Raw genomic sequence first — 56273 nt, forward strand, 5'->3', positions numbered from 1 at the left:
GTGGTCTGCAGGTACAGCTCGCCGGTGCTGATCGCGACCGCGAGCATGATCGGCGTCACGACGGCGGCCATCCGTACCGCGGTGACCCGCGAGCCGGTCATCGCGATCCGACCGGGCTCCCCGGTGAGCGCGCCGAGCGGCCGGGCCAGCACCCGGGTGAGCAGCTTGGTCAGGCCGGGGGCCAGCAGCGCCAGCCCGATCGCGGCGCAGATCACCCCCGGGCCCGCGGTGCTCGCGGCGACCGGGCCCTCCAGGACCAGCACGGTGACCAGGCCCAGGGCCGTGGCGCCGCCCAGTGCGAGCACGGCGACCACGAGCCGGAACCAGCCGAACCAGTGCTGCTGAAGGGCCGATTCGGCGAGCGCCTCGGTCGGCTTGGCGGTCACCGCGCGCCGCGCGCCGACGAATCCGCCGACCATCGCGGTCAGCAGCAGCGCACCGCCGGCGGCCACGGCCGGGATCCAGCCCTGGGTGAACTCGACGGTCTCCGCGACCATGCCCGAGTCGACGAGCCGATCGAAGAGCACGCGGCCGGCCATCGGGCCGGTGAACCACGCGAGGCCCGCCGCGAGCACGGTCACCATCAGCGTCTCGCCGAGCAGCATCCGGCGCAGTTGGCGCGGCGTGCCGCCGATCGCCCGCATGAGCGCGAACTCGCGGTGCCGCTGCTGAACGGACAGCCCGATCGTGCCGGCCACCACGAACACCGCGACAAAGACCGCCATGCCGCCGAAGACCGCCGACAGCGCGATCAGATCCGACTTGTTCTCCAGGATCTCGGGGTGCTCGACCGCGCCGCGGTCGTCCCCGGCCAGGACCTTGACCCGGTGGTCGGACAGGGCGCCGGACACCCGCTCGCGCAGTGCGCCGAGGTCGGTGCCGGGGGCGGCCACGATCGCGATGTCGGCGATCGTGCCGGCGGGCGCGGAGAGCCGGTCGGCCTCGGCCGCGGCGAAGAACATCGTGGGCTGCGGGACGGTGCGCGTCGCCCGGGCGACGCCCGCGACCCGGTAGGTGCGGGTGCCGCCGTGCGCGGCGATCTCGACCCGGTCGCCGACGGCCACGCCCGCGCGGCGCGCCAGGCCGGTGTCGAGGACGACCTCGTCGGGGCTCGTCGGCGCGGCGCCGGACGCGAGCGCGTACGGCGTGAGCGCCGCGGAATCCCACGCGTGGCCCTGGGCCTCGCGGTTGCCGCCGGGGCCGAGCAGCGCGGTCTCGAAGGTCCGTTCGCCGACCACCGTCCGGACGCCGTCGAGCCCGCGCACGCGTTCCACGAGCCCCGCGTCCAGCGGGACGCGCTCGGCGAGCACGTAGTCGCGCTCCTCCTCGCCGGAGTCCTCCTTCGGCCCGGCGAACGTGCGGTCACCGGTGACCAACAGCGAGGCCTGGGCCAGACGTTGCGGCGGCGCGTTGTTGCGCACGCCGGTCTCCAGGAGGCCGCCGCACGCCATCACGACGGTGGCGCCGAAGAACAGCGCGACGAACGTCGCGACGAAGCTGCCGGTCCGAAAGCGCAGTGTGCGCAGCGCGAGGCCCCACATCAGCGGACCCCGCCGGTCGACGCGGACCCGCCGAGGCCGCGCCGCGGGGCGTCGTCGAACGCGCCCAGGTGGGTCATCCGTTCCGCGATCGCGTCGACGGTCGGCGCCATCAGTTCGCCGGCGATCCGGCCGTCGGCGAGGAAGACGACGCGATCGGCGTAGGACGCGGCGACCGGGTCGTGCGTGACCATGACGATGGTCTGGCCGTCCGCGGTCACGGATTCCCGCAGCAGGCCCAGGACGTCGGCCGCGGTCCGGGTGTCGAGCGCGCCGGTGGGCTCGTCCGCGAACAGGACGGCGGGGCGGATCGCGAGGGCGCGGGCGATCGCGACGCGCTGCTGCTGGCCACCGGAGAGCTGGTGCGGGCGATGTCCGGCCCGCTCGGTGAGGCCGACGCGCGCGATGACCTCGGCGATCCGGAGGCGGTCGGCGCGCTTGCCCGCGAACCGCAGCGGCAGCGTGATGTTCTGCCGGACCGTGAGTGTGGGCAGCAGGTTGAACGCCTGGAAGACGAAGCCGATCCGCTCGCGGCGCAGCTTGGTCAGCGCGTTCTCGCTCAGCTCGGCGAGATCCTGCCCGGCCACCGTGACCGAGCCCGACGTCGGCCGGTCGAGGCCGGCCGCGCAGTGCAGGAACGTGCTCTTGCCGGAGCCGGACGGCCCCATCACGGCGGTGAACGAGCCGTGCCCGAACGCGATCGAGACGCCGTCGAGGGCGGCGACCGCGGCCGAGCCCTTGCCGTAGACCTTGCGCACCGCGTCGAGCCGGACCGCCTGTCCCCCGCTCCCGACGCTTCCGATGTCCCGGATGCCGCCGCTGCCCTCGTCCCGCCGTCCGTGCCGGTCCCGCGTCGTCCGCCCGTCCACGCTCGTGCCTTCCGCCCGATCCCGACCGCTACCCCGCTCGCGGTGCCGGGTTCAACGCTAGGAGCGCGCGGGAGCCGGTCCCATGGGACCAACCGGCGTCTTGGGGTGGGGGTAGACCCCCGGTCCCTTGTCCACCGATCGGTGGACCCGCGTAGGCCGAGGTGTGTAGGCGCCTTCGTCCCGCGGAAGGGCGCGCCGGAGGCGATCGCGAACCTAGGCTCGCGTCCGGAATCCACAGGCAGAGCCGGACCTGGCCCGGGTGGCACCGGAATCAAGGAGAAGATCGTGACGAAGGCCCGCAGTTCGATGGCGACCGGTCTCGTGAGTGTGGTGGTGGGCGGGCTCCTGAAGCTGTTCGCGGACGGTGTGGACACGCCGGTGGTCTCACTCGGGAAGATCGGGGTCGTGCTGCTGGTCGTGGGCATCGCGGAACTGCTGTACGGGCTCTACCTGATGGGCCGGGACACCCGGAAGGCGTGACCCCGCGCGGCCCGTCGGCCGATCCCGCGACGCGCGGGCCTGCGGTACGCGACGAGCGCGAGGACACCCGCGCCGAGCAACGCCGCGCCCAGGTAGGCCAGGAGCAGCAGCCACCCGTCGGTGCCGGTGGCGGCGAGCGTGGAGTCGGCGGGGCGCGGGCGCGTGTTCGAACCGACGTTCGGCGCGGTCGCGGGCCTCGGCGGGTGGAGCGCGTCGACTCCCCGGTAGGCGCCGATCCGGCCGGACCCCGGCGCGCTCGCGTGGCCGGCCCCGGCCGGCGCCACCTCGACGCGCACCGTCGCGGTGGCCTGTCGACCCAGTCGATCGGTGATCGTGTAGCGGAAGACGTCGCTGCCGGTGAAGCCCGGACCCGGGGTGTAGCGCAGGACCGGGTCCGCACCGGGCCCATCGTCCGGCCGCAGCACCAGGCCGTGCTCGGGGTTGGTGTGCGACAGCAGGGCCAGTCCGTCGCCCATGTCGCCCGTGAGGATCGGGACGTCGACGGATTCTCCGGCGAGCGTGTCGGCCGCGTCGGCGAGGGCGCGCGGGGCGGGTGGCCGAGCCGACGCGGGCCGTGCGATCAGCCTGACCCGACGGGTCGGGCCGTCCGCGTACGCGAGCGAGCCGTCGGAACGGACCGCCAGGCCCTCCGACCCGACGAGTGCCGCGGTCGCGGCGGGGACGCCCTTGCCGGTGCGATCGTGGCCACCGCCGGTGATCGTGTCGATCAGTCCGGTCGGGGCGACCCGGCGGATCCGGCCCGCGCGCCCGTCACCGATGTAGACCGCGTCGTCCGGACCGATCGCGAGCGATTGCGGGGACCGCAGCACGGCCGACGTCGCGAGACCGCCGTCGCCGGATGCGGGCGGCGGGCCGATCGGGGGCACGTCGGCGCCGGCGAAGGTGGAGATCGTCCCGGCCGGGTCCACCACGCGCACACGGTGGTGGCCGCGATCGGCGATCAGCAGGTTGCCCGCCGCGTCGACGGCGATGCCGACGGGTTCGTACAGCGCGGTCGCCACCGCCGGTCCGCCGTCGCGCACCGGGGTCCCCAGGCCGGACCCGTTGCCGGCCACCGTCTCGACGACGCCACCGGCATCCACCCTCCGAACCCGGTCGTTGGCCCGGTCCGCGATGTACAACTCGCCGCCCGGACCGAGCGCGAGGCCGTCGGGATCGCTGAACCGCGCGGCGCCCGCGGGCCCGCCGTCGCCGGAGAACCCGCCGATCCCGGTGCCCGCCACGGTCGTGATCAGCCCGGCCGCGTCGACCTTGCGGACCCGGTCGTTCTCGCGGTCCGCGATGTAGAGCTCGCCCGCCGGGCCGCACGCCAGGCCGCGCGGAGCCGAGAGCCGCGCCGCCGTGGCCGGGCCGCCGTCGCCGCCGAATCCTGCGGAGCCGGTGCCCGCGACGGTCGTGATGGTCCCGTCCGGGGCGAGCCTGCGGACCCGGTTCGCGCGGCTGTCCGCGATGTACAGGTTCCCCGCCGGGTCCCACGCGAGGCCCGCCGGCGCGTCGAGCCGGGCGGCGACGCCGGGTCCGCCGTCGCCGGAGAACCCACGCGCACCGGTGCCGGCGATCGTGGTGACCCGCCGATCGCCCTGCACCGCGCCGGCCGCGGCGCAGGTCGTGCCGAACAGGGCGGCGGAGCAGGCGAGTACGGCGGCCGCCCGGTGCAGACTGGTCGGCGACGCGGACACGGTAGGCACGAGCACCTCCAGCGCGGGGATCCGGGCGGCGGCCGGACCTCGGTCTCCGATCCTGAGCCCCCGCGCGCGACCGGGCGGGCCTCGGCACGCGGACCGGCGGTGAGCTTCACTCGCACGCCTCAACGTGTCGAGGTCGGCGGTGACCGGGTCGACGGTGGACCGGGCGCGGTCCGCGTGTCATCGTGGAAGGCGCGATGCGACGGCGGTACGAGGAAGCCGGTGTGAATCCGGCGCGGTCCCGCCACTGTGATCGGGGAGTGTTGTGGCGTCCGGGCGACAGCCGCTGACCGGGGCTCGCGCGGTCCTCGACCGGGTCGCGCGGGTGGGGCCCTACTTCGCGGTGCGGACGGGATCGGTGCCGGACGAGACGGGGTTTCGCCCGCTGGCCGACCTCTACGACCGCGAGGCGCCGCACGCGTTGGCGGACCGGGTCGAGGACGTGCGCGCGAAGCTCGGCACGGACGAGGTCCGGGTGGCCGCGTCGATCCTGTTCCTGGGCGTGGCCTCGCGGTTGTGGTCGGTGGCGCTGGGCGCGGCCGTCCTCGGCCGGGGTGTGCCGGAGCTGGATCCGGCGTCGACGTCGTGGCGGTTCCCGGCGAGCGGACCGGTCGAACTGTGGGCGCCGGATCCCGGGTGGGTCCGGTTCACCGACGACGCGTCGGCGGTCGGCGCGCTCCACGACGCGGTGATGGACCGGCACGTGGTCCCGCTGGCGGCGGCCACCCGGGCCGTGGTGCCGGTCGCGGAGCGGCTGCTGTGGGGCAACGCCGCGTCGGCCCTGGTCGGCGCGACCCGGGTGCTGTCCGCACACGTCGCCGCCCGGCCGGAACTCGCGGCGTCCGCAGAGGCGTTCGCCGACGGCCTGCTCGCGACCGGTCGGCTGCGCGGGACCGGCCCGCGCGGCACGGTCGGCACCTTCCGCCGCACGACCTGTTGCCTGTACTACCGGATCCCCGGGGGCGGCATCTGCGGCGACTGCGTCTTCGGCGCATCCGGTCGCTCCGCGCCACCCCGCCCCGCACCGCATCGTCGTGTCGTTCGGACACGCCGGATCGGCGCATCCGGGTGACATTCCCGGATCCCGCGCATGGTTGTTCCTAGCCTCGGCCACAACCCACCGTCGCGAAGAACCTCGGACCCGAATGGCCCGCCGCCCGCAGGGCAGGTGCATGGCGTGGCCCTCGGCGGCAGCGCCGGGCCATCGAGACCGTGCAGAGGAGTACGCACCGATGACTACCCCAGGCCGAAAGTCCGAGCGCTCCACCCGATCCAGGACCGATCGAGCCAAGGAAACCGCACAGCACAGGGCCGAGGAGGCGAAGGAGGCGGCGATGCACAAGGCAGACCACGCCAAGGAAGCCGCCCGGCACAAGGCAGAACAGGTCAAGGAGGCGGCCCGACACAGGGCGGCACAGGCCAAGGAGGCCGCCGGGCACAAGGCGGTACAGGCGAAGGAAGCCGCCGGGCACAAGGCGGTACAGGCCAAGGAGGCCGCCGGCCACAAGGCGACTCAGGCGAAGGAGGCCGCCGGACACCGGGCCGGCCAGGCCCGCGAGGCCGCCGGCGCCCGGGTCGTGCACGCCAAGGACCGCACCGTCGAGGTCGGGCACGCCGCCGGCAACCAACTCTTCGACCACACCCCCGACCCGCTCCGGCACGCGACCGTCACCGGCGCCGAGGAGATCCGCAAGCGCCCGCTGCCCGCCGCCGGCGCCGCGGTCGTGGCCGTCGTCGTGCTGATCTGGGCCATCCGGTGGTCGAGGCGCTGAGCACCCGAGAAGGAACCGCCCCGCCCCGCCGCTCAGTAGGCCGGCGCGTCCTCGGCCCACATCCGCAGTACGCGCCGGGTCGCCGCGTCCGCGCCGGGTCCGAATCGCGCGGGCGCCGTCGCGGCGATCGCGACCCGCACGTCCGCCTCGGGCACCGCCGCGGCCCGCGCGTACTCGGCCGGCAGTGCCCTGTCGAGCGCCGACACCAACTCGGGCTCCGCCGCGTGCGCGAGGATGAGCCCGGCCAGGTCCTCACCGGCCAGGCCGTAGCCCGCGTGCGACCAGTCGAGCAGCACGACGTCCCGATCGCGCGCGATCAGGTCCACCGGTCGCAGGTCCAGGTGGCACAGCACGGGCGGGAAGGCGGCGGCCCGCGCGGCCAGCGGTCCGTCCGGGGCCGGGCTTTGGAACAGCCACGTCGGCCCGAAGGGTCGCGGCACCGCCTGTGCCGCCCCGAGCCGCCGGGCGAAGTCGATCCACCGGGCGAGATCCCACGTGGTCCCGGTCGAGCCCCGCACGAAGTCCAGCCACAGCGCCACCGATCCGTCCCCGCGCGGATCGGACTGCAACAGCCGCGGTGCGGTCAGCCCGTACGACGCGTAGACGGTGTGCGCCAGCCCGCTGTCGTACGCCTTGACCTCGCGCGCCCAGTAGCGCGGATTGGCGGGCGCCGTCCCGTCCGGCGTCGCGAGTTTGAGCACCGCGTCGGCCCGCGAGCCGCTCACGTGCCACACGTCGGAATCGGTGGACAGCGGGGCGGCGCCCAGGAGCGAGCCCAGTTCGGGCGGTACGGACTCGACGCGCACGGGGATCGGCGCGGGGGACTCACTCAGGGTCGACTCCGGGGCGGTGTCCGGTCGGCGAAGGACCGGGGCTCGGGGCGAGTACCCAGTCGCGATGCGGTGTCGGAGGCGAGCAAGCCGGCCGAGCGCCGCGCGTGGCGGGCACGACCCGATCGTGGGGCGGGGCCGGCTGCGGAGGCACCGGTCGAATACGCGAGGGGCGATTCGGGAGGACTCGCGGCGGGCGGTGCCGGTGCCGGTGCCGGCAGCGGTGCCGGCAGTGGGGCCGGCAGCGGGGCCGCGATCGCGGGTTCGATCGTCGGCAGCGTGACCGGTGGAAGGGCGATCGGTGGAAGTGCGACCGGTGGAAGCGGGACCGGCGGCAGGGCCGCGGGCGGTGGCGGCGGGGTCAACGGCCCGAGCATGCGCTCCTCGAGCCACGCGAGCCCGGGTATCAGCAGGAACATCACGAGCGGAGCGAGCAGAGCAAGAATCAAGTACATGATTGCCGCCTGGTGGTGAGCGCGTCCGGGCCGTAGTGCTCCCCTAGCCGGTGACGATCCACGCAAAACGTGACAGTTAGGCAACGAACATCGTTGCCCCAGGTCCGAAGATGATCGAATTCGAACAGTAATTGGGCTATATGGGTGATCGATCAACGCAACGTGATCATGCTCCGCAAAGCCTCGACGGCGGCCCGCCGCCCCTGACAGCCTGGCCGAATGGCGAACGACGGCACGACGCTCGACTGCGACGCGATCCTGTTCGACCTCGACGGCGTGCTCGTGGACTCCCACCCGTTGATCGAACGCATCCTGCGGACGTGGGCGATCGGCCGTGGCGTCGACCCGAACGGGGCCGTCGCCGCGTCCCACGGGCGCCGGGACATCGACCTCGTGCGGATGGTCGCGCCCACCCTGGACGCCGAGGTCGAGGCCGCCTGGATCGTCGCCCGCGAGGAGCGGGACTTCACCGGCATCTGCGCGATCCCGGGCGCGGCCGGCCTGCTCGCGGCGCTGCCCGCGTCGCGCTGGGCGATCGTCACCTCCGGCACGCGCCGCGTCGCGACCGGCCGGTTGCGCGCCGCCGCCCTGCCCGAGCCGGTCTACTTGATCGCCGCCGAGGACGTCCGCGAGGGCAAACCGGCTCCCGAGGGCTACTTGCGCGCGGCCGGCCTGCTCGGTGTGCGTCCCGAACGCTGCCTGGTCGTCGAGGACGCCGAGAGCGGTGTGCGCGCGGCGGAGGCGGCCGGCATGCGTTGTCTGGGGATCGGTGCGGCGCCGGCCGACGCTGCGATCGGCGCCTCGCTCGACGCGTGGGCGGCCGATCTGCGCACGGTCGAAACCGAGTTGGTCACGGCCGGGCACGTGCGACTGAGTATTCACCCGAATGGGTCAAACTAGGTAAGCAACCTCTCGAGCCCCAATTGCGTCTACAAGGGTGCACGACTCGGGGAACATCCACATTTGGGTTTGGGTCGGGAGAGGCACCACTCGATGAACAAGACGCGTATATCCCTCGCGGTGACCGTGACCGCGATCCTGGCCCTGTCGGCCTGCAACTCCGGATCGTCGAGCGACTCGACCTCCGCGAAGGCCGGCGCGCAGTCGCCGCTGCCCGAGACCGGCTCGGCCGCCCCGGTCACGCCGGGCCCGGCGAGCTCGGCGCCCGAGACCTCGGCCGCCCCCACCACCAGCCCCTCGAGCAGCACGCCGCCGACCAGTGCCAAGCCGTCCTCGAAGCCGTCGAGCGCCAAGCCCTCCACCAGCAAGCCGGCGGCCAAGCCGACCACGACCAAGCCGCCGGCCGCGCCGGCCGGGCTCGACCAGCGGTGCATGACCGGCCGGGCGATCTGCATCGACAAGCGCACCGACAAGCTCAGTTGGGTCATCGACGGCAAGGTCCAATACTCGACCGCGGTTCGCTTCGGCTCGGCCGAGACGCCGACCCGCGAGGGCGCGTTCAGCATCAACTTCAAGAGCCGCGACCACGTGTCGACGCTCTACCACACGCCGATGCCGTTCGCGATGTTCTTCTCCGGCGGCCAAGCCGTGCACTACTCGGCCGACTTCGCCGCGAACGGCTACAACGGCGCCTCGCACGGCTGCGTGAACGTCCGGGACAAGGGCCTGGTGCAGCAACTGTTCAACGAGACGCGCGTCGGCGACAAGGTGATCGTGTACCGCTCGGTCAAGAAGTAGGCCGTACCGGTCCGAATCGGCCTGAACGGGCGGAGAAGGCCCGCCGGTGCCGGACGGGCCGGACGGGCCGGACGACCGAGCGGTCCGGCCCGACCGTTACCGGCTCAGCGCTCGCGCGGGGAGCGCACGGTCTTGAACTCCGCGGGGCCCGCGCCCATCTCGAAGGTGCCGTCCGAGTAGAGCATCGGGCGGCGCTCCTGCATCAGTTTCGAGTACTTCTCGACGTGCTGGATCGAGACGCCCTCGGGGTCGGTGAAGTCGACCAGCGCGATCGCCACCCAGAACACCGCGCGCTTGCTGTTGAACAGTGGAACGGTCACCGTCGAGCCCTGCCCGTCGGTGACCTCCGCGCGCGCCCCGTACGACTTGAAGCTGCCGAACCCGTTCTCGACCGCGCTGTACGCGCAGATCAGGACGTAGCCCTGCTCGTCGGGGCGGGTGATCTCGACGGTCTCGCGGCCGGGGACCCGCGAGTCGCCGTCGAGTCGGATGTACGGGGCACCGGTCAGGCTGCCGAGCTCGCGGTAGTAGACGACCCCGTCGCCGCCGCCCTTCCTCGGGCCCACCTGCGACCGGGGCACGAACAGCGCGTACAGGTCGAGGTCGGCTCCGGTCTTGCGACGGGCGGCGTCGCCGCCGTCCCAGACCAGGGACGCGGTGACGGTGACCGAGCGGTCGCCCTTGTCCATGCTGATCGTCGCGCGGCCGCCCTTGGCGAGGTCGACCCGGCCGAGCGGCTCCTTGGCCATCGAGATCCGCGCGGGTTCCGCGGCGGGCGCGGCCGGCGCGGGCTCCTTGACCATGACGTGCGCGGGCGCGGCCGGCGGGACCGGGGCGGGCGTCGGCTCGGGCTCCGGCTCGTCCTCGACCGTGATGCCGAAGTCGGTCGCCAGCCCGGCGAGTCCGCTCGCGTAGCCCTGGCCGACCGCGCGCACCTTCCACGCGTCGCCGCGCCGGTACAGCTCGATCAGCACTGCGACCGTCTCGCCGCCGGAGAACGCGTCCGGCGTGTAGGCGATCCGGGTGCCGCCCGACATGGTGACCGCGCCCAGACCCGGCACCTGCCCGAGCGTCATGCCGGGCCGGTCGGCGTCCGAGCTGGCCACCACGACCACGCGCGCGATCTCGGCGGGCAGTTTGGCCAGTTCGACACGCACGTGCGTGGTGCCCGCGGGCCCGGCCGTCGTGCGGACCGCGCCGTCGCCGCCGACGGGTTGGTTGAAGAAGACCAGGTCCTCGTCGGTGCGCACCTTGTGCGCATCGGTCAGCAGCACGGCGGATACGTCCACGACGTCTCCCGAGTCCCACCCGATCGAGACCTCGGCGAGGTCGCCGGTCAGGGGCGCGTTGGCCCCGGTGGGCAGCGTGACGTCGGACATGGAGGGCCCTCTCGCGTTGGACACAGGCGCCGTATGCGCCCTGTCCAGGAAACGACCCTCCTGCCGACGACGTTCCGCAAACCCTCAATTTTCCCCAAGCAGGGGTAAAGCCGCAGGCGAGTCGCGCGTCGAAAGGGAGGCTCAGCGGCCGGCGAGCACCTTGTCGAACACCCGCCTGGCCTCGGCGAAGAACGCGGGCGCGTGCTTCGGGCCGGTACAGAACACCTGGATCGGCAGGTGCACGGCGGTCGCGCCGGCGGCGATCACCTCGGTCGCGCCGGCCATGGTGCGGGCCAGGTCGAACCGACCCGCGTCGTCCTTGACCATCGGCAGCGGGCCCTGCACGCCCAGTGCCCGAGGGTCGCGGCCCGCGGCGGCGAGCGCCTCGCGGATGCGGAGCACGTCGCGGGCCATGTCGGCGGTGGACAGGCCCATGATCGGGATCCAGCCGTCGCCGCTGTGCACGATCCGGTCCAGGTTGCGCTTGTTGAGCGTGCCGCCGATCCACAGCGGTACGCCGCCGGCCTGCACCGGCCGCGGCGAGCAGTACGTGTCGGTGAAGGTGACCGTCTCGGACGCGAACGACGCGGGCAGGTTCGTCCACAGCGCCTTGCACGCCGCGAGCGTGTCGGTGAGCAACCGCCCGCGCGCGTCCCAGTCGAGCCCGGCCGCGTCGTACTCCTCGCGCTGCCACCCGGTGGCCACGCCCAGTTCGAGCCGGCCGCCGGAGATCTGATCGAGTGTGGCGGCGGTCTTCGCGAGCAGCGCGGCGCCGCGCAGCGGGGCGACCAGGATGCCGGTCGCCAGGCGCACGTTCGAGGTCACCGCGGCGATCGCGGCGAGCAGTGTGAGCGGCTCGGGCCAGGCGGCCTCGGGCGGCGTCGGGAAGCGGCCCCACGTGTAGTTCTGCGTGTTCGGGCCCATCACGACGTGATCGACGAGCACGATCCGGTCGATCCCCGCGTCGTCGGCCGCCCGGCCGACGTCCACGAAGCCGCGCCAGTCGCCGGCGGGCCAGTCGCCGAAGTTCGGCAGACCGATGGAAAGTTGGACGTCAGTGGTCATCTGAGACTCCGTCGAATCGAGGGCGAGGCGGGGGGAGGCGGGGAGGGACGGGGCGGGAAAGGGCCGGGGCAGGCGACGCGACGGCCGATCAGGAGCCGTGGGCGTACGGATCGCGTCCCGCGATCGCCGCGTCGATCACGGCATCGCCGAGCGCGGCCCGCGCGTACTTCTCGAACGACGGCGCGCGGCGCAACTCGTTGCCGCCGTCCACCGCGATGCTCTGGCCGGTGGTCCACGACGACTCGGGGCCGGCGAGGTGGCGGACCGCCTCGGCGATGTCCGCGGGCACGCCGGTGCGGCCGAGCGGCTTGTTCGCGAGGAAGCGCGCGATCATCTCGTCGTCGCGGAAGATCCGGGCCTCCTCGTGCGACCTCACCAGCCCGGGGCGGACCGCGTTGACCCGCACGCCGGCCGCGCCCAACTCGTCGGCGGCGGCCCGGACCAGGGCTTCGAGGCCGGCCTTGCCCGCCGCGTAGCCGCTCAGGAACGGCATGGTCAGCTTGGCCGCCGTCGAGGACACGCACACGATCGCGCCGCCGCCGCGCGCCGCGATCACGGGCGCGGCGTACTTGATCGCGAGGAACGCGCTGTGCGTGTTGCGGTACAGGTCGGCCAGGAACGCGTCGTCGTCCATCGCGAGGATCGGCGCGGTGGTTCCGCCGCCCACGGTCGCGACGCAGACGGCCAGCTCGGGGCCCGCCGCGCGGACGGCGGCGCGCACCCCGTCGGCCGTGCACGCGTCGGCCGGCACGGACCGCACCTCGGTCCCGGCCGGCGCCGCGGCGCGCAGCCGCTCGGCCGTCGCGGCGAGCGCGTCCGGGCGTCGTGCGGTGAGCGTCACCGAGCACCCGTCGCGCAGCAGCCGCGCCGCGCACGCGGAGCCGATGCCGCCGCTGCCGCCGGTGACCAGGGCCATCCGACCGGCCAGGGATTCGGGCATGGGACGAGTCCTCCGTTGTGCCGACGGGAGCTGACAGGAGCTGACGGCACGTCAGCTTCCGTCAGACGTTACACCTCGAATCATTCGAGTTGTAACGAAGTTCGGCTAGAGTGTGGCGATGACCACGGGGGAGGCAGAGCTGCCGGGATTGACCGCGCTGCTCTACGAAGCGACCGCCCGGCTCGACGCGCACTTCGCCGCGTGCGCCGTGGCCGTCGGCCTGACCGCGTCCCAGGCGAACGCGGTGCACGAACTGGCCGAGCCGCTCGGCATGCGCGAACTGGGCCGGCGGATGTGCTGCGAACCGCCCAACGTGACCTTCGTGGTGGACCGCCTGGAGGAGCGCGGCCTGGTCGAGCGCCGGCCGCATCCCGGCGACCGCCGGGCCAAGCTGATCGCGCTGACCCCGACCGGCGCCGAGCTGCGGACGCGCCTGTTCGCGGGCCTCGCCGCGGACCCGCCGCTGTCCGGGCTGCCGGACGCCGACCGGCGCGCGCTGCGCGTACTGCTGCATCGGGCGCTGACCGGGAACTGACCGCGACCGACCGGGCCGACCGGCACCCCGGAGCCCGCAGGCGCGATGAATGGCCCGGGGGCGTGCGACACGTGTCGATCCTTTCCGGCCGTCGGTCCGGTTGATCGTCGGTGACCCTGGTCCTCCTTGACCGAGCCCACTAATCTGACGCCCCATCAGGAAGTATGGCGCCGCCCACCGGGGCGGTGCCGGGGACAGGAGAACGGCATGGCTGTATTCGCGCTGCGTTTCGACTTCCGCAATCCGGCCTTCGCCGGGACCGCCATGGGGGAGCGCTACGCCGCGGCACTCGACATGGTCGAGTGGGCCGACGAGCGCGGATTCTTCATGGTCACGCTGTCCGAGCACCACGGCTTCGCCGACGGATACCTGCCCGCCCCGCTCCAGTTCGCGGCCGCGATCACCGCGCGCAGCAAGAACATGGGCGTCACGATCGCGGCGATACCCGCGCCGCTGCACGACCCGCTGCACCTGGCCGAGGAACTCGCGGTGGTCGATCTGCTGAGCCAGGGCCGGGTCAACGTCGTGCTCACCAACGGCTACGTCGACTCCGAGTTCGCGATGTACGACGTGCCGATGAAGGAGCGCGTCAAGCGCACCGTCGAGACCGTCGAGACGCTGCGCAAGGCGTGGACGGGCGAGGAGTTCGAGTACCGCGGTCGCACCGTGCGGGTGACCCCCGCGCCGTTCCAGCGCGGCGGCCCGCCGATCATCCTCGGCGGCAGCGTGGAGGCCGCCGCCCGCCGGGCCGCTCGCATCGCGGACGGGTTCATGCCGTCCAATCCGGGGATCTGGGAGTTCTACCGGGACGAGAAGATCAAGCTCGGCGAGGAGGACCCGGGTCCCTACTTCGGCGGCGACACCAGCTTCTTCCACCTGTCGAACGACCCCGACAAGGACTGGGACCGGATCGCGCCGCACGCGCTGCACGAGGTCAACGCCTACGGCGAGACGATGGCCAGGGCCGGCACCTCCGGCGCGGGCGGCTACGCGAGCGTCACCGACGCCGACGAGCTGCGGGCGGGCGGCCAGTACCGGGTGATCACGCCGGAGACGCTGGTCGCCGAACTCAAGGCCCAGGGCGACGCCGCGTTCGCGATCCTGCACCCGATGATGGGCGGCATCCCGCCGAAGCTCGCGTGGGAGAGCCTGCACCTGTTCGAGAACGAGGTCCTGCCGAACCTGTAGGCCGCGCCCACGCGCCGTGACCGCCCCGGGTGTCCCTGTCGGGTCACCCGGGGCCTCACCTGCTCGGCGCCCCCGCGAGGAAGTCCTTGGTGTGGTCCCACCATGTGCGCCGGTCGGGCGGGAAGCGGCGGAGCGAGCGGGCGAGCATGGTGTCCGCGTGCGGTGAGGTCCGGCCGGGGCCCTCCTTGTAGCGCCAGCGCGCCCACGGCGAGTCCGGCTTGGCGATCCGCATCGCCGAGACCATCGCGACGAACGGTACGAACACCCCGATCAGCCCGGTCGCGACCTTCCCCTTGGCCAGCGCGCACAGCGCGAAGGCCAGGTTGAACATGACGATCACGGCGGCCACCGGCTTGCTCTCGGCGTCGCCGAGCCCGAGCGGGTTGGCGCCGACGAACAGCAGCACGCCCATCGCGGCGGTGATCAGCACCGCGTCGACCGACTTGCGGCCGTCCTTGGACCAGTACACGTCGTCCAGGTGCACGAGCAGCGCGAACTCGTCGAGCGTCAGGGCCGCCCCCATGCCGAACAGCCCGGCGAGCACCTGGCGCCACACGCCGCCCGGCTCGTACGCGAACTCCAGCGCGCCCGCGATCAGCATCAGGAAGATTCCGTACACCTGGTGGTGCACGTGTACTTGGCCGACGACCATGTTGCGGAACGGGCCCTTGCCCGCGCGGATCAGCCGGGTGATGAGTCGGGTCACCGCGAACGTCAAAACGAACGCGAAGAGCATCCAGCCCACGCCGTGCGGACCGTCCTCCTGGGTCTCACTGGCGAGCCGGGTCGTGGTCGAGATCCAGCCGAGGTCGTGCACGCACCGTCCCAAATCGATTTTCCGACGTGCCGAGGATTGTCCATGATCGAATGAGGCCGACGCCGCCGGCGCGCGATCCGCGCGGCGGCGATCCGGATCGCATCGAGACATCGAGACTAGGAACACGCATGGCGCTGCCCACAACCTCCACCGCGGTGACCTTCCCCGCGGGCGCGACGACCGGCGGTTCGCCGGTCCTGGCCGCGCCCGTGCTGCCGGACGGGCGGCCCGCGCTCGTGGTGGCCGAGACGCCGTTCCACCCGCTCGACCACACCTGGCCGGACCAGCCGGCGGACACCGGCGTCGTGCGGGTGGGCGGCGTGGAACTCGCGGTGGTGGACTGCGTGACCGGCGCGGTGGGCCCCGACGGGACCTTCGCGGTGGCCGAGGAGATCCCCGTGCGGCGCGGTGACGAGGAGTGGGCGTGGCTCGCGCTGCACGTCCTGGACGCGGTTCCGGGGGACCCGGCCGACCTGGTGGGCGCGCCCGCCGAGCTGGTCGTGGACGCCGAGCGCCGGGCCGCGCTCAGCGCCGCGCACACCTCGTGCCACATCCTGGCCTTCGCGCTCAACGCCGTGCTCGCGCCGCGCTGGCGCAAGGAGGTCCGGACCGACAGCCTCGGTCGCCCCGACTTCGACAACCTCGCGATCACCCGTTCCCGGATGGACGAAAGCGGCAGCCGCGACGACTACCGGATCGGCAAGTCGCTGCGCAAGAAGGGCTTCACCGCCGACGACCTGGAAGCCGACCTGCCCGGCATCCGCGACGAGGTCGAGGCGCTGCTCGCACAATGGCTGAAAACCGACGCCGAGGTCCGCATCGAGGTCCCCGGCCCGGCGCTCACCGCGCGCCGGGTGTGGCACTGCGGGCTTCCGGACGGCGACGCGCACGTCGCGTGCGGGGGATCGCACCTGGGCCGGCTCGGCGAACTGCGGAGTCTGGCGATCGAGCTGACCATGGACGGGGACGGCGGACTCGTCGCCCTGACCCGACCCGAGCGCGCCTGAGCGGCACCGCGGCCCGACCGACGCTCCCGCAGGCCGGGACCGAGCCCGGAATCGGACCGGGGACCGAGCCCGAATCGGACCCGATCCCGGAACGGAATCGGACCCGGCATCGAGCCCGGGATCGGACCCGGATCGGCTTCGGGCCGACCCCGGCTCGGCCCCGGGAACCGGTTCCGGAACGCGGGCGTTACCTTATGGAGGAATTTTCTTTGCCTAACCATGACCTGGTTGGGGGACCTCCGACGCCCGCCACCGCCCGTTCCGGGAGGCTCACGCCTTGAACACCCTCGCCCTGGGTCCATCCTTCTTGGACCCCGACAAGCTGATCTCGACGTTCGGCCTCGTCGGCATTCTGGTGATCGTCTTCGCCGAGTCGGGGCTGCTGATCGGCTTCTTCCTGCCGGGCGACTCGCTGCTGTTCACCACGGGCCTGCTGGTCTCGGACGGCAAGTACATCTCGCAACCGTTGTGGCTGGTGTGCCTGCTCCTGTGGGCCGCGGCGGTGGTGGGCGACCAGGTCGGCTTCCTGTTCGGGCGCAAGGTGGGACCGTCGCTGTTCAACCGGCCCGACTCGAAGCTCTTCAAGCGCGAGAACGTCGAGAAGGCGCACGAGTTCTTCGAGAAGTACGGGCCGCGCTCGATCGTGCTGGCCCGGTTCGTGCCGATCGTGCGCACGTTCACGCCGATCGTCGCGGGCGTCGCCCGGATGAGGTACCGCACGTTCGTCGTCTACAACGTGATCGGCGGGCTGTTGTGGGCGTGCGGCGTTACGCTGCTCGGCCACTCGCTGGGCCAGGTGTCGTTCGTTCGCGACAACATCGAGCTCATCCTGGTCGCGATCGTGCTGGTCTCGGTGATCCCGGTGGCGATCGAACTCCTGCGCGCCCGCGCGGCCAAGCGCAAGCGGGCCGCGGCACAGCCGCCGCAGCCCGTGTCCGGGCGGGGTCGACACCGTGCGGGTGACAGCCGGCCCGACGACGACCCGGGACACCGCGGCTGAGCCGTACGGGTTCGTGCCGAGCGCCAATAGAGTTCACGCCATGCGCGCTCAACTTCTGGCCCGGGCAACCCTGCCGTCCCTGTGGAGCCTCGACCGCATCCCCGGCGCCGCGGCATGGCTCGCGCACGGCGTGGACGGTGCGCTCGTGGTGCTCGACGACTCGCTGACCGCCGTGCGGGAGGTGCGGCTGCCTGCCGACTGGAAGGGTGGCCACGCGGTCACCCCCGACCTCGGGCACTTCGTGGCCTCCGCCCCCGATCGGGTGGTCGTGCTCGACCCGGAGGGGCGCGAGGTGTGGTCCCACCCGCACGTGCCGTGGGAGGCCGAGGAGGCCGGCTCGTGCGCGGTCACCGCGGCCGGGGTCTGGGCGGTCGTCCGCACCGCCGAGGGTGACCGGTGCGTCCTGCTCGACGTCGCCGACGGCGCGCTTCGGGCGGCGTGGCCGCTGGATCCGGCCACCGTGGGCTCCGAACTGCTCCCGCATCCCGACGGTGTGCACGTCGGCCTCGCCGCGTCGCACGCCGACGACGCGTACCGGATCTTTGTTCTCGCGGCGGATGCCCAGGACAAGCCCGTGGAGGTGCCGCCCGGGGACAACCGGGTGTTGACCGACATCCACACGTCCGGCCGGATGATGCTGACCACGCCGATCGAGGCAGGCCCGCTCGCGCTCGTGCGCTTCCCCGACGGGGCGGTGATAGCGGCGCGACAGGGCGAGCAGATCTTCCCGGACGAGGACGAGGTCTTCGACATCTACGCGGGCTTCCTGCGTCGCGACATCGTGCTCGCGGCCTCGTCGGGGGAGCGGCACGTGCTGTTCTCGGTGCCGGACCTGCGGCCGATCGCGGAGATCGAGTACCCCGAGGACGCGCCGCGCGAGTGGCTCGTGGTGCGTTCCGACGGCACGTGGCTGACCGCCGACTCGGAGTCGGGCACGGTCTGCACGTGGCGTCCGGAGCAGGTGCCGGCGACGGACTGAGCGGATCCCCCGAACCCGTCGAACCCTCGAACCCGTCGGATCCTTTGAACTCGACGGGTTCGACGGGTCCGACCGACCTGTCGCCCGGTCGGACGGTCGCCGGGCCGCGGGGGGACTGTTGTTCGAGTCATCTCCAGTGAAATAAGCCCATTAGCGGGAAATATGTCGCACATGGTGCGCATGTGATCACGGGTCGTTAGCGTGAGAGGACCTGCTCGGAATCGGAACGTCCGGTTCCCCTCGGTGCCCGCCGCTTGGAGGGAGACCGCATGCCTCGATCGTTCATCCGCGCCGCAGTCCCTGCCGGACTCGCTGCCGCGCTCGTCTTCACGCTCGCTCCCGGAGCCCGCGCCGACGACCCGATTGCCCCCGTGCACCCGGAGGCCGACCAGGTGCGCCAGGCTCACGAGACGGTCGATGACAAGGCCGACGCCGTGACTCGGATCGAGGCCGAACTCGACCGCGAGGCGACCGACCTCGGGCGACTCGACATCCGCGCCGGCCTCGCCGTGGAGGCGTACAACGGCGCCGTGGTGCTCAGCGGACAGGCCCAGGACCAGGCCATCCGGGCGGATGGCCTCCTGCGCACCGCCGACGCCCAACTGGTCGCCGCCCGGGACGAACTCGGCCGGCTCGCCGCGCAGACCTACCGCATGGGCGGGGGCTCCCAGCTCGGCGTCTTCCAGGCCGTGCTCGGCGCCGATTCGCCGGGCGACTTCGTCACGCGCTTGGAGACGCTGCGCCGGATCTCGCAGGACAGCGACAACACCCTCGAGCGTGGCGCGACCGCCGTCCGGGACGCGACCGCCGCCAAGACGGACGCCGCGCACACCGCGGCCGAGGCCGAGCGCGCGACCGCGGCCGTCCGTGCGGCCAAGGAGCGGGTCGAGGCCGAACTCGCCGCGCAGCAGCGCCGGGTGCAGGAGTCCGCGGCCCGGCGCACGGCCCTGATCGGCGAACTCGCCGCGACGAAGCAGACCTCGGTCGCCCTGGAGACCGAGCGCCGGGATCGCCTGGCCGCCGAGGCCCAGCAACGCGCCGAGGTGGAAGCGGAGGCCCGTGCCCGAGCCGAGGCCGATGCCGAGGAGGCCCGCGAGGTCGCCCGCAAGGAGGCCGAGCGCCGGGCGGAGGAGGCGCGCACGCAGGCCCAGAGCAAGCCCACCAAGACGAGCAAGCCGGCCAAGACCACCGCGAAGCCCGCCACGAAGCCCACCCCGAAGCCCACCACCAAGAAGCCCACCACCAAGAAGCCGGCAACCAAGAAGCCCGCCACCAAGAAGCCGGCAACCAAGAAGCCCGCCACCAAGAAGCCCGCCACCCCGAGCAAGAGCACCACGTCCAACGGCGCGGCGGCGGCGATCGCGTACGCGAAGGCCCAACTCGGCAAGCCCTACGTCTGGGGCGGCGCGGGCCCGCGCGGCTACGACTGCTCGGGCCTGGTCATGCAGGCGTGGCGCAAGGCGGGCGTGGGCATGGCGCACTTCGCGGCCACCCAGTACCGCGAGAGCACGCCCGTGTCGTACAAGAACCTGCGTCCGGGCGACCTGATCTTCTGGACCGAGACCCGGAGCGCCTCCGGCATCCACCACGTCGCGATGTACCTGGGCGGCGGCAAGATGATCCACGCGCCGCGCACGGGCGACGTGGTCAAGATCAGCAACATGTTCTACATGGGCACGCCGGACTACTACGCGCGCCCGTCCTGAACCGCGGCCGACCCGGCCGACCCGGCACGCGGGACGACCGGGCGCACGAACGCCGATCGGCGGCACCCGCCCCAGTGGGGCGCCTGCCGCCGATCGGCGTTCGTGCGCGTCGCGCTACCGGGTCAGTGGTGACCCTGCTCGGTGAGCCGCTTGCGGGACGCCTCGACCTCGGCCTCGGCCTCGTCGCGGCCGACCCAGTTGGCGCCCTCGACCGACTTGCCCGGCTCCAGGTCCTTGTAGACCTCGAAGAAGTGCTGGATCTCCAGGCGGTCGAACTCCGAGACGTGGTGGATGTCACGAAGGTGCTCCACGCGCGGGTCCGTGGCCGGCACGCACAGGACCTTGTCGTCGCCGCCGGCCTCGTCCGTCATCCGGAACATGCCGATTGCGCGGCAGCGGACCTGGACACCGGGGAAGGTCGGCTCGTCCAGGAGTACCAGCGCGTCCAGCGGGTCACCGTCCTCACCGAGGGTGTCCTCGATGAAGCCGTAGTCCGCCGGGTAGCGCGTCGACGTGAACAGCATCCGGTCGAGCCGGATGCGGCCCGTCTCGTGGTCCACCTCGTACTTGTTGCGCGATCCCCGGGGGATCTCGATGGTGACGTCGAACTCCAAGGCTCCTCCATGTGCTGCGCCGGGACCGTTGCCGGGACCGTTAGGGTCGTTCTGTCCGCGAGGCCGAACCCGGCACAGGTCCCGGACAGAACCTGATCTGGTCTCAGTGTCTCGCATGGCCGGTGGTCCGGCGGAAGGGGATGGTCTCGCGTGCCCAGCGTAAGGAGCAAAGCGGTCGCTGCGGTGTTGGCGGCCGTGATCCTGGCCGTGCTCGCGACGCTCGTCCACGGACCATGGAAGGGCACCCGCCTGGCAACGGGACCCGACGGCGACACGCAACGGGTCGCGAGCACCGCGATGGCGCCACCCGTGTTGGCACCGGTGTCCGGGGATCCCGCCGGGGCCACACCGACCGACGCCGGCATCCAGGCGGTGCTCGGGCCGCTGATGAAGGCGACCGCGCTGGGCGCGCCGCCCGCGGTGGCCGTCGTCGACGCGCTGACCGGCCGCGCGCTGTTCGGGGCGAACCAGGAGCGCGCCGCGACCCCCGCGTCGACCACGAAGATCACCACCGCGGTGGCCGCGCTCACCGCGCCCGGCCCCGACCACCGGATCGCGACCCGGGTCGTCCCCGGCGCGACCCCCGGCACGATCGTCCTGGTCGGCGGCGGCGACCCCACGCTGACCGCCCTCGACGGCCGGCAGTACGGCGGCCGCTACCAGCCCGCGCGGCTGTCCGACCTGGCCGTCGCCACCGTCGCCGCGCTCAAGGCGGCGGGCACCACGCAGGTCAGGCTCCAGTACGACACGACCCTGTACACCGGCCCGGCCGTGCATCCGATCGGCGCCGGGAACGAGAACATCGCCCCCGTCGTGTCGCTGATGGCCGACGAGGGCCGGGTCGACCCGTCGATCGTCGGCAAGGAGGCCGACCGGGTGCAGACCCCGGGCGCCGACGCGGCCAAGAAGTTCGCGGCGATGCTGAAGTCCTCGGGCATCACCGTCGAGGGCGCCCCGGCCGCCGGCACCGCGCCCGCCGGGGGTGCGCCGGAACTCGCTTCCGTGCAGTCCCCGCCGGTGTCGGCGATGGTCGAGCAGATGCTGACGGTCAGCGACAACGACATGGCCGAGGCGCTGCTGCGGCAGGTCGCCATCGCCAAGGGACAGCCCGCGAGCTTCCAGGGCGGCACGGTCGCGTCACGCCAGGTCCTGGAGGGTCTGGGCGTCACGTACGGCGCGTCCGACCTCAAGGACGGCAGCGGACTCGACAAGGACGACCGACTCACCCCGCAGACGCTCGTGCAGACGCTGACGCTGGCCGCGTCCCCAAAGCACCCCGAATTGCGCTGGGCGCTCACCGGCCTGCCGATCGCGGGCTTCACCGGGACCCTCGCCGACCGGTACGGCCAAAGCAGCGGCGCGGCCGACGCGGCCGGCGTGGTCCGGGCCAAGACCGGATCGCTGACCGGCGTCAGCACGCTGTCCGGCCTGGTCCGCGATCGGGACGGCCGACTGCTGGCCTTCGCGATCCTGGCGGACCGGTTCACCGGCGACCCCGGCCCGGCCCGCGCGGCGATCGACCGGATGGCCTCGGCGCTCGCCGGCTGCGGCTGCGGCACCGCCGGCTGACGCGGACCCCGGCGCCGACCCGCGTCACGGGTTCGTCACGCGCGGGCCGGGTGTTCGGCAAAACCGGAACGTGATGGATTCACCGGCCCCGGTTCCTCTTTCGGGGGCGCGCCGAGCACGTAACGTGGCCATATGACGAGCGGCAACGGTGCGGACATGATCGATTGGGACCTGGCCGTGGCGACGGCGAACCGGCTCGTGCGGCCGGGACCCGACGTCGGGCGGGACGAGGCGCGGGCCGTCGTGGCGGAGCTGCGCGCGCACGCCAAGACGTCCGAGGGGCATGTACGGGCGTTCACGGGACTCGATTCGGGCGACAACCACACACCGGTCCTGGTGGTGGATCGACCGGGGTGGGCGCGCGCCAACGTGCAGGGATTCCGGCACGTCCTGCGGCCGCTCCTGGACAAGGTCGAGCAGCGGCGCGAGGCGATGCCCGGCGGCGCGGCGCTGGGCACCGTGGGCGGCAAGGTGACCGGCCTGGAGCTGGGCACGCTGCTCGCGTTCCTGTCCTCGCGCGTGCTCGGACAATACGAGACGTTCGCGCCGCAGGCACCGGGCGCGACCGGGCACGGCCCCGGGCGGCTGCTCCTGGTCGCCCCCAACATCGTCCAGGTCGAGCGCGAGCTGGACGTGGACCCGCACGACTTCCGGCTGTGGGTGTGCCTGCACGAGGAGACCCACCGGACCCAGTTCACGGCCGTGCCGTGGCTGCGCGACCACCTCGAACAGGAGATCCACGGGTTCCTCGGGCAGACCGAGGTCGACCCGTCGGCGGTGCTCGGGCGGCTGCGCGAGGCGGTCCAGACATTCGTCGGGTCGCGCCGCGGCGGGGCGGGCGCCGAGGGCGAGGGCGGTTCGCTCGTCGAGCTGGTCCAGACCCCCGAACAGCGCGAGATCCTGGGCCGGATCACCGCGGTGATGTCGCTCCTGGAGGGGCACGCCGACTTCGTGATGGACGGGGTCGGGCCGCAGGTCATCCCCACCGTCGGGGAGATCCGGGAGAAGTTCGCCGAGCGCCGCGCGCAGGGCACCGGGCGGCTCGACCAGGCGCTGCGCAAGCTGCTCGGGATGGACGCGAAGCTACGCCAGTACCGCGACGGCGAGCGCTTCGTGCGCGAGGTCGTCGGCCGGGTCGGCATGGAGGGCTTCAACCGGGTGTGGACATCGCCGAACACCCTGCCGACCAAGGCCGAGGTGGCCGACCCCGGCAGCTGGGTGGACCGTGTGCACGGCAAGGCCGGCATGCCGGGGCCCGAGCCGACCGACGCCTCGCCCGACGCGGAGTAGGACCGCTTGGGGCGTGTCCTCGGACACGCCCCAGGGGCGCGGTGGCCCGCGCCACCGTCCCCATCCGGGCGACATCCCGTGGTGTCTGCCGTCCCGGGCGCTTCGGGTGACGTAGCGTGGGCGAACCAATTCTCTTCGGCGTTTCTCGCGGAGGCCGCGACCTCCGCGAACCGGCCGAACCGGACGTGCAAGGAGGTGTCGTCGAGCCGTGGGACCCCATCCCGCCGTGGCCGCCACCAGGCTGGCCGTCCGCAAGACCCTGCGCGAGCTGCAACCGGGTGACCTCGTCCTGGTGGCCTGCAGTGGTGGCGCGGATTCGTTGGCGCTCGCAGCGGCCACCGCGTTCGAGGCACCGCGTGCGGGGCTTCGGGCGGGTGCAATCACCGTCGACCACGGCCTGCAGGCGGGCTCGACCCGCCGGGCCGTGGACCTGGTCTCCCGGCTGGGCGACCTCGGCCTGGCCCCCGTCGACGCGCTCGGCGTCACGGTCGGCACCCGGGGCGGACCCGAGGGCGCCGCGCGCCTTGCCCGCTACACCGCGCTGGACACCGCCGCGAGCACGCACGGCGCCGCGCTCGTGCTGCTCGGGCACACCCTGGAGGACCAGGCCGAGACCGTCCTGCTCGGGCTCGCGCGCGGCTCCGGCGCCCGCTCGCTGGCGGGCATGCCGCCGTTGACCGGCCACTACCAGCGCCCGTTCCTCGAACTCGGCCGCGACATCACCCGCCAGGCCTGCGTCGCGCAGAACCTGCTGCCCTGGGAGGACCCCCACAACGCCGATCCCGCCTACACCCGGGCCCGGGTCCGGCACGAGGTGCTCCCCGTCCTGGAGAAGGCGCTCGGCCCCGGCGTCTCCGAGGCGCTGGCCCGCACCGCGCGGCTGTTCCGCGACGACGCCGAGGCGCTCGACCAGTGGGCCGACCGGGCCCAGGCCGACGTCACCCACGGCGACGGCGAGCTGGAGGTCGCCGGCCTGGCCGAGTTGCCGGCCGCGGTCCGCCGCCGGGTGCTCCGCCGCACGGCGGTCGGCGCGGGCAGTCCGTCCGGCGCGCTGTTCGCACGCCACGTCGAGGCCGTCGAGAAGCTGGTGATCTCGTGGCACGGCCAGGGACCCATCCACCTGCCCGGGGGCGTCGAGATACGCAGGCGGTGTGGCAGGCTTCTCTTTCACCGGCCGGCTCAACCCTGACCGGTGACCGCGGGGCTCAGTCGAAAACTTCGTAGTAAGGCATGTGGTGGACGAGAAGGACATGGGCGCCGACCTCGCAAGGGTCCTCGTCACGCAGGAGGAGATCGAGGCGAAGCTCGTCGAGCTCGCCGAGCGGATCGACGAGGACTACCAGGGTCAGGATCTGCTCCTCGTCGGCGTGCTCAAGGGCGCCGTCATGGTCATGGCCGACCTCGCCCGGGCGGTGCACTCGCCGGTCAAGATGGACTGGATGGCGGTGTCGTCCTACGGCTCCGGGACCAAGTCCTCGGGCGTCGTGCGCATTCTCAAGGACCTCGACGCGGACATCGCGGGTCGGCACGTCCTGGTCGTCGAGGACATCATCGACTCGGGTCTGACCCTCTCGTGGATGCTGGCCAACCTCACTTCGCGCGGCCCCGCCTCGCTCGAGGTGTGCGCGTTCTTCCGCAAGCCGGAGGCCGCCAAGGTCGACATCCCGGTCAAGTACGTGGGCTTCGACATCCCCAACGAGTTCGTGGTGGGTTACGGCCTCGACTACGCCGAGCGCTACCGCAACCTGCCGTTCGTCGGCACACTGGCCGAACACGTGTACGGCGGTGCGAAGCCGATCTGAGCCTTCGGGACACGCCCCGGGCGCATCGGTCGAGGCCTCGGATTCGCGGAATCGGCATCCGATGGCAGCATCCGGGAACAAGGGGAACGTTTCCCCTCGTTGGAGGGTTCACCGGGGGCCGGTATACGACGGCGCGCAACGCGAGGCAACGCGCGGCGCATTGGCGTGCGGACACCCGGTGTACCGTTCAACGCAGTGACATCCGATCAGCACGGGGCGACCGTGCCGGGGCGATACCGGACAGGCAACGTACCCGGGGGCCATGAGGCGTCCGGGTCAAAAGTCGGCAGGAGGGACGGGGCGTCTGCTGCCCCGCATCGATGGACGTCAAGCGCTATTTCCGCGGGCCGGTCATGTGGATCGCGCTGGCCGTCATTGCTGTGATCCTCCTGATGCAGCTCGTCTCCTCGTCGAGCGGCTTCAAGGGTGTCGACACCGGCAAGGCGATCCAGGCGATCCAAAACGACCAGGTCAAGTCAGCCAAGCTCATCGGCGGCAACGATCAGTCAATCGAGCTCACCCTGATCGACGGGGTGAAGGTCGACAAGCACAACAAGATCAAGGCGTCGTACATCGACGAGCAGGGCGTGGAGATCCAGCGCCTGCTTCAGTCGAAGTACGAGCAGGGCAAGATCCAGGACTCCTACACGGTCAAGCTCAGCAAGCAGAGCACGATCGTCAGCATCCTGTTCTCGCTCCTGCCGTTCGTGCTCATCGTCGTGGTCTTCCTGTTCCTGATGAATCAGATGCAGGGCGGCGGCTCCCGAGTCATGAACTTCGGGAAGTCCAAGGCCAAGCTGATCTCCAAGGACACCCCGAAGACGACCTTCGCCGACGTGGCCGGCGCGGACGAGGCGGTGGAGGAGCTCCACGAGATCAAGGAGTTCCTGCAGGAGCCCGCCAAGTTCCAGGCGGTCGGCGCGAAGATCCCCAAGGGCGTGCTGCTCTACGGCCCGCCCGGCACCGGCAAGACGCTGCTCGCCCGCGCGGTCGCGGGTGAGGCCGGTGTGCCGTTCTACTCGATCTCCGGTTCCGACTTCGTCGAGATGTTCGTCGGTGTCGGCGCGTCCCGTGTGCGCGACCTGTTCGAGCAGGCCAAGGCCAACGCGCCCGCGATCGTCTTCGTCGACGAGATCGACGCCGTCGGTCGACACCGCGGCGCCGGCATGGGCGGCGGGCACGACGAACGCGAGCAGACGCTCAACCAGCTCCTCGTCGAGATGGACGGCTTCGACGTCAAGGGCGGCGTGATCCTGATCGCCGCGACGAACCGGCCGGACATCCTGGACCCGGCGCTGCTGCGCCCGGGGCGCTTCGACCGGCAGATCGCGGTCGACCGTCCCGACATGCAGGGCCGCTGGGACATCCTCAAGGTGCACGCCAAGGGGAAGCCGGTCACCGACGACATCGACCTCAAGGCCGTCGCGCGGCGCACGCCGGGATTCACCGGCGCCGACCTCGCGAACGTGCTCAACGAGGCCGCGCTGTTGACCGCCCGAGCCGACGCCAAGCTGATCGACGCACTGGCGATGGACGAGGCGATCGACCGTGTCGTGGCCGGGCCGCAGAAGCGCACCCGGATCATGAGCGACAAGGAAAAGAAGATCACCGCGTACCACGAGGGCGGCCACGCCCTGGTGGCGCACGCCCTGCCGAACACCGACCCGGTGCACAAGATCACGATCCTGTCCCGCGGTCGCGCGCTCGGCTACACGATGGTCCTGCCCGAAGAGGACAAGTACTCCACGACGCGCAACGAGATGCTCGACCAGCTCGCCTACATGCTGGGTGGGCGCGCGGCGGAGGAGCTCGTCTTCCACGACCCGACCACGGGTGCGTCGAACGACATCGAGAAGGCCACCGGCCTTGCCCGCTCGATGGTGACGCAGTACGGCATGACGGAGCGCCTGGGCGCGATCAAGTTCGGGAACGACGGCGGAGAGCCGTTCCTGGGTCGTGAAATGGGTCACCAGCGCGACTACTCCGAAGAGGTCGCGGCTATCGTCGACGAAGAGGTCAAGAGGTTCATCGAGACCGCCCACAACGAAGCGTGGGAGATTCTCATCGAGAACCGGGACGTGCTGGACAACCTGGTGTTGGAGCTGTTGGAGAAGGAGACCCTGGACAAGGCCCAGGTCGCCGAGATCTTCGCTCCGGTCACCAAGCGCCCCTCCCGTCCCGCGTGGACGGGGTCCAGCCGGCGCCAGCCGTCCAGCCGCCCGCCCGTGATGACGCCCCGCGAGCTCACGCTCTCCGGCGGCGGCAGCGAGAACGGGGTTCTCAACGGTGGGCCCACCTCTACGACGGGCACCACGACGGGATCCGGCGGTGCGGTAACGCTCCCCGAGCCCCCGTCCGATACTCCGGAGAACTGAACGTGACGATCGACCCGGTCACCTTTGACGGTAGTGCCGTGGGTGAGTTCGACCAGGACCGCGCCGAGCGTGCGGTTCGGGAGTTGTTGATCGCGGTCGGGGAGAACCCCGACCGCGAGGGTCTCAAGGACACCCCGGCACGGGTGGCCAGGTCGTACCAGGAGATCTTCGGGGGCCTGCGCCAGAATCCCGAGGACGTCCTGACCACGACCTTCGACCTCGGCCACGACGAGATGGTCCTGGTCAAGGACATCGAGGTCTACAGCACGTGCGAGCACCACCTCGTGACGTTCCACGGGGTCGCGCACGTGGGCTACATCCCGTCCGAGGACGGTCAGATCACCGGGCTCTCCAAGCTCGCGCGCCTGGTGGACGTGTACGCCAAGCGTCCGCAGGTGCAGGAGCGGCTGACCACGCAGATCGCCGACGCGCTCGTGAGCATCCTGCGTCCGCGCGGGGTGATCGTGGTCGTCGAGTGCGAGCACCTGTGCATGACCATGCGCGGCATACGGAAGCCGGGTGCGCGCACGGTCACGTCGGCCGTTCGCGGGCAGTTGCTCAACGCGGCGACGCGCGCCGAGGCGATGAGCCTGATCTTGAGTCGGTAGCGGGTTCCGCGCCGATAACAAGTCGCGACGCAGTAGTCAGGGGTTGACCGGGCAGCGCCCGGTCAACCCCTACTCTGTTCCCCATGACAGCGACGACCGGCCCGCGACATCGGGCCCCCGCCCGCCCGCCACGGGTGCGCGGCCTGCCCGAGTTCGGCCGGTGCGCGGTCATGGGTGTGGTCAATGTGACTCCCGACTCGTTCTCCGACGGCGGTCTGTGGTTCGACTCGAAGGCCGCCGTCACGCGCGGACTCGGGCTGCTCGAACAGGGCGCGGATCTGATCGACGTGGGCGGCGAGTCGACCCGGCCGGGGGCCGGACGTGTGGATGTGGACGAGGAGTTGCGTCGCGTCGTGCCGGTGGTGCGCGAGTTGGCCGCGGCCGGTGCGGTGGTCAGCGTGGACACCACCAGGGTCGAGGTCGCGAGCGCGGCGGTGGACGCCGGCGCGCGACTGGTCAACGACGTCAGCGGCGGGCTCGCCGACCCCGCGATGGCCGCGTACGTGGCCGAGAGCGGCGTACCGGTGGTGGTCATGCACTGGCGCGGGCACTCGCGGGCGATGCAGAACAACGCGGTCTACGCCGACGTGGTCGCCGAGGTGCGCGCCGAACTGGCCGAGCGGATGGACAAGGTCGTCTCGGCCGGTGTCGACCCCGAGGCGATCGTGCTCGACCCGGGCCTGGGCTTCGCGAAGACGGCCGAGCACAACTGGCCGCTGCTCGCCCACCTGGACGTGCTGCACGAACTCGGCCGGCCGCTGCTCGTGGCCGCGTCCCGCAAGACGTTCCTGGGGCGGCTGCTGGCCGCCGAGGACGGCTCACTGCGCCCGCCCCGCGGGCGCGACGACGCGACGGCGGCGGTCTCCGCGCTGGCCGCCGCCGCGGGCGCGTGGGCCGTCCGTGTGCACGAGGTGCCCGCTTCGCTCGACGCGGTCAAGGTGGCGGCTGCCTGGCAGGAGGCCCGATGAACCCGATTGACGACCAGACGACGCCCGAGGCGGACGCGGTACGCGAGGTCAACCTCGCGCTGTGGACGGCCGTCGAGGAGGGCGACATCGACGCCCTCGGCGCGATCTGGGCCGACGGCCCCGACGCGCCGAGCGTCACCTGCGTGCACCCGGGCTGGCCCGCGCTGCACGGGCGGGCCGAGATCCTGCGGTCGTACGCGCTGATCATGGCCAACACCGCCTACGTCCAGTTCTTCCTGACCGACGTCGAGGTCAAGCTGGCCGGCGAGGTCGCGGTGCTGTCCTGTACGGCGAACATGCTCACCGGGATGGCCGAGGAGGACGGCGGCGACGAGGCCGGCTTCGCGGGCGGCCGCGCGGTCGTCACGAACGTCTTCCGCAGGACACCGACGGGTTGGCGGTTGTGGCTGCACCACGCGTCCCCGGTGATGGCCGAGGTCGACGCGGAAGAGGAGATCTGACCGTTCGCGACCCCATTTGGGCGTGGTTTGTGCGCGCTTGCGGCACCCGGACGGCGAAACCTGTCCGGATCGCTGGGTACATTCGTACCGCACAGAGGTGGTCCGGCCGTCGGCGCGACCGCCCCTCGGTGGGCCCGTGACCGGCCGCCGAGGTGCGCAGTGATGGGATACGCGCCGAGGAGGCGACTGATGCTGGACCGCGTCTCGCTGCGGGGACTGAAGGCCCGCGGCAACCATGGAGTGTTCGCGAAGGAACGCGAAGAGGGCCAGACCTTCGTCGTCGACATCGTGCTCGGGGTCGACACCCGACCCGCCGCGCGGTCCGACGACCTGACCCTCACCGTGCACTACGGCGAGGTCGCCGAGGACGTGGTCGGTGTGGTCCAGGGCGACCCGGTCGACCTGATCGAGACGCTCGCGCAGCGGATCGCCGACGTCTGCCTCGCCCGCCCGCTGGTCCAGGAGGTCGAAGTGATCGTGCACAAGCCCGACGCGCCCATCACCGTCCCGTTCGACGACGTGACCGTCACCATCGTGCGGGGGCGGTCCTGATGACCGACGCCGTCGACGCGTCGTCGCGCGAGCCGGCCGAGGAGCCCGCCGTCGAGACCACCGCACAGCGCGCGCTGCTGACCTGGAGCCGGGTCGTGCTCGCGCTCGGCAGCAACCTGGGCAACCGCCTGGAGACCCTCCAGGGGGCGATCGACGAGATCGCCGACACCCCGGGCGTGAGCCTGACCCGGGTCTCCCCGGTGTACGAGACCGCGCCGGTGGGCGGTCCCGAGCAGGGGACCTACTTCAACGCGGTCGTCGAGCTGCGCACGCTGCTGACCCCGGACCTGGTCCTGGAGCGCGGCAACTCGGTCGAGGAGGCCTTCCAGCGGGTCCGGGTCGAACGCTGGGGCCCGCGCACGCTCGACGTCGACGTGATCTGGTTCGAGAACGTCGTGCAGGACGACCCGCGCCTGACGCTGCCGCACCCTCGGGCGCACGAGCGCTCGTTCGTGCTCGCGCCGTGGCACGACATCGACCCCGAGGCGGAGGTACCGGGCCACGGCCGGGTCGCCGACCTGCTCGCGCAGGTGGGCCTCGAAGGGGTACACCGCCGTGACGACCTGGAGCTGACCGCAGACCGATGAAGCCCACGCGCCCGCTCGTCCTGCTCGCGCTCGCCCTCGCGGCGGGTGGCGTCGCGTATGCCGGGATCGACCTGTGGGATTCGCGCGGTACGCCGCCGGGTGTCCCGGTCCTGGCCCCGATCGTGCTCCTGTGCCTGGCCGCGATCGCGCTGGCGACCGCGTTGTCGCTGCGCTCGCGGTTGAAGGCGCAGCGCGAGCGGCGGGTGGACGCGCGCCCGGTGGACCCGTTGACGGCCGCCCGCGCGGTGGTCTTCGCCAAGGCCAGCTCGCTGGTCGGCGCGCTCGTGGTGGGCCTGTACGGCGGCTACGCGCTCTACCTGACCGGCTTCCTGGAGGTCTCCGAACGCTCCGAGCAGGCCCGACGCTGCGCCTTCGCCGTGGGCGCGGGGGTGCTGCTGGTCGCCGCCTCCCTGTACCTGGAACGCATACTCCGCGTCCCGGAGGACCCCGACGACCCCGCCGCAAAGGCATAGTCGTCCTCGATCGCCGGACGGGCTCGTTCCCGGCCCGTCCGGCGATCGAGCACGAATCTCAGCCCTCGATGGTGTCGAGCACGACCTCGGCCAGGGGGATGTCGAGCTCCTCCGCACCGATCGACCGCCGCAGGGCCTCGTGCAGTTTGGCCGGCGTCAGGACGCCCACGAAGCGGTCGCCGTCCACGACCGCGATCCACCCCGCGTCGTGCTGCAGCATCTCGCCGAAGGCCTGCTTGAGCGACGCCCGTACCGGCACCCACGCCTCCATCCGCCGCGCGCGGTCGCGGACCGTGCCGGCGACGGACTGGCGGTCGTCGACCCAGCCGTGCAGATTGCCGTCGTCGTCGAGCACGACGGCCCAGCGCGAACCGGCCTCGCGCAGCTTCGCGAGTGCCTCCGGCATCGGGTCGTCCAGGCGCACGATCGGCGGGACTTCGAGGTCTTCCGGAGTGATCTCGGTCACCGACAGGCGCTTGAGCCCGCGGTCCGCGCCGACGAAGTCGGCCACGTAGTCGTTCGCGGGCGCACCGAGCACGCTGGACGGCGTGTCGAACTGCTCGATGTGGCCGCCCATCGAGAACACCGCCATCCGGTCGCCGAGGCGGACCGCCTCCTCGATGTCGTGCGTGACGAACAGGATCGTCTTCTTGAGCTCGTGCTGGAGGCGCAGGAACTCGGTCTGCAGCCGCTCGCGCACGACCGGGTCCACCGCGCCGAACGGCTCGTCCATGAGCAGCACGGGCGGATCGGCCGCGAGCGCGCGGGCCACCCCGACGCGCTGGCGCTGACCGCCGGAGAGCTGGTGCGGGTAGCGATCGCCCAGCTTGGCCGGGTCGAGGCCGACCATGTCGAGCAGTTCGACGGCGCGGGCCTTGGCCTTCCTGCGATCCCAGCCGAGCAGACTCGGCACCGTGACGGTGTTCTCGATCACGGTGCGATGCGGGAACAGGCCCCCGGACTGGATCACGTAGCCCATCCGCCGGCGCAGCTTGACCGGGTCGGCCCGGGTGATGTCCTCGTCGTCCAGGAAGATCCGCCCCGAGGTGGGCTCGATCAGCCGGTTGACCATCTTCATGGTGGTGGTCTTGCCGCATCCGGAGGGACCGACGAGGGTGACCAGCTCGCCCGCGGCGACCTCCAGGGACAGTTCCGCGACCGCCTCCGTGCCGTCGGGGTACCGCTTGGTGACGCGGTCGAGCCGGATCATGGGAACCCTCCGGGGGTATGGCGGACGGACGTGGCAGGTGTTCGGAGACCCGGACGATGCCCGACCCCCAGGGGTGGCAACGTACCCGGGCCGCCCGCCTCACGCACCGGGTGTGGCGGCGATCACGGGAATGGTCATATGAACGCTGGGGTAGGGTCCGGCCCGTGATTGTGGCCTCCGGTGACTGCCTGACGCGCAACTCGTGGGTCTGTGGGAAGTACTTGGACGAGTACTCCGAGGAGATCACCACGGCGTTGCGTGAACATGTCTACCTCACCGCCGTTTCCGTGTTGATCGGCCTGCTCGTCGCGTTCCCGATGGCCCTGGCGGCCCGGCGATGGCGGCCGGCCGGCAGTGTGCTGCTGGGCTCGACGACCATCCTCTACACGATCCCCTCGCTCGCGATGTTCGCGATCCTGCAACCTTTCACGGGGCTTACGGAAACGACCGTGATCATCGGGCTGGTGCTGTACTCGTTGACCATCCTGGTTCGGAACATGCTGGCCGGGCTGCAGTCGGTGCCGCCCGACGTGGTCGAGGCGGCGAGGGGCATGGGCTACGGGTCGGGGCGGTTGCTGTTCCAGGTCGAGTTGCCGCTCGCGCTGCCCGCGATCATGGCGGGCGTGCGGGTCGCGACGGTGTCCACCGTGGCGCTCACCACGGTCGGCGCGATCGTGGGTTCGGGCGGGCTCGGCAACCTGATCTACTCGGGCATCGACACGCTCTTCAAGGCACAGGTGCTGACCGCGTCGGTGCTGTGCGTCGCGCTCGCGATCACCGCCGACCTGCTGTTGCTCGGCGTACAGCGGCTGTTGACGCCGTGGGAGCGCGCGAGTGGACGCATGCGGCGCCGGTCCCCGGTGACCGCGCCCACGGCCGAGGTCGAGCTCGAGGCGGGGGCGGCGGCGTGAACGTACTCGGGGACGCGTGGGACTGGCTCGCCGACGGCTCCAACTGGAGCGGCGAGAGCGGGGTGTGGAATCGGCTCACCGAGCACATCGTGCTGACCGCGGTGTGCGTACTGATCGCGGTGGCGATCGCGCTGCCGATCGCGCTGTGGTTGGGCCACCTCGGCAAGGGCGGGACGCCGGCGATCAACATCTCCAACATCGGGCGCGCGATCCCGACGTTCGCGGTGCTCGTACTGCTCGGGCTCAGTCCGATCGGGATGGGCGACACCGCGACGATCATCGCGCTGGTGCTGTTCGCGATCCCGCCGGTGCTCACCAACGCGTACGTCGGGATGCGGGAAGTGGACCGGGACGTGGTCGAGGCGTCGCGCGGAATGGGCATGACGGGCGGCCAGATGCTGTTCCGGGTGGAGCTCCCGTTGGCGCTTCCGTTGATCATGACGGGAATTCGGACGTGTGCCGTCCAGGTTGTCGCGACGGCAACACTCGCGGCACTGGTCGCGGGGGGCGGTCTCGGGCGCATCGTCACGGCCGGTTTCGACCTGCAGGACAACGGCCAGGTGGTGGCGGGGGCAATCCTCGTCGCCACGCTGGCTCTGGTGGTGGAGGGCCTGTTCGCGCTCGCGCAGCGGTTCACGGCCCGGACGCCGCGTGGCGGTGTGACCTCGTGAGTACGGAAAGGGCGGTGCACCGCATGCGTATGCGGCGCGGTAGGACGGGCGTGACGGCGGGGGTGGCCGCGGGGCTGACCCTGGTGTTCCTGGTGGGTGCGACGGGTTGTTCGTCCTCGGACGACGACAAGACGGTGGTCGGTTCGGCCGGCTTCACCGAGTCGGAGATCCTGGCGCAGATGTACAAACAGCTGCTCGACAAGGGCGGGGTGAAGGCGAGCATAAAGACGGTCAAGAACCGTGAGCTCTACGAACCCGAGCTGGAGAAGGGCAAGATCGCCGTCGTGCCGGAGTACGCGGCGACGATGGCGGAGTTCCTCAACGTCAAGAAGAACGGCAAGGACGCCAGTACCAACGCGCCGGTCGCGTCCCCGGACGTGACGGCGACGGTCGCCGCGCTGAACACGCTCGCCGGCCCGCTGGGGCTCAAGACCGGCACGCCCTCGCAGGCGGTGGACCAGAACGCGTTCGCGGTCAGCAAGGAATTCGCCGCGAAGCACAACCTCAAGACCCTCTCCGACCTCGGCAAGGCCGGCGTCGAGGTGAAGATCGCCGCGGGTGAGGAGTGCAAGGCCCGCCCGTTCTGCGCACCGGGTCTGGAGAAGACGTACGGCATCAAGGTGTCCGGCGTGGACCCGCTCGGGGTCGGCACGGTCCCCGCGAAGCAGGCGGTCAAGGACGGCAAGGACCAACTGGTCCTGACCACTTCGACGGACGCGACGCTCGACGCGTTCGGGCTCGTGGTGCTCGAGGACGACAAGAAGCTGCAGAACGCGGACAACGTCCTGCCGGTGGTCAACACGGCCAAGGCGGACAAGATCCTGCCGATCCTGGACAAGCTCACCCCGGTGCTCACGACCGCGGACCTGACCGACCTGAACAAGCAGGTCGACCAGGACCGCAAGAAGGCGGCCGACGTCGCGAAGGCCTACCTGAAGTCCAAGGGCCTGATCTGAGTCGATCCGACGCGGCGGCACCCGCCGTGGGCGCGGACACCCTCGAACGCCGGCCGGGTCCGGCCGGCGTTCGAGGCCGGCGGCCCGGTAGTGCCGGGGGACGCCGGGTCCGAAGGCAATAATCACACCAAGGCGAAACCGCATGGCATGGCGCCATGCGTGTCCGTACGGGTGCGCGCTAACGTCTGCTGCATGCCCCGTGGACGCCATCGCCAGGTCTCGACCGCCACACGCATATCCCTGCTTGCCGCCATATGCGCGCCGGCGCTGGTCGCCGTCGTGCTCGCGGTCGCCGCGGGAGGTGCGACCACGCTTCGGATCGCCGTTCTGCTCGGCGTGTTGTCGGCCGCCGGCGCGATCACGTGGGTGGTTCGCGGGACGACCGCACACCACCGGCGGGCAGCCGAGGAGTCCGTCGCGCGGCGCCGTGAGCGGGAGCGGACGACCGACGAGCTACGCGCGGTGAACGAGCGTTCGGGCGAGCACGGGATCGTCCTCGACGCGGCCGCGACCCACCCGGTGTCGGCCGCGCGGCCGCCGACCGCGGATCCGCTCGCGCGCGGCGCGGCGGTGCCGGACCGCCGAGGCGGCGAGGCGCGACCCGCGGCCCCCGCCGTCGGCCCCGAGGTCCGCCGCCCTCCGGTGTCCTCGCCGGATCTGGTCCCGGCCTACGCGGCCTCGATGTTCGGCCCCGCGGAGCGGGAGCAGGAGCAGGACCGGGAAGGGAAGCAGGGGCAGGAACGCAAGCAGGGGCAGCAGCGGGCCGCCCGGCCGCCTCGACCCGCCGAGCCGGTGCGCGTCGGCGCGCCGCCCGCGACCGACACGCCCGCTCCGCGGGCTCCCGCGAACGAGCCGGTCGGTGCCGAGGATCGCGCCGCCGCGCCGATCGCGCCGCCCGTCGAGCTGAAGCGGTTCGACCGCCGCACGACGGACACCGCGTCCAGATCCACCGTCGAGGTGGCAGAGATAGCAGAGGTGGCAGACGTGACCGAGCCCGAGCAGGCAGCCGAAGCGGTACCCGCCCCCGTCCGCGCCGAGGCCCCGGCCGCGAACTCCGCCGCCGGCACCGCCGAGGTGACCCGGATGGTGCGGGACAAGGTGCTGGAGGTGACCCGGCGGGTGGCCGACACCGGAGCAACCGGGGCGTTCGACTTCTTCGGGACCCGCGGCCGACCGGCCGAGCCCGAGGAAACCGGCTTCCTGACCGACGAGCTGTTCGGGCCCGAGGCCCGCTACGACGCGCTGGTCGCGGGCCGCCCGCACGGCGAGGACCGGGAAGCGGTCGAGGCGCCGGCCGCCGTGGATACCGAGTTCGACGACATCGAGGCCGACCGGATCGTCGACCCCGTTCGGCCCGAGGCGCCGGCCGCCCCGCCGACTCCGGCCGCCGCGCCGGAGCGCCGCGGCCACGGCGTCCGCTTCGCCCCGGCCGGGTTCGAGCCCGCTCGCCCGGTCCGGCAGGCCAAGCCGCTCCCGGTCGACCTCACGGCGCACGACGACACCGAGGAGATCCCCCGGATCGACGTCCGCAAGCACGCCTGACGGGGAGGACCCCGGCGGGGCGACCGCGGCTGCGGTCGCGGGGTCACTTGTCGATGTCGCCCACGACGAAGAACAGCGAGCCCAGGACCGCCACCATGTCGGCGATCAGGCAGCCCGGCAGCAGCTCGGACAGCACCTGCACGTTGTTGTACGAGGCCGACCGCAGCTTGAGCCGCCACGGGGTCTTCTCGCCGCGCGACACCAGGTAGTAGCCGTTGAGGCCGAGCGGATTCTCGGTCCAGGCGTACGTGTGGCCCTCGGGGGCCTTGACCACCTTGGGCAGCCGCAGGTTCACGGGCCCCTGGGGGAGCACGTCGAGGCGGTCGCAGCACGCGTCGGCGAGGTCCAGGCTCACGTGCGCCTGTTCGAGCAGGCACTCGAACCGGGCCAGGCAGTCGCCCTCCTCGCGGGTGACCACCCGGAGCACGTCCGACAGTTCGCCGTAGGCCAGGTACGGCTCGTCGCGGCGCAGGTCGAAGTCCACCCCGGACGCGCGCGCGATCGGCCCGCTCACGCCGTACGCCGCCACCTGGGCCGGCGTCAGCACGCCCACGCCGCGGGTACGGGCGCGGAAGATCTCGTTGCCCGCGACCAGGTCGTCCAGGGTCGCCAGCCGCGAGCGGACCATCGCGATCGCGTGCCGTACCCGACCCGTCCAACCCGCCGGCAGATCCTCCTTGAGCCCGCCGACCCGGTTGAACATGAAGTGCATCCGCCCGCCGGAGATCTCCTCCATCACCGCCTGGATCTCCTCGCGGTCGCGGAACGCGTGGAAGATCGGAGTGATCGCGCCCAGCTCCAGCGGATACGAGCCCAGGAACATCAGGTGGTTGAGGACACGGTTCAACTCGGCGAGCAGGGTCCGCGCCCACACCGCGCGCTGCGGCACCTCCATGCCGAGCATCCGCTCGACCGCGAGCACCACCCCCAGCTCGTTCGCGAACGCGCTCAGCCAGTCGTGCCGGTTCGCGAGCATCACGATCTGCCGGTAGTCGCGGACCTCGAAGAGCTTCTCCGCGCCGCGGTGCATGTACCCGACGATCGGCTCGGCCGAGACGATCCGCTCGCCGTCGAGCACGAGTCGAAGCCGCAACACGCCGTGCGTGGAGGGATGCTGGGGCCCGATGTTGAGCACCATGTCGGTCGTGTCGAGCTGATCGGCGCCGATACCGACGCCCACGGTCCTGGCGGTCCTGACTGTCATGAGTCCTGAGTCTGTCAGTAGTCGCGCGGTCCTTCGCACCCTTGTATGCCCACCTGGGAAGGTTGCCCCATGAAACCGGCCGATGACGCTCTGGCTCCCCCCGATCTCGACTGGCGCTCCGTCTCGGAACAGCTGTACACGATGCGCCGTGCGCTGCTGCTCGGTACGGGCTTCCTGGTCGCCATGCTCGGCGGTGGGCCGCTCGGGTACTTCGTGGTGTGGTGGGCCGGGCTCGCGCTCGTGGTCGGCTGTGCGGTGCTGTGCGGCTGGGGGGTCGGCGCGATCCGGCGCAACCAGCGGTCGTGGCGGTACGCCGAGCGCGCGGACGACCTGCTGATCGAGCACGGCGTGCAGTTTCGCCGGCTGGTCGTGGTGCCGTACGGGCGGATGCAGTTCGTGGACGTCGAGGCCGGGCCGCTGGAGCGGCGCTTCGGGATCGCCACCGTGACGCTGCACACCGCGTCGGCCTCCTCGGACGCGGTCGTGCGCGGACTGCCCCCGGAGGAGGCCGCCCGGCTGCGCGATCGGCTCGCGGCGCTCGGCGAGGCCCGATCGGCCGGGCTGTGAGCGCCGGGCCGGGGGAGCCGCGCCGGCTGCACCCGCTGACCCCGCCGGCCCGCGGCTGGGTGGTCATCGCGGCCTGTCTGGGCGTGGTCGTGCACAACGTCAACACCGGGTGGGCGACGCCGAGTCGACTGGGCATCGGGCTGGTCGTGGTGGTGCCGATCGCGTTCGCGTACGGCTACGTGTCGTGGTGGTTCACCACGTTCCGGATCGAGGGCGACGACCTGCGGATCGATTCCGGGGTGATGTTCCGGCGCACCCGGCACGTGCGGCTGTCCCGGCTCCAGGCGGTGGACATCGTGCGTCCGCTGGCCGCCCGACTGTTCGGCCTGGCCGAACTCCAGCTCCAGGTCGCGGGCGGGGACAAGGCCGAGGCGAGCCTGTCGTTCCTGGGCGAGGCCGACGCGCAGAAGCTGCGCGCCGAACTGCTGGCCCGGGCCGCCGGGGTGCGGCCCGACGTGGGGGAGGCGCCCGAGCAGGCGCTGGTGTCGGTGCCGTTGTCGGCGGTGATCGGGTCGGTGCTGCTCTCGGTCGCCACCTGGGCCGCGATCGCGCCGAGCGTGGCCGTGGTGGTCGTCGCGCTCGTGTTCCACGAAATCGCGTTCCTGCTCGGCTTCCTGCCGCTGTTCCTGGCCGCGTGGCAGTTCACCGTGGGACGGGTGATCCGCAACTTCGACTTCACCGTGGCCCGCTCGCCGGACGGCCTGCGCCTACAGCACGGCCTGCTCGAACAGCGGCACCAGACGGTGCCGCCCGGCCGGGTGCAGGCGGTGCGGATCGTGCAGCCGTGGCCGTGGCGGCTGCGCGGGTGGGTCCGGGTCGAGATCAACGTGGCCGGCTACGGTGGCAAGGACGTGGACAACAAGGAGACGATCCTGCTCCCGGTCGCGCCGCGCGCGATCGCGCACGGGCTGCTCGGGCAGATCCTGCCGGGCGTCGACGTCGACGCGATCGAGCTGATCCCGGCGCCGCGCCGGGCCCGGTGGCACGACCCGGTCGGCTGGACGGCGCTCGCGTACGGCGCCGACGCCGAGGTCTTCGTGGCCCGCAGCGGCCGATTCCACCGGATCCTCGACGTCATCCCGCACGCGAAGGTCCAGAGCGTGCGCCGCACCCAGGGCCCGTGGGAACGCCGGCTCGGCCTGGCGTCGGTGCACCTGGACTCGACCCCGGGTCCCGTCCACGTCAAGGCGGCCCGACGGGACGCGGCCGAGGCCGAGGCGATGGTCGCGGAACAGGCCGAACGCTCCCGTATCGGGCGGCGCGAGGCGGGCGCGGAACGCTGGATCCACAACGGATCTGACAGTTCGTCAGGTCCGGCCTCTTCCCCCGACGGGGGTGCCCGTTAATATCTGACGCATCGTCATATTTGCAGGGAGGCAGCGATGAGTCAGGTCGAGTCGAAGGGTGGGGCCCCGCTCGCGGGGGTCCGCATCATCGAATGTTCGATGCTGGGACCGGCCGCGATCACCTCGTCGCTGGTGGACCTCGGCGCCGAGGTGATCAAGATCGAGCCGCCGCAGGGGGACTACATCCGGGACATGACGTGGCCCATCGTGGAGGGCAACTCCCTGATGCACCTCCACGTGAACCGCGGCAAGAAGTCACTGGTCCTGGACCTCAGGAAGCCCGAGGCGATCGAGACCTTCAAGGCGCTCGTCAAGGACGCCGACGCGGTGATCGAGGCCATGCGTCCGGGCGGCCTCGCGCGACGCGGGATCGGCTACGAGGACCTGCGGAAGATCAACCCGAGGATCGTGTTCTGCACCATCTCCGGCTACGGCGCCACCGGTCCGTACCGGGACATGCCCAGCCACGGGGTCGCCTACGACACCTGGGCCGGCGTGGTGAAGCCCGCGATCACCGAGGACGGCTTCCCGTACCTGCCCGAGCACGCGTCGATCGGCATCCACGCCGGCCCGATGTTCGGCGCGCTCGGCGTGCTCGCGGGCATCATCCGCGCGCGGGCCACCGGGGAGGGCAGCGTGATCGACATCGCGCAGTCCGACGCCGCCGCGTCGATGGACTGGCTGCGCAGCGAGACCTGGAAGGCGTACGAGCGCCCGGAGTCCGAGGTCACCGGCAACAAGTCGGACGGCTACGAGCGCCGCGCGCCCGGCACCGGCGGCATGGAGAAGGGCGTCCGCTACCAGATCTACGCGACCAAGGACGACCGCCACGTGCTGTTCATGGCGTCCGAGCAGTCGCTGTGGAAGAACTTCTGCGAGGCGGTCGACCGCGCCGACCTGTTCGAGCGCTGGCCCGGCTCGAAGTACGCGGACCACGCGGTCGGCAACGTCGAGCTGCGGGGGATCCTGAGGGACATCTTCGCGACCCGCACCGCGCGCGAGTGGATCGAGTTCGGCAACGAGGCGAACACGCCGATCGCGCCGGTGAACACGCCGAAGACGATCGCCGAGGACCCGCAGTTCCGGCACCGGTTCCCGTGGATCGACAAGGAGCGGCTCGGCGCCGAGCAGTTGCCGTCGCCGATCAAGTTCGTCGGCGAGACGCTCCCGCTCCCGGACCGGGCACCGACCGTCGGCCAACACAGCGCGGCCGTGCTGAGCGACCTGCTCGGCTACGACGACGCGAAGATCGCCGAACTCCGCGCGTCCGGCGCCCTCGGCGACAGCTGACGTCGGTCCTCAAGCGCCGGACGGGCTGGAATCAGCCCGTCCGGGGCGTGAGGACGAGCGGCCGCAGGCCGGGCTTGACTCAGCCCGTCCGGCGTTCGAGGACAGCAGGCCGCAGGCCGGCCCACCCGGACAGGGCCCGAATCCGAACCGACCCGTCACCCCGGTCACCGCAGCGCGATCGGCACATCCATGCCCACGCCCTGGGCCAGCCAGTGGAAGTCGCCCAGTCCACCCGAGGCGGTCAGCTCGCCGGCCTCGCCGGCGTCCCGCAGCCCCGCGAGATAGCGGGCCGGGTCGGTGCGGGCCAGTTCGTACGGCGGGCGCCGGCCGTCGACGCCCAGGGCCCGGAGCGCGCGCCGCTGCGTGGTCAGCACGGTGCCGCGCGCCCCCGCGGCCTCGCCCGCCGCCGCGACCGCGTCCATCGCCACGTGGCACGTCACGTCACAGGTGCCGTCCGGGACCGGCGGCACCTGGCGACCCTGCCGATAGCCCGTGAGGGATCCGTACGGCGGCCGCTCGCCGCCGAGGTGGCCGTAGTCGATCGCGACCGCGACGCCGCGCCCCAGGCGCTCGATCGCGCGCGCCCACGCCGCGTCCCGGGTCGTGCCGATCTCCGCGCGGGCGCCCGGCTCCGCGCCGAGCAGCGGCCACCAGCGATCCAGCCAGCGCGCGTCGTCGCCGTGGACGGCCGCGCCGAGTTCCTCGCGCCCGGTGCGCACGTCCACCTCGACCAGCCGCGGAACGCCGTGCTCGTCCACCTGCGCGACATCGGCGGGGACGTTGTCCAGCCACTCGTTGGCGACCAGGAGCGCGTCGCCGCCCTCGGGGACCTCGGGGCCCCACGCGATCGACGGCGGCAGCGCCTCGGGACGGTCGGCGACGTCGACGCCGATCAGCTCCAGGTGCGGCGCGATCCGGCGGAGCGCGACCAGCAACTCGCCACGCCCGGCGCCCACGTCGACGACCGCGGCCAGGCCCGCCGCCGCGGCGAGGTCGGCGAGCGCGCGGGCGAACAGTGGGGACGCGTGTACGGAGGTCCGGAAATGCCCGGCAGGCCCCTCGGGCCTGCGGTAGAAGCCCTCGGCTCCGTACAGCGCCCGACGGGTGGCTTCCTTCCAGGTCAGCCTGTGTTCCATCGCCTCCGACGGTACCGGCCCCGAGCGGGCGGCGTGCGCGCGAGGTCGGTGTGGGCCGGTCCGTTCGGAGTGCGGGCGAACGCGTGTACCCCGTCTACCCTCGCTGTGTGCACCACCTGTACGCCTGGCTTCGGCGACGCCCCCTGCTCGTGGACGGGGCATGGGCACTGCTGCTGCTCATGTTCGGCCTCTTCGAGGTGATCATCGACCAGCCCGGCACGCCCGACGTCCCCCATCTGATCGCGCTGAGCGCGATGTCGGTCGTGCTGCTGATCCGGCGGCGCAATCCCACCCCGGCCCTGGTCCTGACCATCGTGATCGGGGTCTTCCAGCTCTTCGACGACATACCTCCGGGTGCCGAGGCGCTCGCGATGCCCGCGATCGCGTACAGCGCCGCCGCGTACAGCCCGCGCTGGGCCTCGCGCACGGCGCTCGTCGGCGGCGTGCTCGCGCCGATCGCCGCGGTCGTGCGCTGGTGGGACGAACCGGATGTCGGGGTCACCGGCGTCACGCTGTTCACCCTGCTGTTGATGGGTCCGTTCGTGATCGCGTGGGTGCTCGGCGACTCGGTGCGCACCCGGCGCGCGTACTACGCCGAGCTGGAGGACCGCGCCGACCGGCTGGAGCGCGAGCGGGACCAGCAGGCGCAGATCGCGGCGGCGAGCGAGCGGGCCCGGATCGCGCGCGAGCTGCACGACGTGGTGGCGCACAACGTGTCGGTGATGGTGGTCCAGGCCGACGGCGCGGCGTACGCCCTGGACAGCGCGCCCGAGCTGACCCGCGAGGCGCTCGGCACGATCTCCGCGACCGGGCGCGAGGCGCTCGCCGAGATGCGGCGCCTGCTCGGGGTGCTGCGCTCGCAGGGCGAGGGCGGCGCCTACGTCCCGCAGCCCGGCGTGGAACAGCTCGAAGACCTCCTGGATCGGGTCCGCAACGCGGGCCTGCCGGTCGACCTGAAGGTCGAGGGGGTGCCCGTCGAGCTGCCCCAGGGCGTCGCGCTGACCGTGTACCGGATCGTCCAGGAGGCGCTCACCAACACCCGCAAGCACGGCGGCCCGAACGTCACCGCGCTCGTGAACCTGCGCTACGTGGGGGAGGACGTCGAGCTCGACGTGGGCGACGACGGCCGCGGCGCGGCGGCGCCCGGCGACGGGATGGGCCACGGCCTGGTCGGCATGAGCGAGCGGGTCGCGCTGTTCGGCGGCTGCCTGGAGACGGGCCCGCGACCGGGCGGCGGTTGGCGGGTGCACGCCCGACTCCCGGTCCGTCCCCGAGTCGACGGCCCCTGAGTCCCCGACCCGGGTCGGGGTGGCGGTGCGTTCGGGTGCGACTTGCGGCGGAGGGATGATTCGGCACCCGGGCTGACGCGCGGACGCGCGGGTCCCCGTAGCGTCGAAGTGTGCAACGAATCTATGCCTGGCTGCGAGCACACCCCCTGTGGGTCGACTCGGTGTGCACGATTCCGGTATTCGGCCTCGGACTGCTGCAGGTCGTCTCGGACACCACCGTGGACGTTCCGCGCTGGTGGTGGTTCCTGATCGTGACACTGCTCAGCCTGGGCATGGCGCTGCACCGGGTGCGCCCGCTGACCGCGACCGCCCTCGTGGTGGCCGGCGGCTTGATGCAACTGGTGTGGGACGGCTCGCTCACCGCGGCCAACTACGCGATGCTCGTCGTGCTGTACACGGCCGCCAAGTCCGGACCGCGATGGCTCTCGCGGGTGGGGCTCGCGATGACCGTGCTCGGGCCGGCGATCCTGCTCGGGCGCTTCCCGGAATCGCAGGAGTCCTCGTTCCGCGACAACGTCATCGGTTTCGGCTTCGTCATGGTGCTGCTCGCGATCGCGTGGGTGCTCGGCGATTCGATGCGCACCCGGCGGGCGTTCTACGCCGAGCTGGAGGAGCGGGCCACCCGCCTGGAGTTCGAGCGCGATCAGCAGGCGCAGATCGCGGCGGCGGCCGAGCGGGCCCGGATCGCGCGCGAGCTGCACGACGTGGTGGCGCACAACGTGTCGGTGATGGTGGTCCAGGCCGACGGCGCGGCGTACGCGATCGACGCGTCGCCCGACAAGGCCCGCGAGGCGCTGGGCACGATCGCGGCGACCGGGCGCGAGGCGCTCGCCGAGATGCGCCGGCTGCTGGGCGTGCTGCGCTCGCAGGCCGAGTCCGAGGCGTACGTCCCGCAGCCCGGCGTCGACCAGCTCGCCGAACTGGTCGACCAGGTCCGTACGACCGGTCTCAACGTCGAGCTCAAGGTCGAGGGCGTCCCGGTCGAGCTGCCGCAGAGCGTCGCGCTCACGGCCTACCGGATCGTCCAGGAGGCGCTGACCAACACCCGCAAACACGCCGGGCCCGATGCCACCGCGACGGTCGGCGTCGGCTACGGGGAAGATGGCCTGGAGATGGAGATCAGCGACGACGGGCGGGGAGCCGCGGCGCCGGGGGACGGCATGGGCCATGGTCTGGTCGGCATGCGCGAGCGGGTCGCGATGCTCGGCGGCCGACTGCGGACCGGCCCGGCCGTGTCCGGCGGGTGGTCGGTCACCGCGACGCTGCCCTACGCCGGGCGCCCCGAGCCCACCTCCGTCGCGCCCGGTAGGACGACACTTCAAGGAGCCAAGTGAGCATCAAGGTGATGCTGGTCGACGACCAGGAATTGCTGCGGACCGGTTTCACCATGGTGTTGCAGGCACAGCCCGACATGAGCGTGGTCGCCGAGGCGGGCGACGGTGTCGAGGCGCTGGAGAAGCTGCGGCACGTGGACGTGGACGTGGTCCTGATGGACGTACGGATGCCGCGGATGGACGGCGTCGAGGCGTGCCGGCGGATCTGCGCCGAGACCGGCGAGAACGCGCTCGTGCTGCCCGAGGGCCGGTTGCGGCCCAAGGTGCTGATGCTGACCACGTTCGACCTGGACGAGTACGCGTTCGCCGCGCTCAAGGCGGGCGCGAGCGGCTTCCTGCTCAAGGACGTCCCGCCGCCGGAGCTGCTGTCCGGTATCCGCGCGGTGGCCTCCGGCGACGCGGTGGTGGCGCCGAGCACGACCAAGCGCCTGCTCGACCGCTTCGCGCCGATCCTGCCCAGCGACCACGAGCCCCGCCCCGACGTGGTGGACGCGCTGACCGAGCGCGAGCTGGAAGTGATGATGCTCGTTGCGCAGGGCCTGTCCAACGCGGAGATCGCGCAGCGCCTGTTCCTGTCCGAGGCAACCATCAAGACCCACGTGGGCCGGATCCTGATGAAGCTCGGACTGCGCGACCGCGTACAGGTCGTGGTCCTCGCGTACGAGACGGGCCTGGTCAAGGCCCGGGGCCGCTAGCCGTCCGGACCGCGTTCGGCCTCGAACGCCGGCGGGTCGATCGGCCGAAGCCGGCCGGAATCAGCCCGTCCGGCGTTTGAGGACACCCGGCCGCAGGCCGGTCAGTCGGTGTAGAAGCCCCCGTCGGGGTGCAGCATCTCGCCCGTGAAGTAGGACGACTGGTCGCTCGCGAGGAAGAGCGCGGCGTTCGCCACCTCGCGCGCGCTGCCCATCCGGCCCAGCGGCACGCTGCCGAGCAGCCGCTGCTCCAGTTCCGGCATCCCCCGCAACACCGCAGTCATGTTGGTCTCGATGAAGCCCGGACCGATCGCGTTGACCCGGATCCCGGCCGGCCCCAGCACGAGCGCGGCCTGCTTCGTCAGCATCCAGACACCCGCCTTCGAGACCGAGTACGCCGGGGTGCCGGCCTCGGGGTGCTTCGCGGCTATCGACGCGACCGTGATGATCGAGCCGCGCCGGCCCTGGTCGACCATCCGCCGCGCGGCGGCCTGTACCGCGAGCAGCGTGCCGGTCAGGTTCACGTCCAGGACGCGCTGCCACTCGCCGAGCGGGCTGTCGGTGAAGCGCTTGATCGGGTCCCGCTCGATCGCGATCTCGGGGCTCGGGCGGCCGCTCACGTAGTCGGCCGTGGATATCCCGGCGGCGGTGACCAGGATGTCGATCGCGCCGAACATGTCGATCGCGTGCTGCATCACGGTCTCGGTGTCGGTCGGGCTGCTCGCGTCGGTGTGCATGTACGTGGCCCGCCGGCCGCGCTTCTCGACCGCCCCGATGGTGTCCATCGCGGCCTCGTCGAGGATGTCGGCGACCACGATGTCGGCCCCCTCCTCGGCGAACCGCTCGCAGCACGCGCGGCCGATCCCGTTCGCGCCGCCGGTGACCACCGCGACCCTGCCGTCGAGTTGTCCCATGTCCCGTCCCCATCCCCGTCGCCATGCGATCGATGATGTTGCCCATCCCACGCGACTCTCGAAACTGACCGGTCCTTGAGGCATGCTGTTACACCGTTACAGACGCAGTCTCCGGGAGGAACCCCATGACCATCGCCACCGGCCGCCCCGCGGTTCACATCGGCTCCGAGGACCTGCCGTTCGTCGAGATCGGCGACGGCAACAAGCTCAAGGTGCTGTGCGTGAAGGAGGAGGAGGGCCTCTGGATCGTCGAGAACGTCTTCCAGCCGGGCTTCGCCGTCGAGACGCACCGGCACACCGGTCCGGTCTACGGCTACACGACGTCGGGCGCGTGGAAGTACGCCGAGTACGACTACGTCAACCGCGCCGGCTCCTTCCTGTACGAGCCCGCCGGCTCCGTGCACACGCTCACCTGCGTCGAGCCGGACACCCGCGTGTGGTTCCAGATGTACGGCGCCAACCTCAACCTGGACGCCGACGGCGACATCACGTCGGTGACCGACGGCCCGGGCACGCTGCGCGCCTACTACGCGCTGTGCGAGGCCCAGGGCTTCGGCCGGCCGAACGTGCTCGTGGGCTGACCCGCCGGCGCCCGATCCAGCCCGATGCCGCCCGGCCCGCCCGGGCCGGATCCCGCGCGACCCCGTCTCCGTCACCGTCCCGCCGTCCCGAGGGAGCGTCATGACCATCACGCCCGACCTGACCGGACCCGACCTCTACAGCCCCGAGCTGTACGTCGACGGCCCGCCGCACGCGCTGCTCGCCGAGCTGCGCCGCACGAACCCCGTGTACTGGCAGGACATCCCGGGACAACCCGGCTACTGGGCCGTGCTGCGGCACGCCGACGTCGAGTACGTGTCGCAGAACCCCGCGATCTTCTCCGCCGAGGCCGGCGGGATCATCCTGGAGGATCTCGAACCCGACCGGCTCGAAGCGCTCCGCGGCACGCTGCTCTCGATGGATCCGCCCCGGCACCGGGCCTACCGCAAGCCGCTGGTCAAGTCCTTCACCGCGAAGGTCGTCGGCGGCATGGAGGACCGGATCCGGACCATCTGCCGGGAGATCTTCGCGCGGGTGGGCACCGGTGACGTCGAGTTCGTGCACGACGTCACCTCCAGCCTGCCGACCCAGGTGATCGGCGAGCTGATGGGCCTGCCGCCACAGGACTGGGACCGCATCCACGCGCTCGCCGAGCGCAACACCGCGGGCGAGGGCGGCAGGGCCGCGATCGAGATGGCCCGCTACGCGATCGGCTTCGCGGCCCGGCGCCGGGTCGAGGAGCCGCGCGAGGACATCACGTCGCTGATCCTGGACTCCGAGTTCGGCGGCAGGATGATGACCGACCTCGACTTCGGCCAGTTCTTCGTCCAGCTCGTGACGGCCGGCAACGACACCACCAAGACCATGCTCTCCGCCGGGCTGCACGCGCTGCTGACCCACCCGCAGCAGTTCGCGGCGCTGCGCGCGGACCCCGCGCTGGTCCCGGGCGCGGTCGAGGAGATCCTGCGCTGGGCCAATCCGCTGCACTACTTCCGGCGCACCGCAACTCGGGACACCGAGCTGCGCGGCGTCGCGATCAAGGCCGGCGACAAGGTCGCGATGTACTACACGTCCGCGAACCGCGACGAGGAGGTCTTCGCCGACCCCCAGCGCTTCGACATCACCCGCAAACCCAATCCGCACCTGTCGTTCGGCTTCGCCGAGCATTTCTGCCTGGGCGTGCACATCGCGCGCCTGGAGGGCCGGGTCTTCTTCGAGGAGCTGCTCGCGACCTACCCGACCATCGAGCTGATCGGCGCCCCCGAGCGACTGCGTTCGAATTTGAACAACGCGCTCACCCGTCTGCCGGTACGGCTGGGCTAGACGTGGGCTGGACGTAATACGCGGCCCGCGGGCGGGGTCGGGAGCTCCCGGCGGCGGTGGCAGGCATGCGATGCCGGTCAAAAGGGGACACATAAGCGACGGACTCGGGGAAAGAAGAGGGCCGAACCCTCGTACCTGGTCATTCGTCACCGGTCTCCGGGAGGCTCCCCATGGGATGCCGTCAGCTGGTCATACGGGCGAGTCGGCGCTGTGCGCTCGCGATCGCCGCAGTCGGGATCGTCGCGACGGCCGGGGCCCTGGACGTCGACTCCGCGCGCTCGCCGTCACCCGAGCGCAGTAGCGCCCCCGCACCGGTGGAATCGGCCCCGACCGGGACCGGGTCGAACCCCTCCGCGTACACGCTGCACACCGAGGGCGGGCCGCGCAGCGCGCGCGTCGCGCGGGTGGTCACCGGCACGATGCTGCTGACCGGCCTCGTCCTGACCGCGCTCGGCGCGATCGGCATGCGCGGGCCGGAGCTGATCCGCCGCAAGGTCCGCATCCGGGTCTCGTACCAGGCCGGCGCCACCCGCTACCGGTGGTCGCCGCCGGGCGCTCTGCCGCTCAACCTCCCGGCCAACCCGGAGACCGGCCCGCCCGGCGCGTGAGTACCCTGATCGGGCCAGTACTCGTCCGGTACCCGCCGCGGACTGGAACGGAAGGCTCGCTCGCGTGAACAACGACATCAACGCACGTCCGAATCCGCACGGCCGCTCGCCCGACCCCGCCGCCCGCCCCGCGCGGCTGCGCGTGGGAGTCGTCGGCACCGGTCGTGTCGGCCCGACCCTCGCCGCCGCGCTGGCCCTCGCCGGGCACTCGGTGGTGGCCGCGTCCGGCGTCTCCGAGGCGTCCCGGCGCCGCGCCGAGGAGCTGCTCCCCGGCGTCCCGCTGGTGACGCCCCAGGAGGTCATCGCCGCCTCCGACCTCACCCTGCTGACCGTCCCCGACGACGCGCTCGCGTCGCTGGTGAGCGGTCTGGCCGAGACCGGGGCGATCAAGGCCGGTCAACTCCTGGTGCACGCGTCCGGCCGCTACGGCGTGGACATCCTCGAACCGGCCACCCGCGCCGGCGCGCTGCCGCTCGCGCTGCACCCGGTGATGACGTTCACCGGCAGCACCATCGACCTCGAACGGCTGGCCGGCTGCTCCTTCGGAGTGACCTCGCCACAGGTGCTGCGCCCGGTGGCCGAGGCGCTCGTGGTCGAGATGGGCGGCGAGCCCGAATGGATCGAGGAGCACGACCGAGCGCTCTACCACGTGGCCCTCGCGAACGGCGCGAACCACCTCGTCACCCTCGTCGCGCAGTCGATCGAGCTGCTCGGCGCCGCCGGCGTGCGCGCCCCGGGCCGGATGCTCGGCCCGCTGCTCGGTGCCGCCCTCGACAACGCCCTGCGGGCGGGCGACCAGGCGCTGACCGGTCCGGTCGCGCGTGGCGACGCCGGCACAGTCGCGGCGCACGTCGCCGAGCTGCGCCGGGTCTCGCCCGAGGCGCTCGCCGCCTACGTCGCGATGGCCCGGCTGACCGCCGACCGCGCGCTGAACGCGGGCCTGCTCAAGGCCGAGGCGGCCGAGGCGCTGCTCGACGTGCTGGCCGAGAGGGGCCGGAAATGACCGCGGTACAGCTCGCCCGCACGGCCGCCGAACTGGCCGCGCTCGGCGCCGACAAGGGCCCGCGCGCCGTGGTGATGACGATGGGCGCGCTGCACGACGGCCACGCGGCCCTGGTCCGGGCCGCGCGCGAGCGGGTGGGCCCGGCGGGCCTGGTCGTGGTCACCGTGTTCGTCAACCCGCTCCAGTTCGGCGCCGGCGAGGACCTCGACCGCTACCCGCGCACGTTGGACGCGGACCTGAAGGTGTGTCGGGAGGCGGGCGCGGACGTCGTGTTCGCCCCCTCGGTGGACGAGGTGTATCCGGGCGGCGAACCGCGCGTACGGATCACCGCCGGCCCCACCGGTGCCGTCCTGGAGGGCGCGTCGCGCCCCGGCCACTTCGACGGCATGCTGACCGTGGTCGCCAAACTGCTGCACCTGACCGCCCCGAGGGTCGCGTTCTTCGGCGAGAAGGACGCCCAGCAGCTCGCGCTGATCCGGCGCATGGTGCGCGATCTGAACTTCCCCGTCGAGGTCGTGGGCGTTCCCACCGTCCGCGAACCCGACGGCCTGGCCCGTTCCAGCCGCAACCGCTACCTGTCCGCGGCCGAGCGCGAGATCGCGCTCTCGCTCAGCCGCGCGCTCGCGGCCGGTGCCCGGCGCACCGGCGACGGCGCGAAGGCCGTCCGGGCCGCGGCCGAGGACGTGCTGGGCGCGGTCCTGGCACCCGACTACGTGGAGCTGGTCGACATCGACGACTTCACCCCGGTGGCCGAGGACCACGCCGGGCCGGCGATCCTGGCGATCGCGGCCCGCGTCGGCGCCACCCGCCTCATCGACAACGCCCGCCTGACGATCACGGGAGTCCCCCGGTCATGATGCGCACGATGTTCAAGTCCAAGATCCACCGCGCGACGATCACGCAGGCGGACCTCCACTACGTCGGATCCATCACCATCGACGAGGATCTGCTCGACGCCGCCGACATCCTGCCCGGCGAACTCGTCCACGTCGTCGACATCGACAACGGCGCGCGCCTGGAGACGTACACGATCGCGGGTCCGCGCGGCACCGGCGTGATCGGCATCAACGGCGCCGCCGCGCGCCTGGTGCACACCGGCGACCTCGTGATCATCATCGCGTACGCGCAGGTCACCGACGCCGAGGCACGGGCCATGCGGCCGCGCGTGGTGTTCGTCGACGCCGCCAACGCGATCACCGGCACGGGGCACGACCCGGCCGAGGCGCTGCCGGGCGGCGAGACGGTGCGCGGCGACCGCGTGGTCCCCGCACGGGCCGCGCAATGAGTACGCCCGCACTGCCCGCGCGCCTCGCCGCACCCGACCCCGGGTGGACCGTGCGCGCGGACGTCATCGTGGTCGGCTCCGGCGTGGCCGGCCTGACCGTCGCGCTGCGCGCGCGGCGGGCCGGGCGGGTCCTGCTGGTGACGAAGGCACAACTCGACGAGGGCTCCACGCGCTGGGCCCAGGGCGGGATAGCCGCCGCGCTCGGCGAGGGGGACACCCCCGAACAGCACCTGCGCGACACGCTCGTGGCCGGTGCCGGGCTGTGCGACGAGGAGGCCGTGCGCGTCCTGGTCACCGAAGGCCCGGACGCGGTGCGCCGGTTGATCGACACCGGCGCCGAGTTCGACCGCGGCCCCGACGGCGACGTGCTGCTCACCCGCGAGGGCGGGCACCTGCGCAACCGCATCGCGCACGCCGGCGGCGACGCGACCGGCGCGGAGATATCGCGTGCGCTGGTCGCGGCGGTGCGGGCGACGCCCGACATCGAGGTGATCGAGAACGCGCTCGTGCTCGACCTGCTCAAGGACGCGGCCGGGCGGGCGTGCGGAGTCACCCTGCACGTGATGGGCGAGGGCGCGCGGGACGGGGTCGGCGCCGCCGTGGGGCGGGCCGTCGTGCTCGCCACCGGTGGCATGGGCCAGGTGTTCTCCTCCACCACGAACCCGTCGGTGTCCACCGGCGACGGGGTCGCGCTCGCGTTGCGCGGCGGGGCCGAGGTCACCGACCTGGAGTTCGTCCAGTTCCACCCGACCGTGCTCTGGCTGGGCGCGGGGGCCGAGGGGCAGCAGCCGCTGGTCTCCGAGGCCGTGCGCGGCGAGGGCGCCTACCTCGTGGACGCGGCCGGGACCCGGTTCATGACCGGCCGGCACCCGCTCGGCGAGCTGGCCCCGCGCGACATCGTGGCCAAGGGCATCATGCGCCGGATGGCCGAGACCGGCGCCGAGCACATGTACCTCGACGGCCGGCACTTCGGCGCGGACATGTGGAAGCACCGCTTCCCGACCATCCTCGCCGCGTGCCGCGCGCACGGGATCGACCCGGTCACCGAGCCGATCCCGGTCGCGCCCGCCGCGCACCACGCGAGTGGAGGGGTACGGACCGACCTGCACGGGCGCACCACCGTGCCCGGCCTGTACGCGTGCGGCGAGGTCGCGTGCACCGGTGTGCACGGCGCCAACCGGCTCGCGTCGAACTCGCTCCTGGAGGGCCTGGTCTTCGCCGAGCGGATCGCGGCCGACCTGGAACGGGACATGCCGCCGCTCGCCGAGCCGGTCGCGCCGACCGGGCCCGCCGGGCTGCTCGCCGAGGAGGTCCGGCTGCCCCTCCAGCGCGCGATGGCCGGGGGTGCGGGCGTGCTGCGCGATGCCGCCGGTCTCGCGAGCGCGACGGCCGAGCTGATCGGGCTGTCCGCGCGCACCAGCACCGACCCGTGTACGCAGACGTGGGAGACCACCAACCTGCACCTCGTCGCGAGCGCGCTCACCCGCGCCGCGCTGGTACGCGAGGAGACCCGCGGCTGCCACTGGCGCGAGGACCACCCGGACCCCGACGACGCCGCGTGGCGTGGAAACCTCGTCACGTCGCTGCGCGACGGCGCCGTCCACGTCGCCTACCAGGCACACGAACCCAAGGAGCCGACCGCGTGAGCACCGCCCAGCTGTCCGCCGACCTCACGTCGCGCCTGGCCGAGGCCGGCCTCGACCCGCTCGCCGTCGCCGCGCTCGTGCGCGCCGCCGTCGCGGAGGACCTCGACGGCGGCGTGGACGTCACCTCGGTGGCCACGGTCCCCGAGGAGGCACGCGGCCGCGCCGACTTCACAGCGCGCGCGGCCGGCGTCGCCGCGGGCATCCCGGTCGCCGAGGCCGTGCTCGAAGTGGTCTGCGGCCCCGACCTGATCGTCACCCGGCACGTCGGCGACGGCGACGCGGTGACCCCCGGCACGGTCCTGTTCACCGCCGAGGCGGGCACGCGCACCCTGCTCACCGGCGAGCGGGTCGCGCTCAACCTGCTGTGCCGGCTCTCCGGCGTCGCCACCGCGACCCGGGCGTGGGCCGACGCGATCGCGGGCACCGCCGCGGCCGTGCGGGACACCCGCAAGACCACCCCGGGCCTGCGCGCCCTGGAGAAGTACGCGGTGCGCTGCGGCGGCGGGGTCAACCACCGCATGTCGCTGTCCGACGCGGCGATGGTCAAGGACAACCACGTCGTCGCCGCGGGCGGGGTGGCCGAGGCGTTCAAGGCCGTGCGCGCGGCGTTCCCGGACGTGCCGGTCGAGGTCGAGGTGGACCATCTCGAACAGATCCCGCCGGTGCTGGAGGCGGGCGCCGACCTGATCCTGCTCGACAACATGAGCCCGGCGACGATGCGCGAGGCGGTCGCCCTCGTCGCGGGCCGGGCCCGTCTGGAGGCCAGCGGCGGACTCACCCTGGAGACCGCCCGAGAGGTCGCCGAGACGGGCGTGGACTACATCGCCGTCGGCGCCCTCACCCACTCCGCCCCGATCCTGGACGTCGGCGTGGATCTGCGCGCCTGAGCGACCGGTACGGTTCACCGGATCAGCTGTCCCCGCTTTGACCCAACCCTTCCCGAAGCCGCGCTCCGTCCCCCACGGCCCGAGCCAGAACACCAAGGACGCCCACGATGTTGCTCACCATCGACGTCGGTAACTCGCATACCGTGCTCGGCCTGTTCGACGGTGACGAGATCGTCGAGCACTGGCGCATCTCGACCGAGGCCAGGCGGACCGCCGACGAACTCGCGGTCGTCCTGGCGGGCCTGCTCGGCCAGCACCCGCTGATCGGTGCCGACGGCATCGACGGCATCGCGATCTGCTCGACCGTGCCGTCCGTGCTGCACGAGATGCGCGACATGGTGCGGCGCTACTACGGCGACATCCCCACGGTCGTGGTCGAACCCGGCGTCAAGACGGGGGTGCCGGTCCTGATGGACAACCCCAAGGAGGTCGGCACCGACCGGATCATCAACGCGCTCGCGGCGGTCAAGTTGTACGGCGGCCCGTGCGTGATCGTCGACTTCGGCACCGCGACCACCTTCGACGCGGTCAGCACCAAGGGCGAGTACGTGGGCGGCGCGATCGCCCCCGGCATCGAGATCTCGGTGGACGCGCTCGGCGCGCGCGGCGCGCAACTGCGCAAGATCGAGCTGATGCGCCCGCGCAGCGTGATCGGCAAGAGCACGGTCGAGGCGATGCAGGCCGGGATCCTGTACGGCTTCGCGGGCCAGGTCGACGGCGTGGTCAAACGGATGGCGGCCGAACTGTCCCCGGACGACCCGGACGCGGTCACCGTGGTGGCCACCGGCGGGCTCGCGACACTGGTCCTGGCGGAGGCGTCGGTGATCGACGTGCACGAGCCGTGGCTCACCCTGATCGGCCTGCGGATGGTCTACGAACGCAACGCGGCGGTCTGAAAAACACAAGCATCAAATAAGCCGGATTGTCCTGAACGACGCATACAGTGCGTGGTATGCCGACGCCACATGGTGACCACGGGATGGCTTTCAGCGCGCACGAGGTGCGAATTCTGCGCCGGGCGCTGGCCGTCGCGCTGCGCGGCGGGCGCGACTCGGTCGACTTCTGGCTCCTCGGCCGCGCGATCGGCGAGGCCCAGGACGAGCGTGAGCGACTGCGCGCCTTCATGACCGCCGAATTGCGGCGCTATCGCGCGGCGTTGCCGGGGGCGGCCTCGACCTTCCTGGCCTGCCTGCGCAACGCGGTCGACGAGGTCGCGCACGTTCCCTCGGCCGAGGACCTGGCCGCGCTGCGGATCACCCTCGACCTGCCCTGCGGCGAACGCGAACGCGCGAGCAGGGCGGCCCTGTTGCGCCGCTGCACCCGATTGGCCGAGGCAGCCCTCGAACAACGCCTCACCGACCGCGCCCGCCGGCGAGCCGCCGCCGAGACCGCACGGGCCGGCAGGGTCGACCCCTTGGACATCCTGATCCCGGCCCGCCCGAGGCCCACCCCACGGCCGGCCCCACCCCACATCGAGACAGCCCCCGCCCCGGAGCCACTCACTCCCGAGGAACTCCTCCCGACACCCGAACTCCCGGACCCCACCCTCCCGTCCCCCGAGCCACCCGAATACGCGGCACCGGCCGCACCCGAGGAACTCGCCGCGCGCGAGGAGCTCGCGGCCCCCGAGGAACTCGCCGCGCGCGAGGAGCCCGCCGCCCCCGAGGAGTCCGCCGCGCGCGAGGAGCTCGCGGTGCCCGAGGAGCCCGCGGCACACGAGGAACTCGCGGCCCCCGAGGAGTCCGCCGCGCTCAAGGAGCCCGAGGAGCCCGAGGAGCCCGAGGAGCCCGCGGCGCCCGAGGCCCTTGAGGAGCACGAGGACTTCGAGGAGTACAAGGACCGCGAAGACCACGAAGACCTCGAAGCTCCCCAAGTCCCCGAAGGCCCCCGGGAGTTCGAAAGCGAGCCACCGACCGCGGTCGACCCCGAGCCGGATTCGGTCGAGGAAGCCCCAGCCGAAGTCACCGAGGAGACGCCCCGACCGGAACCGGCCCGAGAATCCCTCTCCCCGGTCATCCCACACCGCCGCCAAGGCCGCATCCTCGGCCAACTGCCCGTCCCGGAAATCCTCCAGGCCGGCACCGGCTGACCCGAACCCTCGGGACCGCCGGCGCGGGCGGCTCCGAGGGCGAGGACGTGGAGGCGGCTCCGCCCCTTTGCGGGGTGGGTGGTGGAGGGGTGTTCACTACCGGCCGGTAATCTGCGTTTCTCATGCGTGGGTCCTCGGGGGAGTTCATGACGGCCATCCGTCTTTCGCGGGCGTGGAGTTCGGTGCTGGTCGTGGTGGTCGTCGCGCTGGCGGCGGTCGGTTCGGTCGCGCCGGTCGCGACGGCCGGTGGTTCGGATGTGCTGGTCCGGGTTTCGGTGGCGTCCGAGGTCGGGGTGGTCCGGGGCGGATTCGTCCAACCGTTGGCGTTGTGGGTGACGCCGGGCCGGCCCTTCGCCCGCGCGCCCCAGGGCGCGTACGTCGACTTGGCCTTCACCGACGCGGGCGGTGTGCTGGACATCGAACTCTTCGGGCCGTTCCTGTGTGCCCGCGCGGACGAACTCCGGCTGCACTGCTCGATGGACGGGCTGACCCCCGGCGACCTGTCGACCGGCCTGATCCGCACGTCGTTCGCGGCCAACGTGTCGAACCTCGGCCGGGACCCGGCGC

Annotated in this window: 56 protein-coding genes and 1 riboswitch (2 of these 57 running past the window's edge); of the genes, 43 read left to right on the forward strand and 13 right to left on the reverse strand. The window is 72.3% G+C overall.

The window, feature by feature from the left end; all coding sequences use genetic code 11:
* Both OG928_RS18805 and OG928_RS18810 read right to left on the reverse strand, forming a co-directional pair.
* A protein-coding gene (locus tag OG928_RS18805) for an FtsX-like permease family protein (RefSeq protein ID WP_406285165.1) crosses the window boundary here: on the reverse strand, positions 1-1541 show its 5' portion. It extends 1006 nt beyond the left edge of the window; 1541 of the gene's 2547 nt are visible here — the first part of the coding sequence; it begins with the start codon at positions 1539-1541; its stop codon lies beyond the left edge, outside the window.
* The gene (locus tag OG928_RS18810; RefSeq protein WP_406291066.1) at positions 1541-2341 is read right to left on the reverse strand and encodes an ABC transporter ATP-binding protein; all 801 of its coding nucleotides are present in this window, start codon (positions 2339-2341) and stop codon (positions 1541-1543) included. Before OG928_RS18810 ends, OG928_RS18805 begins: the two co-directional genes overlap by 1 nt.
* 351 nt (positions 2342-2692) lie before the next feature.
* On the opposite strand from OG928_RS18810, the gene OG928_RS18815 reads away from it, so the two are divergent.
* Positions 2693-2887 (forward strand): DUF5708 family protein, encoded by a 195-nt coding sequence (locus tag OG928_RS18815; protein ID WP_406285167.1) that lies wholly within the window; start codon positions 2693-2695, stop codon positions 2885-2887.
* Here OG928_RS18815 and OG928_RS18820 read toward each other — a convergent pair.
* Positions 2854-4596 (reverse strand): Ig-like domain-containing protein, encoded by a 1743-nt coding sequence (locus tag OG928_RS18820; protein ID WP_406285169.1) that lies wholly within the window; start codon positions 4594-4596, stop codon positions 2854-2856. The genes OG928_RS18815 and OG928_RS18820 overlap by 34 nt on opposite strands.
* A gap of 211 nt (positions 4597-4807) precedes the next feature.
* Positions 4808-4877, forward strand: a riboswitch (cobalamin riboswitch).
* Here OG928_RS18820 and OG928_RS18825 point away from each other — a divergent pair.
* Positions 4859-5665 carry a (2Fe-2S)-binding protein gene (locus OG928_RS18825; RefSeq protein WP_406285171.1) on the forward strand — a complete coding sequence of 269 codons (807 nt, stop codon included), beginning with the start codon at positions 4859-4861 and terminating at the stop codon, positions 5663-5665. Its footprint overlaps the riboswitch before it by 19 nt.
* 262 nt (positions 5666-5927) lie before the next feature.
* Complete coding sequence (locus OG928_RS18830; RefSeq protein WP_406285174.1) at positions 5928-6365, forward strand: hypothetical protein; 438 nt, start codon at positions 5928-5930, stop codon at positions 6363-6365.
* A 32-nt stretch (positions 6366-6397) separates the two neighbouring features.
* On the opposite strand, the gene OG928_RS18835 is transcribed toward OG928_RS18830, so the two are convergent.
* The gene (locus OG928_RS18835; protein ID WP_406285176.1) at positions 6398-7171 is read right to left on the reverse strand and encodes a phosphotransferase; all 774 of its coding nucleotides are present in this window, start codon (positions 7169-7171) and stop codon (positions 6398-6400) included.
* Between the two features lie 698 nt (positions 7172-7869).
* Between OG928_RS18835 and OG928_RS18840 the strand changes: the two genes are divergently transcribed.
* A complete protein-coding gene (locus OG928_RS18840; RefSeq protein WP_406285178.1) occupies positions 7870-8550 on the forward strand; it encodes an HAD-IA family hydrolase in 681 nt (226 codons plus the stop codon).
* Positions 8551-8643: 93 nt separating this feature from the next.
* The gene (locus OG928_RS18845; RefSeq protein WP_406285180.1) at positions 8644-9348 is read left to right on the forward strand and encodes a L,D-transpeptidase; all 705 of its coding nucleotides are present in this window, start codon (positions 8644-8646) and stop codon (positions 9346-9348) included.
* 104 nt (positions 9349-9452) lie between these two features.
* On the opposite strand, the gene OG928_RS18850 is transcribed toward OG928_RS18845, so the two are convergent.
* From OG928_RS18850 to OG928_RS18860, 3 genes are all read right to left on the reverse strand, one after another.
* Positions 9453-10727 carry a TerD family protein gene (locus OG928_RS18850; RefSeq protein WP_406285182.1) on the reverse strand — a complete coding sequence of 425 codons (1275 nt, stop codon included), beginning with the start codon at positions 10725-10727 and terminating at the stop codon, positions 9453-9455.
* Positions 10728-10868: 141 nt separating this feature from the next.
* The gene (locus tag OG928_RS18855; RefSeq protein ID WP_406285184.1) at positions 10869-11792 is read right to left on the reverse strand and encodes a TIGR03619 family F420-dependent LLM class oxidoreductase; all 924 of its coding nucleotides are present in this window, start codon (positions 11790-11792) and stop codon (positions 10869-10871) included.
* Positions 11793-11880: 88 nt separating this feature from the next.
* Positions 11881-12732 carry an SDR family NAD(P)-dependent oxidoreductase gene (locus tag OG928_RS18860; RefSeq protein WP_406285186.1) on the reverse strand — a complete coding sequence of 284 codons (852 nt, stop codon included), beginning with the start codon at positions 12730-12732 and terminating at the stop codon, positions 11881-11883.
* Positions 12733-12850: 118 nt separating this feature from the next.
* Here OG928_RS18860 and OG928_RS18865 point away from each other — a divergent pair, with 118 nt between their 5' ends.
* Both OG928_RS18865 and OG928_RS18870 read left to right on the forward strand, forming a co-directional pair.
* Positions 12851-13267, forward strand: a complete 417-nt coding sequence (locus OG928_RS18865) for a MarR family winged helix-turn-helix transcriptional regulator (RefSeq protein ID WP_406285188.1) — start codon at positions 12851-12853, stop codon at positions 13265-13267.
* Between the two features lie 207 nt (positions 13268-13474).
* The gene (locus OG928_RS18870; protein WP_406285190.1) at positions 13475-14455 is read left to right on the forward strand and encodes an LLM class flavin-dependent oxidoreductase; all 981 of its coding nucleotides are present in this window, start codon (positions 13475-13477) and stop codon (positions 14453-14455) included.
* 55 nt (positions 14456-14510) lie between these two features.
* Here the strand turns inward: OG928_RS18870 and OG928_RS18875 are convergent, their stop codons facing one another.
* On the reverse strand, positions 14511-15272 hold the full coding sequence (locus OG928_RS18875; RefSeq protein WP_406285192.1) for a hypothetical protein: 762 nt from the start codon (positions 15270-15272) through the stop codon (positions 14511-14513).
* Positions 15273-15400: 128 nt separating this feature from the next.
* Here OG928_RS18875 and OG928_RS18880 point away from each other — a divergent pair, with 128 nt between their 5' ends.
* The 4 genes from OG928_RS18880 to OG928_RS18895 all read left to right on the forward strand — a co-directional run bounded on the left by OG928_RS18880 (position 15401) and on the right by OG928_RS18895 (position 19964).
* The gene (locus OG928_RS18880) at positions 15401-16279 is read left to right on the forward strand and encodes a metal-dependent hydrolase (protein WP_406285194.1); all 879 of its coding nucleotides are present in this window, start codon (positions 15401-15403) and stop codon (positions 16277-16279) included.
* Positions 16280-16556: 277 nt separating this feature from the next.
* Positions 16557-17279, forward strand: coding sequence for a DedA family protein (locus OG928_RS18885; RefSeq protein WP_406285197.1), 723 nt, complete (start codon positions 16557-16559; stop codon positions 17277-17279).
* A 40-nt stretch (positions 17280-17319) separates the two neighbouring features.
* On the forward strand, positions 17320-18258 hold the full coding sequence (locus tag OG928_RS18890) for a hypothetical protein (RefSeq protein WP_406285200.1): 939 nt from the start codon (positions 17320-17322) through the stop codon (positions 18256-18258).
* A 269-nt stretch (positions 18259-18527) separates the two neighbouring features.
* Positions 18528-19964, forward strand: coding sequence for an NlpC/P60 family protein (locus OG928_RS18895; RefSeq protein WP_406285202.1), 1437 nt, complete (start codon positions 18528-18530; stop codon positions 19962-19964).
* 122 nt (positions 19965-20086) lie between these two features.
* On the opposite strand, the gene OG928_RS18900 is transcribed toward OG928_RS18895, so the two are convergent.
* Entirely contained in the window at positions 20087-20578 is a 492-nt protein-coding gene (locus tag OG928_RS18900; RefSeq protein WP_020549566.1) for an inorganic diphosphatase, read from the reverse strand.
* 150 nt (positions 20579-20728) lie between these two features.
* On the opposite strand from OG928_RS18900, the gene dacB reads away from it, so the two are divergent.
* The 11 genes from dacB to OG928_RS18955 all read left to right on the forward strand — a co-directional run bounded on the left by dacB (position 20729) and on the right by OG928_RS18955 (position 31263).
* Positions 20729-22147, forward strand: coding sequence for a D-alanyl-D-alanine carboxypeptidase/D-alanyl-D-alanine-endopeptidase (gene dacB, locus OG928_RS18905; protein WP_406285204.1), 1419 nt, complete (start codon positions 20729-20731; stop codon positions 22145-22147).
* Positions 22148-22279: 132 nt separating this feature from the next.
* A complete protein-coding gene (locus tag OG928_RS18910) occupies positions 22280-23437 on the forward strand; it encodes a zinc-dependent metalloprotease (RefSeq protein WP_406285206.1) in 1158 nt (385 codons plus the stop codon).
* Positions 23438-23645: 208 nt separating this feature from the next.
* A complete protein-coding gene (gene tilS / locus OG928_RS18915) occupies positions 23646-24626 on the forward strand; it encodes a tRNA lysidine(34) synthetase TilS (RefSeq protein ID WP_406285208.1) in 981 nt (326 codons plus the stop codon).
* 46 nt (positions 24627-24672) lie between these two features.
* Positions 24673-25239: a hypoxanthine phosphoribosyltransferase gene (hpt, locus tag OG928_RS18920; RefSeq protein ID WP_406285210.1), complete on the forward strand. Its 567-nt coding sequence runs from the start codon at positions 24673-24675 to the stop codon at positions 25237-25239.
* A gap of 320 nt (positions 25240-25559) precedes the next feature.
* Positions 25560-27614: an ATP-dependent zinc metalloprotease FtsH gene (gene ftsH / locus OG928_RS18925; RefSeq protein ID WP_406285213.1), complete on the forward strand. Its 2055-nt coding sequence runs from the start codon at positions 25560-25562 to the stop codon at positions 27612-27614.
* Positions 27615-27616: 2 nt separating this feature from the next.
* Entirely contained in the window at positions 27617-28222 is a 606-nt protein-coding gene (gene folE, locus OG928_RS18930) for a GTP cyclohydrolase I FolE (protein ID WP_406285215.1), read from the forward strand.
* Positions 28223-28305: 83 nt separating this feature from the next.
* Entirely contained in the window at positions 28306-29190 is an 885-nt protein-coding gene (gene folP / locus OG928_RS18935; protein WP_406285217.1) for a dihydropteroate synthase, read from the forward strand.
* Positions 29187-29651: a nuclear transport factor 2 family protein gene (locus OG928_RS18940; protein WP_406285220.1), complete on the forward strand. Its 465-nt coding sequence runs from the start codon at positions 29187-29189 to the stop codon at positions 29649-29651. Before folP ends, OG928_RS18940 begins: the two co-directional genes overlap by 4 nt.
* 192 nt (positions 29652-29843) lie before the next feature.
* Positions 29844-30203 (forward strand): dihydroneopterin aldolase, encoded by a 360-nt coding sequence (folB, locus tag OG928_RS18945; RefSeq protein WP_406291068.1) that lies wholly within the window; start codon positions 29844-29846, stop codon positions 30201-30203.
* Positions 30203-30790, forward strand: a complete 588-nt coding sequence (gene folK, locus OG928_RS18950) for a 2-amino-4-hydroxy-6-hydroxymethyldihydropteridine diphosphokinase (RefSeq protein WP_406285222.1) — start codon at positions 30203-30205, stop codon at positions 30788-30790. Before folB ends, folK begins: the two co-directional genes overlap by 1 nt.
* Positions 30787-31263, forward strand: coding sequence for a DUF3180 domain-containing protein (locus OG928_RS18955; RefSeq protein ID WP_406285224.1), 477 nt, complete (start codon positions 30787-30789; stop codon positions 31261-31263). Before folK ends, OG928_RS18955 begins: the two co-directional genes overlap by 4 nt.
* A 58-nt stretch (positions 31264-31321) precedes the next feature.
* Here the strand turns inward: OG928_RS18955 and OG928_RS18960 are convergent, their stop codons facing one another.
* Entirely contained in the window at positions 31322-32473 is a 1152-nt protein-coding gene (locus OG928_RS18960; RefSeq protein WP_406285226.1) for an ABC transporter ATP-binding protein, read from the reverse strand.
* A gap of 170 nt (positions 32474-32643) precedes the next feature.
* Between OG928_RS18960 and OG928_RS18965 the strand changes: the two genes are divergently transcribed.
* The 4 genes from OG928_RS18965 (at position 32644) to OG928_RS18980 (ending at position 36553) form a co-directional block, all read left to right on the forward strand.
* Complete coding sequence (locus OG928_RS18965; RefSeq protein ID WP_406291070.1) at positions 32644-33384, forward strand: ABC transporter permease; 741 nt, start codon at positions 32644-32646, stop codon at positions 33382-33384.
* A complete protein-coding gene (locus OG928_RS18970; RefSeq protein ID WP_406285228.1) occupies positions 33381-34055 on the forward strand; it encodes an ABC transporter permease in 675 nt (224 codons plus the stop codon). The genes OG928_RS18965 and OG928_RS18970 overlap by 4 nt, the downstream gene beginning before the upstream one ends.
* Before the next feature lie 23 nt (positions 34056-34078).
* On the forward strand, positions 34079-35011 hold the full coding sequence (locus OG928_RS18975) for an ABC transporter substrate-binding protein (protein ID WP_406291072.1): 933 nt from the start codon (positions 34079-34081) through the stop codon (positions 35009-35011).
* 192 nt (positions 35012-35203) lie between these two features.
* Positions 35204-36553, forward strand: a complete 1350-nt coding sequence (locus OG928_RS18980) for a hypothetical protein (RefSeq protein ID WP_406285230.1) — start codon at positions 35204-35206, stop codon at positions 36551-36553.
* A 43-nt stretch (positions 36554-36596) separates the two neighbouring features.
* Here the strand turns inward: OG928_RS18980 and OG928_RS18985 are convergent, their stop codons facing one another.
* Entirely contained in the window at positions 36597-37757 is a 1161-nt protein-coding gene (locus OG928_RS18985) for an NADH-quinone oxidoreductase subunit D (protein WP_406285232.1), read from the reverse strand.
* A gap of 69 nt (positions 37758-37826) precedes the next feature.
* On the opposite strand from OG928_RS18985, the gene OG928_RS18990 reads away from it, so the two are divergent.
* Genes OG928_RS18990 through OG928_RS19000 form a run of 3 tightly spaced genes read left to right on the forward strand, consistent with a single transcriptional unit; the run spans position 37827 to position 40960 of the window.
* A complete protein-coding gene (locus OG928_RS18990) occupies positions 37827-38324 on the forward strand; it encodes a PH domain-containing protein (RefSeq protein WP_406285234.1) in 498 nt (165 codons plus the stop codon).
* A complete protein-coding gene (locus OG928_RS18995; protein ID WP_406285236.1) occupies positions 38321-39670 on the forward strand; it encodes a PH domain-containing protein in 1350 nt (449 codons plus the stop codon). Before OG928_RS18990 ends, OG928_RS18995 begins: the two co-directional genes overlap by 4 nt.
* A gap of 36 nt (positions 39671-39706) precedes the next feature.
* Complete coding sequence (locus OG928_RS19000) at positions 39707-40960, forward strand: CaiB/BaiF CoA transferase family protein (protein ID WP_406285238.1); 1254 nt, start codon at positions 39707-39709, stop codon at positions 40958-40960.
* 164 nt (positions 40961-41124) lie between these two features.
* Here the strand turns inward: OG928_RS19000 and OG928_RS19005 are convergent, their stop codons facing one another.
* Positions 41125-42096, reverse strand: a complete 972-nt coding sequence (locus tag OG928_RS19005; RefSeq protein WP_406285240.1) for an SAM-dependent methyltransferase — start codon at positions 42094-42096, stop codon at positions 41125-41127.
* Positions 42097-42203: 107 nt separating this feature from the next.
* Between OG928_RS19005 and OG928_RS19010 the strand changes: the two genes are divergently transcribed.
* The 3 genes from OG928_RS19010 to OG928_RS19020 all read left to right on the forward strand — a co-directional run bounded on the left by OG928_RS19010 (position 42204) and on the right by OG928_RS19020 (position 45414).
* On the forward strand, positions 42204-43385 hold the full coding sequence (locus tag OG928_RS19010; RefSeq protein WP_406285242.1) for a sensor histidine kinase: 1182 nt from the start codon (positions 42204-42206) through the stop codon (positions 43383-43385).
* A 110-nt stretch (positions 43386-43495) separates the two neighbouring features.
* Positions 43496-44719 carry a sensor histidine kinase gene (locus OG928_RS19015; protein WP_406285244.1) on the forward strand — a complete coding sequence of 408 codons (1224 nt, stop codon included), beginning with the start codon at positions 43496-43498 and terminating at the stop codon, positions 44717-44719.
* On the forward strand, positions 44716-45414 hold the full coding sequence (locus tag OG928_RS19020; protein ID WP_406285246.1) for a response regulator: 699 nt from the start codon (positions 44716-44718) through the stop codon (positions 45412-45414). The genes OG928_RS19015 and OG928_RS19020 overlap by 4 nt, the downstream gene beginning before the upstream one ends.
* A gap of 101 nt (positions 45415-45515) precedes the next feature.
* Here OG928_RS19020 and OG928_RS19025 read toward each other — a convergent pair whose 3' ends face one another.
* A complete protein-coding gene (locus tag OG928_RS19025) occupies positions 45516-46325 on the reverse strand; it encodes an SDR family NAD(P)-dependent oxidoreductase (RefSeq protein ID WP_406285248.1) in 810 nt (269 codons plus the stop codon).
* Between the two features lie 125 nt (positions 46326-46450).
* Here OG928_RS19025 and OG928_RS19030 point away from each other — a divergent pair, with 125 nt between their 5' ends.
* The 11 genes from OG928_RS19030 to OG928_RS19080 form a co-directional block, all read left to right on the forward strand.
* Positions 46451-46906, forward strand: a complete 456-nt coding sequence (locus OG928_RS19030; RefSeq protein WP_406285250.1) for a 2,4'-dihydroxyacetophenone dioxygenase family protein — start codon at positions 46451-46453, stop codon at positions 46904-46906.
* A 100-nt stretch (positions 46907-47006) separates the two neighbouring features.
* Complete coding sequence (locus tag OG928_RS19035; RefSeq protein WP_406285252.1) at positions 47007-48188, forward strand: cytochrome P450; 1182 nt, start codon at positions 47007-47009, stop codon at positions 48186-48188.
* Between the two features lie 170 nt (positions 48189-48358).
* Entirely contained in the window at positions 48359-48796 is a 438-nt protein-coding gene (locus OG928_RS19040; RefSeq protein WP_406285254.1) for a hypothetical protein, read from the forward strand.
* A 64-nt stretch (positions 48797-48860) separates the two neighbouring features.
* Positions 48861-49799 carry a Rossmann-like and DUF2520 domain-containing protein gene (locus OG928_RS19045; protein WP_406285256.1) on the forward strand — a complete coding sequence of 313 codons (939 nt, stop codon included), beginning with the start codon at positions 48861-48863 and terminating at the stop codon, positions 49797-49799.
* Positions 49796-50656 carry a pantoate--beta-alanine ligase gene (panC, locus tag OG928_RS19050; RefSeq protein ID WP_406285258.1) on the forward strand — a complete coding sequence of 287 codons (861 nt, stop codon included), beginning with the start codon at positions 49796-49798 and terminating at the stop codon, positions 50654-50656. Before OG928_RS19045 ends, panC begins: the two co-directional genes overlap by 4 nt.
* Entirely contained in the window at positions 50653-51084 is a 432-nt protein-coding gene (panD, locus tag OG928_RS19055; RefSeq protein ID WP_406285260.1) for an aspartate 1-decarboxylase, read from the forward strand. Before panC ends, panD begins: the two co-directional genes overlap by 4 nt.
* Entirely contained in the window at positions 51081-52730 is a 1650-nt protein-coding gene (locus tag OG928_RS19060; RefSeq protein WP_406285262.1) for an L-aspartate oxidase, read from the forward strand. Before panD ends, OG928_RS19060 begins: the two co-directional genes overlap by 4 nt.
* The gene (gene nadC, locus OG928_RS19065) at positions 52727-53617 is read left to right on the forward strand and encodes a carboxylating nicotinate-nucleotide diphosphorylase (RefSeq protein WP_406285264.1); all 891 of its coding nucleotides are present in this window, start codon (positions 52727-52729) and stop codon (positions 53615-53617) included. The genes OG928_RS19060 and nadC overlap by 4 nt, the downstream gene beginning before the upstream one ends.
* Positions 53618-53724: 107 nt before the next feature.
* A complete protein-coding gene (locus OG928_RS19070; RefSeq protein ID WP_406285265.1) occupies positions 53725-54513 on the forward strand; it encodes a type III pantothenate kinase in 789 nt (262 codons plus the stop codon).
* Between the two features lie 83 nt (positions 54514-54596).
* Positions 54597-55706: a hypothetical protein gene (locus OG928_RS19075; protein ID WP_406285267.1), complete on the forward strand. Its 1110-nt coding sequence runs from the start codon at positions 54597-54599 to the stop codon at positions 55704-55706.
* A gap of 146 nt (positions 55707-55852) precedes the next feature.
* Positions 55853-56273, forward strand: partial view of a hypothetical protein gene (locus tag OG928_RS19080; RefSeq protein ID WP_406285269.1) — the beginning only. It continues 788 nt past the right edge of the window; only the first 421 of its 1209 coding nucleotides appear in the window; the start codon lies at positions 55853-55855; its stop codon lies off the right edge, out of view.

This window comes from Embleya sp. NBC_00896 (assembly GCF_045207785.1).
Taxonomy (GTDB): Bacteria; Actinomycetota; Actinomycetes; order Streptomycetales; family Streptomycetaceae; genus Embleya.

What these genes read in the sequence shown, in the direction of transcription:
- OG928_RS18855 (WP_406285184.1), bottom strand. Translation starts at nt 11,792, where the DNA reads ATGACCACTGACGTCCAACTTTCCATCGGTCTGCCGAACTTCGGCGAC.
- OG928_RS19040 (WP_406285254.1), top strand. Translation starts at nt 48,359, where the DNA reads ATGGGATGCCGTCAGCTGGTCATACGGGCGAGTCGGCGCTGTGCGCTC.
- OG928_RS18910 (WP_406285206.1), top strand. Translation starts at nt 22,280, where the DNA reads ATGACGAGCGGCAACGGTGCGGACATGATCGATTGGGACCTGGCCGTG.
- OG928_RS18830 (WP_406285174.1), top strand. Translation starts at nt 5,928, where the DNA reads ATGCACAAGGCAGACCACGCCAAGGAAGCCGCCCGGCACAAGGCAGAA.
- OG928_RS18840 (WP_406285178.1), top strand. Translation starts at nt 7,870, where the DNA reads ATGGCGAACGACGGCACGACGCTCGACTGCGACGCGATCCTGTTCGAC.
- OG928_RS18975 (WP_406291072.1), top strand. Translation starts at nt 34,079, where the DNA reads ATGCGTATGCGGCGCGGTAGGACGGGCGTGACGGCGGGGGTGGCCGCG.
- OG928_RS19035 (WP_406285252.1), top strand. Translation starts at nt 47,007, where the DNA reads ATGACCATCACGCCCGACCTGACCGGACCCGACCTCTACAGCCCCGAG.
- OG928_RS18865 (WP_406285188.1), top strand. Translation starts at nt 12,851, where the DNA reads ATGACCACGGGGGAGGCAGAGCTGCCGGGATTGACCGCGCTGCTCTAC.
- OG928_RS18890 (WP_406285200.1), top strand. Translation starts at nt 17,320, where the DNA reads ATGCGCGCTCAACTTCTGGCCCGGGCAACCCTGCCGTCCCTGTGGAGC.
- panC (WP_406285258.1), top strand. Translation starts at nt 49,796, where the DNA reads ATGACCGCGGTACAGCTCGCCCGCACGGCCGCCGAACTGGCCGCGCTC.
- panD (WP_406285260.1), top strand. Translation starts at nt 50,653, where the DNA reads ATGATGCGCACGATGTTCAAGTCCAAGATCCACCGCGCGACGATCACG.
- OG928_RS19025 (WP_406285248.1), bottom strand. Translation starts at nt 46,325, where the DNA reads ATGGGACAACTCGACGGCAGGGTCGCGGTGGTCACCGGCGGCGCGAAC.
- OG928_RS18845 (WP_406285180.1), top strand. Translation starts at nt 8,644, where the DNA reads ATGAACAAGACGCGTATATCCCTCGCGGTGACCGTGACCGCGATCCTG.
- OG928_RS19000 (WP_406285238.1), top strand. Translation starts at nt 39,707, where the DNA reads ATGAGTCAGGTCGAGTCGAAGGGTGGGGCCCCGCTCGCGGGGGTCCGC.
- OG928_RS19030 (WP_406285250.1), top strand. Translation starts at nt 46,451, where the DNA reads ATGACCATCGCCACCGGCCGCCCCGCGGTTCACATCGGCTCCGAGGAC.
- OG928_RS18980 (WP_406285230.1), top strand. Translation starts at nt 35,204, where the DNA reads ATGCCCCGTGGACGCCATCGCCAGGTCTCGACCGCCACACGCATATCC.
- OG928_RS19005 (WP_406285240.1), bottom strand. Translation starts at nt 42,096, where the DNA reads ATGGAACACAGGCTGACCTGGAAGGAAGCCACCCGTCGGGCGCTGTAC.
- OG928_RS19070 (WP_406285265.1), top strand. Translation starts at nt 53,725, where the DNA reads ATGTTGCTCACCATCGACGTCGGTAACTCGCATACCGTGCTCGGCCTG.
- OG928_RS18850 (WP_406285182.1), bottom strand. Translation starts at nt 10,727, where the DNA reads ATGTCCGACGTCACGCTGCCCACCGGGGCCAACGCGCCCCTGACCGGC.
- OG928_RS19075 (WP_406285267.1), top strand. Translation starts at nt 54,597, where the DNA reads ATGGCTTTCAGCGCGCACGAGGTGCGAATTCTGCGCCGGGCGCTGGCC.
- folK (WP_406285222.1), top strand. Translation starts at nt 30,203, where the DNA reads ATGACCGACGCCGTCGACGCGTCGTCGCGCGAGCCGGCCGAGGAGCCC.
- OG928_RS18985 (WP_406285232.1), bottom strand. Translation starts at nt 37,757, where the DNA reads ATGACAGTCAGGACCGCCAGGACCGTGGGCGTCGGTATCGGCGCCGAT.
- OG928_RS18870 (WP_406285190.1), top strand. Translation starts at nt 13,475, where the DNA reads ATGGCTGTATTCGCGCTGCGTTTCGACTTCCGCAATCCGGCCTTCGCC.
- OG928_RS18940 (WP_406285220.1), top strand. Translation starts at nt 29,187, where the DNA reads ATGAACCCGATTGACGACCAGACGACGCCCGAGGCGGACGCGGTACGC.
- OG928_RS18955 (WP_406285224.1), top strand. Translation starts at nt 30,787, where the DNA reads ATGAAGCCCACGCGCCCGCTCGTCCTGCTCGCGCTCGCCCTCGCGGCG.
- ftsH (WP_406285213.1), top strand. Translation starts at nt 25,560, where the DNA reads ATGGACGTCAAGCGCTATTTCCGCGGGCCGGTCATGTGGATCGCGCTG.
- OG928_RS18960 (WP_406285226.1), bottom strand. Translation starts at nt 32,473, where the DNA reads ATGATCCGGCTCGACCGCGTCACCAAGCGGTACCCCGACGGCACGGAG.
- OG928_RS19060 (WP_406285262.1), top strand. Translation starts at nt 51,081, where the DNA reads ATGAGTACGCCCGCACTGCCCGCGCGCCTCGCCGCACCCGACCCCGGG.
- folP (WP_406285217.1), top strand. Translation starts at nt 28,306, where the DNA reads ATGACAGCGACGACCGGCCCGCGACATCGGGCCCCCGCCCGCCCGCCA.
- OG928_RS18895 (WP_406285202.1), top strand. Translation starts at nt 18,528, where the DNA reads ATGCCTCGATCGTTCATCCGCGCCGCAGTCCCTGCCGGACTCGCTGCC.
- OG928_RS18880 (WP_406285194.1), top strand. Translation starts at nt 15,401, where the DNA reads ATGGCGCTGCCCACAACCTCCACCGCGGTGACCTTCCCCGCGGGCGCG.
- OG928_RS18860 (WP_406285186.1), bottom strand. Translation starts at nt 12,732, where the DNA reads ATGCCCGAATCCCTGGCCGGTCGGATGGCCCTGGTCACCGGCGGCAGC.
- OG928_RS18990 (WP_406285234.1), top strand. Translation starts at nt 37,827, where the DNA reads ATGAAACCGGCCGATGACGCTCTGGCTCCCCCCGATCTCGACTGGCGC.